This window comes from Pedococcus sp. P2_E4 (assembly GCF_056403935.1).
Window position 1 is genome coordinate 1 of record NZ_JBFUEO010000024.1, and the last position, 53,228, is coordinate 53,228.

The following is a 53,228-nucleotide window of genomic DNA, read 5'->3' on the forward strand; positions in this document are numbered from 1 at the left end:
GCTTGATGGCGGCGGCGCGGGCAGCCGCGGCGGCGCGCGCCCGGGCGGCCTCGGCCCTGGCCTGGGCGGCCGTCTTCGGCACCCACAGCTGGTCACCGATCGAGAGGTGGTTGCCACCCCGGGACAGCCTGTTGCGGGCGACGAGCGCTCCGACGGTGGTGCTGGTCCGCGTCGCGATGGCCGCGAGCGTGTCGCCACTGCGCACCGTGTAGCGCAGCCAACCGTGCGGAGCAGGGCTGGCCTTCTGGACGACGGCAGTGGGGACGTGGACCGCCGCGTGCGGTGCGGCGGGGGCGATCACCGGAGACATCGGGCGTGGCCTTTCGGAAGGTCCTGAGGCGGACTGCGAGCAGGTGCGGAAGTTGCTCAAGTGAGTGGTGTGGCAAGTGGGACTCTCGTGCAAGGTACACCACCTGACCGCAGGCAAATCGACTTACATCGATGTAATTTGCTTTGTCACGGATGGCTGGCAGGCTGGGCTCCGTGACCGACAACCCCGCCGACCCCTCCGAGGGCCCCACCACCGAGGACCTCGTCGGTGACTGGCTGACCGTTCCCGACATCGCCGAGCGGCTCGGCATCCCCCTGTCGTCGGTGCGGCGGATGATCGAGGAGCGCGAGCTGCTCTCGGCCCGCATCGGCGAGCGCCGTGTCGTGGCCGTGCCTGCTGCCTTCCTCGAAGACACGGTGCTGCCGCACCTGCGGGGCACCTTCACCGTGCTCTCCGACGGCGGCCTGGACGACGACGAGATCCTGCGCTGGCTGTTCACCCCCGACGACACCCTGCGGGTGCCGGGGACGCCGGTCGACAACCTACGGGCCGGGTTCAAGACCGAGGTGCGACGGCGCGCGATGGAGCAGGCCTTCTAGTAGCCACCTGCCGGGTGCGCTCAGAACACCCGGGACGTGGCGCTGTCGATAAGGGCGTCGAGCACGTCCAGGGACTCGGCGCCCAGGCCGGTCGTGGACTTCAGGGCGTGCCGTGCCGTGCCCGCCAGCCGGGTGATCTCGGCCTCGACCGCGTCGACGGCACCGCTGTCGGTGATGGCTTCGCGCAGGGCCTGCACCGTCGCGGTGTCGAGGGTCGCGTCGCCGAGGTGCTGCTCGACCAGGGCACGGCCGGCGTCGTCGGCCCCTGCGAGGGCATGCGCGACGAGGACCGTCCGCTTGCCCTCGCGCAGGTCGTCTCCCGCGGGCTTGCCCGTGGCAGCCGGGTCGCCGAAGACCCCGAGCAGGTCGTCCCGCAGCTGGAAGGCCTGCCCCAGGTCGAGCCCGTAGCGCGACAGCGCGCTGAGGTCCTCGGCGCTGGCTCCGCCCGCCGTCGCACCGATGAGCAGCGGGTGCTCGACGGTGTACTTGGCGCTCTTGAACCGGATGACGCGCTCGGCGCGTTCGACACGCTCGCGGGCCGGGACGCCCTCCCAGGAGCGGGCCGACTCGACGACGTCGAGGAACTGGCCGCCCATGAGCTGGGTGCGCATCCGGTCGAAGACCGGTCGCCCGCGGGAGAGGTGGCCGGCGTCGAGCCCCGAGGTCGCGTAGAGGTCCTCGGTCCAGCCCAGGCACAGGTTGCCGGCGAGGATCGCGCCGGCGACTCCGAACCGGCCGGCATCGCCGGCCCAGTCCTCGCGCTGGTGGCGCGCGGCCAGCGAGCGGTGCGCGGCCGGCATACCCCTGCGGGTGTCGCTGTCGTCCATGACGTCGTCGTGGATCAGGGCCGCCGCCTGGAAGAACTCCATGGCCGTGGCGACGCGCACGATGGCTTCGCTGTCGGGCTGGCCGGTCGCGCGGTAGCCCCAGTAGAGGAAGGCTGCCCGCAGCCGCTTGCCGCCCGTGAGGAGGCTGGCGACCACCGCCAGCAGGTCCTGCGCGTCGGGCCCGACCTCGGCGAGCACGGTCGACTGGTGGGCCAGCAGGTCGTCGACGACCCCCTGCACGCGGGCCCGCAGGTCGGCGGCGTCCAGCGGGTTGTCGTACTGGTGGCGGACCACGGCACCTCCTGCGCAGCTCGTCGAACGGTCTCAATCCGTGCTGTCCCTGAGCCTACGGCGTGCCTGCTCGACTAGTCTCACCGCCATGGCTTTGGGTCAACCCTCGAGATTGGCGCGGCCCGAACGGCTCACGAGGTCGATCCCGGGACGGCTGTCCTCGGCGAGCCCGTCGATCAGCTTCGAGTTCTTCCCGCCCAAGGACGACGCCAGCGAGGGTGCGCTCTGGGATGCGATCCGGCGGCTGGAGTCGGTGCGACCCGACTTCGTCTCGGTCACCTACGGTGCCGGCGGCTCCAGCCAAGACCGCACGGTGCGCGTCACCGAGCGGATCGCGCGGGAGACGACGCTGACGCCGTTGGCCCACCTCACCTGTGTCGGTGCGTCCGTCGCCGCGCTGCGCGGCGTCGTGGGCCTGTATGCCGCGAGTGGGGTCCGCAACATCCTCGCCCTGCGTGGTGACCCACCCGGCAACGTGGGCGGTCCGTGGGTGGCCCACCCCGAGGGGCTCGACCACGCCGAGGACCTGGTCAGGCTGATCCGTGGGCTGGGGGAGTTCACCGTGGGCGTGGCCGCCTTCCCCGACGTGCACCCCGAGTCCGAGGGCTTCGAGCACGACGTCGAGGTGCTGGTCCGCAAGGCCGACGCCGGGGCGACGTTCGCGATCACCCAGATGGTGTTCGACGCCGACACCTACCTGCGGCTGCGCGACGCCGTGGCGGCGCGTCGTGACCTGCCGATCACGCCCGGACTCATGCCGGTGACCAACTTCAAGCAGGTCGCGCGGATGAGCGAGCTGATGGGCACGCCGCTGCCCCCACCCGTGCTCGCGCGGCTCGAGGCCGTGGCCGACGACGTCGCGGCCACCCGTGAGGTCGGGGTGCAGATCGCGACCGAGCTCGCCGAGCGGATGCTCTCGGAGGGCGCTCCGGGCCTGCACTTCATCACGATGAACCGCTCGACGGCGACCCTCGAGGTCCACCGCAACCTGAGTCTCTAGCCTTCGTCAGCCTTCGTCGCTCACGCGCTCAGTCGGTCGTCGTGAACCGGCGCAGCAGGGCGGCGGCCCCGGAGAGCACGACGACGACCGTCCCGTAGACCGTCGCGGTGGTCTGGAGCCCGAGGTGCGGCGCCGCGAACCCGGCCGCCACGGCCGGCAGGCCGAACGCCAGGTAGCTCACCACGAAGACCGACGAGAAGAGCTCGCCGCGCTGGTGTGGGGCGACCGTCGGCGTGATGGAGCGCATGATCCCGAGGAAGGACGTCCCGAACCCCGAGCCGGCGACGACGGTCGCGAGCAGGAACCCCGGCAGCGACTCCGCGTGCAGGGCGATCAGCGTCAGGGCGGTGCCGAGCGCGAGCATGGTGGTGCCGTAGAGCGTGATCTGTCGGGGGGTGCGGTGGCGCCCCAGGTAGGAGCTGAGTGCCCCGGTGCCGGTCAGCAGCGCGACGACGGACCCCTGGGCCAGGTGGGTGCGCCCGTCCAGCAGCTGCCCGACGATGGGAGCACCGAGGGAGAGGTACAGGCCGCCCGTGGCCCACCCGGCGAACAGCGCGGGAGCGCTGCGGCGGAAGGCGGTGCGAGCCGGAGCCGGGATGCCGACCTGGGGCCGCAGCGAGCGCCTCCAGCCGTCGTGCCTCGGCGAGGTCTCCGGCAGGGCGAGGACGGTGGCGGCCAACGCGACGTAGGCACCCGTGAGCGTCGCGAAGACGACCCCGAGGGCTCGTGGCGTCGCGTCCAGGACCGCACCGGCGACCAGGGCGCCGGCCGCCAGGCCGGCCAGCGGCGTCGCGCTGTTGAGGGTGGCGGCGAGGCCGGGACGGGTGCGGGGTTCGAGGTCCACCACCGCGGCCGACATGGTCGACATCAGCAGGCCGGCCGCGACGCCCTGCACCGCGCGGGAGGTCAGCAGCATGGCGACGCTGTCGGCGTGCCAGAAGCCGAGCATGCTGACGGCCAGGATGACGAAGCCGGCGCCCAGGACCGGTCGGCGACCGATGTGGTCCGACAGCGACCCGGTCACCAGCAGCGTGGCCAGGAGGGTGAGCGCGTAGACCCCGAAGATCGTGGTCATGGTCCCGGCGGAGAAGCCGATCTCGGCCTGGAGGACCGGGTAGAACGGTGAGGGCGCGCTGGCGCCGACCATCATCGCGACGACGAAGGCGAGGGCGAGCCCGAAGGCCAGGCGTGACCGGGCCGGTCCGACGCTGCTCGCGGCGGCCGAGGCGGCGCTCGTGGCCGTCGTGGCGGCGTTGGTGGCCGCTGTGGGGGCGCTCGCTGCGTCGACGGGTTCGGCGGTGGTGGGGGAGCTGGGCGCGGTCATGGCGGGCCTCTCGGGAAAAGGACTGTTCGAAACTTGTCGAACTCCGAACCGACCCGGGGCATTCCCGATCGCGCCAAACTGGTTCGAGTATTATCGAACCATGCCTCGAGGACAGGACCTGCCCCACCCCGACGTCGCGGACGTCGCGCTCACCGACGTGCTGTTCGCGCTGAGCGATCCCGCGCGGCTGCAGATCGTGCGCGACCTGGCCGAGGGACCGCTCGAGATGGCCCAGTGCGGTGCGACCAACCCGGCCCTGCCCAAGTCGACCAAGTCCCACCTGATGAAGGTGCTGCGTGAGGCCGGCATCATCCGCAACCAGCCGCAGGGTCGCCAGCGCCTGGTGTCGCTGCGGCGCGAGGAGCTCGACGCCTCGTTCCCCGGCCTGCTCGACAGCGTGCTCGGCGTCCGAAGCACCTGAGCCTTCCGCACGCGCGCACCCGGCCCCCGCGGCATACTGCGCCGTGGCGGGCACGGGCGAGGCGGGTGACCTTCAGTCGGCGGGTGGGCCCTGCAGGGGCCGGAGCTCACCCACGAGGGGGACGACGTCGGCGATGGAGTCCACGATGCGGGTGGGCTGCCAGGGGAACCGGCCCACCTGCTCGGGGCGGGTGGACCCGGTCAGCACGAGGATCGTGCGCAGACCCGCCTCGAGCCCGCTGATGACGTCGGTGTCCATCCGGTCGCCGATCATCACCGTCGACTCGGAGTGGGCGTCGATCCGGTTGAGCGCGCTGCGCATCATCAGCGGGTTCGGCTTGCCGACGAAGTAGGGCTGGTGGCCGGTGGCCGCGCTGATCAGGGCGGCGACGGAGCCGGTGGCGGGCAGCATGCCGTGCGGGCTGGGTCCGCTGACGTCCGGGTTGGTCGCGATGAAGCGGGCCCCGGCCTCGATGAGGCGGATCGCCTTGGTGATCGCCTCGAACGAGTAGGTGCGGGTCTCGCCGAGCACCACGTAGTCGGGGTCGCGTTCGGTCATGGTGTAGCCCACCTCGTGCAGTGCCGTCGTCAGTCCGGCCTCCCCGACGACGAAGGCGGTGCCCCCGGGCCGCTGGTCGGCGAGGAACTGCGCGGTCGCGAGGGCGGAGGTCCAGATCGACTCCTCGGGCACGTCGATGCCGCTGGACAGCAGCCTGGCCCGCAGGTCACGGGGGGTGAAGATCGAGTTGTTCGTGAGGACGAGGAAGCGCCGGCCCGACTCCTGCAGCGCCGCGATGAAGTCGGCGGCTCCGGGGATGGCGCTCTCCTCGTGGACGAGGACGCCGTCCATGTCGGTGAGCCAGCACTCGACGGGCTTCGGTGTGGTCATGGGCCCATTGTGTCCGAGATGCGTGCGCGGATTGGGGGAGTGCCGGTCCCCGGACGGCGGGCACGATGGGAGGGCCTGAAGGAGGTGCTCGTCATGTCGTTGGCCACGAGCGCAGTAGCGGCGCTGCTTCCTGTCGCGGACATCGAGCGCGCCAAGGGTTTCTACGACCGGCTGGACCTGCCGTTCCTGGGGACGAACGACGAGGGCAGCCTGGTGTACCAGCTCAGCGGTGGGGCGACGCTGATCCTGCTCCCGCGCGAGGCAGGGACCCAGAACCCGAGCACGGCGCTGACCTGGGAGGTCGACGACGTGGCGGCGGAGCTTGCCGACCTCGAGGGGCGTGGGGTCGTCTTCCAGGACTACGACCTGCCGGAGCTCAAGACCGTCGACCACATCGCCGAGCTCGGCGGTGAGAAGGCGGCCTGGTTCCTCGACCCCGACGGGAACGTGCTGTGCATCCACCAGGCTGCGGCTGGGTGAGGTCGACGGATGAGGTCGACGGGTGAGGTCAATCGGGTGAGGTCGACCTGGTGAGGTCGCTCAGGCGACCTCGATGGCATGGCCTCCCGTGACCCGGAGCAGCTCCTCGTAGGTCGTCCTGAAGACCGTGTGGCTGTGGCCGGCGGCGGCCCAGACGTAGGGGTGGCGGGACAGCGAGACGTCGACGACGGCCGGGACCGGTGAGGTGTGCCCGACCGGCGCGACGCCGCCGATGGCGAACCCGGTGTGGTCGCGGACGAAATCGGCGTCGGCGCGGTCGAGGTGGTCGACGTCGTCGAGCAGGTCGGCCACCTTGACCAGGTCGACTCGGTGGGCGCCCGAGGTCAGCACGAGCAGCGGGGTGATCCGGCCCTGTGCGTCGTGGGCGCGGAACACGAGGGAGTTGGCGATCTCGGCGGGGGTGATGCCGAGGGCGTCCGCGGCCGCCACGGCCGTGCGGGCCGCGTCGGGCAGGGTGACGACCTGGGGGGCGACGTGGTGCAGGGCCAGGGCGGCGAGGACGCGCTGGACTGCGGGGTGCGTGCTGCGGTCCGGCGCGGGCGAGGCGTCGGCGGTCGACATGCAGGAATGCTAGGGCTGCTCGCAGGGTGTCGACCAGAGGATTCTGCGGTTGCCCCTTGACGGCCTGTCGGGGCAGGGGTGTACCTTCGAATCATCGAACACACGTTCGAACAGATGGTCTCCACCATCGCGGGATCGACGGCTCCACGGCCCCACACCGTGCGCCGGTCCCGCGGACCGTGGGGGAGCCGTCCGTGCTGCCCCGACCCGGTGGCCAGGCGCCTCGACCCCGCCTGCCCACCGGGCGGGGCGCACACCACCCCCTGTCATCGCACTGCCGTGCGGCGATCCGACCTGCCCGCGTACACCAGCCCGCACCACCTGCCCGCGTACACCAGCCCGCACCACCAGCCCGCACCACCAGCCCCGCTGGAGAAGGAGTCATTCGTGGTCCGCCGCTACGACGAGCCCATCGAGGTCCGCGAGACCCGCGACGACGTCACCCCTGCGCCCGATGCCTTCGTGTGGCGCGGCAGGCTCTACGTCGTACGGGCCGTCCTCGACCGGTGGAAGGAGCGGCGCCCTTGGTGGCGCGACGTCCACGACCAGTACGACCAGCGCGACCAGCAGGGCCGGCACCAGTCCAGCCGTGGCGCCCAGCCCGGTCCGGCCGGCACCGATGTGCTCACCGACGCGCGCGAGCAGCTGGTATGGCGGGTGGAGGCCAGCGCCGGCCGGCTCGCCGCGGTGGGGGTGTTCGACCTCGGGCTGACGCCCGAGCGCCAGTGGACCCTGCTGCGGGTCGCGGACTGAGGAGCGCGCCATGACCACCGCCATCGCTTCCACCGCCATCCCTTCTACCGCAGTCGCCCCCACGCCCCTGCGCGATGCCTCGTCGGCGCTCGACCTGCTCGACCGCTCCCGCCAGTCCCTGCTGGCCGCCTGTCAGAGCGCCGTGGTCGTCGAGCGGTTCACCCAGGCCCAGCTCGGGGCGTTGCGGGCGGCGGCGGCGCTGGTCGCAGCCCGTCCCACGACCTGGCGACCGCAGGGGCCGCACAGCCTGTGGGAGCTGCTGCCGACGGTGGCTCCCGAGCTGTCCGAGTGGGCCGACTTCTTCGAGCTCACCACGCCTCGTCCGCGCAGGTCACCGGCCATCTCCTCCCGCGAGGCAGACGACCTGCTGCGCCAGGCCGAGACCTTCCTCGACCTGGTCTGCCGCAGCCTCGGGCTGCCGGTCCCGCAGCACCACGGTGACGTCCTCGTGCCCACGAGCACACCCGCCGTACCCGCCGCGGCACCCAGCGCCATACCCACTGCGGCACCCACTGCGGCACCCACTGCGGCACCCACCGCCAGACCCACGGGCTGAGCCCTGTGGGCACCGACGACTTCGCCCATCTCCACGTCGCCTCGGGATTCTCGATGCGCTACGGCACCGCGACCCCCGAGGCCCTCGTCGAACGAGCCGCCCAGCACCGCCAGAGCATCGTGGCGCTCACCGACCGCGATGGCCTCTACGGCGCGGTGCGGTTCGTGACCGCCGCGACCGCCGCAGGACTGGCCCCGGTGCTCGGGGTCGACCTCGCGGTCGGCCCTGAGCACGCGGCACCACCAGGTCCCGGTGCCCGCGACGCCCCCGGAGCCCGCACCCCGGTGCGCGGCGGGGCGGAACGCGACCCGCGTCACCCACGGGTGACCGTGCTCGCTCGGGGTCGCGCTGCCGGGCTGCCCGCCGGGGTGGGCTGGGCGGCGTTGTGCCGGCTGGTCACCGACACCCACCTGCGGGGCGAGCGAGGGGTGCCGGTGAGCTCGGTCAGCGTGCTCGCCGACCGCTGTGCGGCGCCGCCGGGGGAGCCCAGCCCGTTGGTCGTGCTCCTCGGTCCCGACTCCGACGTGGGGCGTGCGGTGCTGGCGGGGCGCCCCGACCAGGCGCGCGCGCTGCTCACGGCATGGCGCCGGCGGCTGCCACCCGACGCGCTGGTCGTCGAGGTGGTGTGCCACGGCGGACCACAGGGCACCCCCGCGTCCCGGTGGCACGCCACCCGTCTGCTGGGGCTGGCCGACGAGCAGGGGCTGCCCGCGGTGCTCACCGCGGCGGTGCGACACGTCGACCCGGGCGAGTCTGCCGTGGTCGACGTCCTCGACGCCGCGAGGCGGCTGGTCGCCCTCGACACCCGCCACCTCGACCGGGTCACCGACGCCGCGCACCTGGCGACGACCCCGGTGATGCACGACATCGCCCGCGAGGTCACCGGGGGCGACCTCGCCCGTGCCGACGCCCTGGTCGAACGCACCATCGCGGTGGGGCTGGCCTGTGCCCAGAGTGCCCGCCACGACCTGGGCATCGGCTCGGTCCACCTGCCCGAGCCCGACCGGGTGGGCGTCGAGCCAGGCATGAGCGCCCAGGTGGTCCTCGAGCAGCGCTGCCGCGGGGCGGTGGCATGGCGCTACCCCGGGGCGAGCGAGCGCGACCTCGCGGCCATCGAGAGCCGGCTCACCGACGAGCTCAAGGTGATCGCCGAGCTGGGCTACCCCACCTACTTCCTCACCGTTGCCCAGGTCGTCGACCTGATCCGTGAGCTGGGGGTGCGCGTGGCGGCGCGCGGGTCGGGTGCGGGGTCGCTGGTCAACTACCTGCTCGGCATCAGCGGCGTCGACCCGATCCGCTACCGGTTGCTCATGGAGCGCTTCTGCTCACCGTTGCGGGCCGAGCTGCCCGACATCGACATCGACGTCGAGTCGGCCCGGCGCACCGAGGTCTACCAACGCATCCTCGACCGGTTCGGCGGCGAGCGGGTCACCTGCGTCTCGATGATGGACACCTACAAGGTGCGCCACGCGATCCGTGACGTGGGTGCGGCGCTCGGGCTGCCGCCGGTGGAGGTCGACGAGATCGCCAAGGCCTTCCCGCACATCCGCGCCCGCGACGCGCGCAGTGCCATCGCCGAGCTCCCCGAGCTGCGCTCGCGAGGGCTCGACAGCCCGCGGTTGCGAGCGTTGTTCGACCTCGTCGAGCGACTCGACGGGCTGCCGCGACACATCGCGCTGCACCCGTGCGGGGTGATCCTCTCCGACGGCGGGCTGCTCGACCGCACCCCCGTCGAGGCGAGCTGGCTGGGCTTCCCGATGAGCCAGTTCGACAAGGACGACGTCGAGACCCTGGGGCTGATCAAGCTCGATGTGCTCGGCATCCGCATGCAGTCGGCGATGGCCCACGCCGTCCAGGAGGTCGCGCGGGTCGACGGGATCGAGGTCGACCTCGACGACCAGACCCAGGTCCCGCTCGACGACGAGGCGACGTTCCGGCTCATCCGCACCAGCCACACGCTCGGCTGCTTCCAGATCGAGAGCCCCGGGCAGCGCGAGCTCATCGGCAAGTTCGGGCCCCAGCGGTTCGAGGACCTCGTCATCGACATCTCCCTGTTCCGGCCGGGCCCGGTGAAGTCCGACATGATCACGCCGTTCCTCGAGGCCAGGCACGGCTGGAAGGACGTCTCCTACCTGCACCCCACCCTGGTCGAGGCGTTGCAGGAGACCGAGGGCGTCGTCGTCTTCCACGAGCAGGTGCTGATGATCGTCGCCGAGACGACGGGGGTCTCGCTGGCCCAGGCCGACGAGGTACGACGTGCGCTCGGCACCCCCAGGGGACAGCTCGAGATCGAGGCGTGGTGGCGCCCCGCGGCACTCGCTCGCGGCTATGCACCGGCGGACGTCGACCGCATCTGGGAGGTGCTCAAGGCCTTCGCGTCGTTCGGGTTCTGCAAGGCGCACGCTGCTGCGTTCGCACTGCCGACCTACCACTCGGCATGGCTCAAGACCCACCACGCTGCGGCGTTCCTGGCAGGCGTGCTCACCCACGACCCCGGCATGTACCCCAAGCGGCTCATCCTCGACGACGCCCGGTCGCTCGGCATCGCGGTGCTCGGGCTCGACGTCAACGCCTCGACGGGCAGCTACCGCATCGAGCGGCTCGACGACACCACCGACGACCCAACCGGCGACACGACCGACGACCCAACCGACGACACGCGCGAGGCTGGCGGACCCTCGTTCGCCCCGCCGCACCCCGACCTGCCCGACGCCAGTGCCTACGGCATCCGCCTGTCGCTCGCGGACGTGCGGGGCATCAACGACGGCGAGGTCGCGCGGATCGTCGCCGGGCAGCCGTATGCCGGGCTGTCCGACTTCTGGCACCGCGCCCACGTGTCACGCCCGGTCGCCGAACGCCTCGTCCTCGCCGGTGGCTTCGACGCCCTCTACGGCATCGGCGAGGCTGCCCTGGGGCGGCGAGGCCGCACCACCCGGCGCGACCTGCTGCTCCACGTCGCCGAGCTCGACCGCTACGGCCGGGCCCTCGACCGGTCGGCGCGACGGGCGGCACCACGCCGTGGGGGAGCACGCAGCACACCGGCGGAGGGGGCGCTGCGGGGGGACGAGGTGCGCGACCGGGCCGCCGCGCAGTCGCAGGCGGCACTGCCGGTCCGCTCCGCCGAGCAGCAACCCACCCAGCTGACCCTCGATCTCGGCGACCGGCCCGAGCTCACCAGCGGCACCGGGCTGCCCGAGCTCACCGGTCCCGAACGCGTCCGCGCCGAGCTCGACATCCTGGGCCTCGATGCCAGCGCCCACGTCGTCGAGTTCTACGCACCGATGCTCGACGCCCTCGGGGTGACCCGCAGCCGTGACCTGCTGAGGGCCCGCAGCAGGTCCACGGTGTGGGCGTGCGGGGTCAAGGTCGCGACCCAGACCCCCCCGATCCGGTCTGGGCGCCGGGTCGTGTTCCTCACCCTCGACGACTCCACGGGGCCGGTCGACGCGACCTTCTTCGAGGACGTCCAGGGGCCCTACGCCGCCACGGTCTTCCACTCCTGGATGCTGCTCGTGCGCGGCGTGGTCCGGCGCACCGGACCGCGCGGCATCTCGTTGCGAGCCACCGGGGCGTGGGAGCTCACCCCGTTGTGGGAGGCGTGGCGGACCGGTGGCCTCGAGGCGGTGTATGCCGCGATGGAGGCTTCCGAGCGGGCCGCCACCGAGCAGGCGCAGGCCTTGGAGGCAGCACACGCGGAGTCGGTGCGGGGAGGGCGACGGGTGCTGGTGCACGCCTCGGGGTTCCGGCAGTCGCCCTACGCCGACACCAAGCCCCCCGGCGAGGACGTGCGCGGCTCGCACCGGCTGGGTCAGGGCAGCGGGCCGGGGGCCGTGGTGCCTGATCAGTTCCCGCCGACGCGCAAGCTCTGGCACTCCAGTCCCGGCAGCTCGGGTCACTAGGGAGGGCAGGGCATGCTGGCGGCTAGGGTTGGACCCACGAGGACAACCTCCTCGGGAGCATCGAGACGAAGGTGGCGTGGTGACCGAAGCGCAGTGGCGGACCCGCCGTGGCGGCGTCGAGACGGCCCTGCGCACCTCGGCGGTGTGGTCCGCGGTCCATGACCTCCTCGCCACCCAGCAGGCCACCCTCGGTCGACCGCTGCGGGTGCTCGACCTGGGTGGAGGCACGGGCGGCCTGGCCGTCCCCATCGCCGAGCTGGGCCACGACGTGACGGTGGTCGACCCCAGCCCTGACGCCCTCGCCTCCCTGTCGCGGCGCAGCGCCGAACGCGACGTCGCGCAGCGGGTCACCGCCCTGCAGGGTGACGCCGAGTCACTCGCCGACCTGCTCGGCGACCAGCCTGTCGACCTCGTCTGCTGCCACGGCACCCTCGAGGTCGTCGACGACCCCCAGGGCACCCTCGCAGCCCTGGCCGGCGTCCTCGCCCCGGGTGGTCACCTCAGCCTCGTGGCCGCCCAGCGACTGGCCGTCGTGCTGGCCCGGGCCCTGGCCGGCCAGTTCAGCCAGGCCCACGAGGCGCTCACCAGCGACGACGGGCGGTGGGGTGGTGCCGACCCGCTGCCACGCCGTTTCGATGCCGCCGGCCTGTCGGCGATGGTCCAGACGGCTGGTCTCGAGGTCGTCGACGTCCACGGGGTGCGGCTCTTCAGCGACCTCGTCCCCTCCGCGCTGGTCGACTCCGAGGCCGACCGCGCCGCCCTGCTCCAGCTCGAGGAGGCGGCCAGCCGCCACCCCGAGTTCGGCTTCCTCGGCCAGCTCGGTGCAGCGGTGCACGTCCTCGCCACGCATCCGTGAGCCGGCGCCAGTTCGCCCTCCCGGCGCGCAGCGAGGAGCAGCCTCCCGACGACACCGGCTGCACCGTCCTGCACGTCGACATGGACGCCTTCTACGCCTCGGCCTCACTGCTCAGCCGCCCCGAGCTGGTCGGCACCCCGGTGATCATCGGCGGCGGCAACCGCGGCGTCGTCCTGTCCGCCACCTACGAGGCACGCCGGTTCGGCGTCGCCTCCGCCATGCCGATGTCGCGCGCTCGCCGGCTCTGCCCGCAGGCCACCGTGATCAGCCCCGACCACGGGCTCTACTCACAGATCTCCGCCGCCGTGATGGCGACCTTCGAGACGATCACCCCCGTGGTCGAGCCGCTGTCGCTCGACGAGGCCTTCCTCGACGTGTCCGGGTCGGTGCGCCGGCTCGGCAACCCGGCCCGGATCGGCCAGCTCATCCGCGACACGATCCACGACGAGCAGGGCATCACCTGCTCCGTGGGGGTGGCGCCCACCAAGTTCGTCGCCAAGCTCGCCTCGGGGCTGGCCAAGCCCGACGGCATGGTCGTGGTGCCGCGCGACGAGGTGGTCGCGTTCGTGCAGCAGCTGCCCGTCGGTGCCCTGTGGGGTGTCGGTGACAAGACCGAAGAGGCCCTGGTCCGGCTGGGGCTGCACACCGTGGCCGACATCGCCCACACCCCCCTCGAGACGCTCACCCGGGCGCTGGGGGAGACCTACGGCCCGCACCTGCACGACCTCGCGTGGGGCCGTGACCCCCGCCGCGTCGAACCTGTGCGTCGTGAACGCAGCATCGGCTCCGACGAGACGTTCGAGTTCGACGTCGATGACCCGGCCTACATCCACCGCCAGCTGCTCAAGCTCAGCGACCGCACCGCAGCACGGGTCCGCTCCGCGGGCCTGATGGGACGCACCGTCTCGATCAAGGTGCGGTTCTCCGACTTCACGACCATCACCCGCAGCAAGACCCTGCGCGACCCCACGGACATCAGCCGCGACATCTACGACACGGCCAAGGCCCTGTTCGACGCGCTGGGGCTGCAGCGGGCACGGATCCGGCTGGTCGGGGTGCGGATGGAGGGCCTGGTCGAGGCCGAGGGGGCTCCGATCCAAGGGCTGCTCGACGAGCCGGACCACGGATGGCGTGACGCGGACCGGGCTGTCGACCGGGCGAGCGCGCGGTTCGGGGCCGGCAGCGTGCGCCCCGCGAGCCTCATCAGCGACGGCGACCGCCGGCCGCGGCCCTCCCAGGGGTAGCCGCCGGGGTCAGATGGCCCCATCCGGTCAACGTGCTGCGGCGAACGGCTAGTGCACGAGGCCCCGGCGACATATCCTGAAAACAAGTCAGCGGACGGCCACTGACCGGCAACGATGCCCCTTTCGGCACCGCAACGAAACAGCGGCCTGATGCGTTGGACTACATGCACGTCGCACGCCGTCAGAGGGCCACACAGCCAGGAGGTCATCGTGCCGCTCTCAGAGCACGAACAGCAGCTGCTCGAGCAGATGGAGCAGGCGCTGTACGCCGAAGACCCCAAGTTCGCCTCGCAGATGCAGGGAGCCGGGGCCAAGGCGGCAGCCCGGCGCCGGATCGCGATCGGCGTCGTCGGCGCCATCGTCGGTCTCGTGCTGGTCCTCGTGGGTGTCCAGACAGCGTTGTGGTGGGTGGGCGGTGTCGGCTTCGCGATCATGGTCGCGGCCGTCGCCTTCGCAGTCACCCCACCGCGCCGCAAGGCCGCTCTCGGGACCGTGCAGCCCGACGGGTCCGTGCGGCGCACGACGTCGACGCGGCCCAAGCAGGGCAAGACGACCGGGTCGTTCATGAACCGTCTCGAGGAGCGCTGGGACCGCCGGCGGGACGACTACTGAGCCCAACACGACCAGCACTGGGCTGAGCACGACGAAGAGCGGGCTAAGCACGACCCCCAGTGGTGCCGAGCCGTGGGCGTCAGCCTCTCAGCGGCTGAGCAGCACTCCGACGACCCACGTCGTCGTGATCGCCACCGCGGCGAGCAGCTCGATCCCGATCGACGTGAAGACGGCGCGCAGGGCCGCCTTGGTGGCTGTCCAGGCAGAGGCCCGGTCCCGGGAGTGCCCCAGCTCGACGAGGTAGATCCCGAGCACGAACCCCACGGGTCCACCCACGACGGGGATCACGAAGAACCCGACGATGCCCACCAGCACCGCCAGGAGCAGCGTGGAACGCCGTACGCCGGCCTCCCGCAGCCGGCGCCCCGGCACGGCATACTGCAGCGCGATCCCGGCCACCCACAGGACGGCACTGATCCCGAAGATCGTCCAGGCCAGGGTCGTCCCCGTGTCGAACGCCCACACGAACACCGCGGCCAGCACGATGAGCAGGCCGGGGATGACGGGGACGACGATCCCCACCATCCCGATCAGGATCAGGACGATGGGGACCCAGATGGTGGTGTCCACGGGCGGGTTGCCGGCGGCCGCGTCCTATCGCTCGTCGTCGCCGGCGGCGGCGGGCGTCTCGTGGAGGCGCTCGCTCTCGTCAGTGATGTCGGCGTGCTCGCGAAGCTTCGGCAGGTGCTCACGTCCGTGGTGGGCGCAGAACAGCAGTTCTCCCCCCACGTGCAGGCGGGCGCGCACGTAAGCCTGGGCGCCGCAGCGGTCGCAGCGGTCCGCCGCGGTCAAAGTGGGTGCCAGTGCAGTAGTCACGTCAGCCTTCCTTCTCATCGTGTCTCTCATGAGACGTCCTACTCCGGTCCGGGGTTGCTCGTCGCTGGGGAGAACTTCCCCGACTACCCGGTCCGGCGCCGGTAGCAACAGTCAAGCACGCGTCGTTCTTCCCACCGTGCATTGGGCCATGATGTGGGTCATGTCATGTCGCATCGGGTGATTCGTGGCTCGGGTGTCCGGTGGATGTGTCGAGCCGCGCGATGAGTCTGCGTCCGCGTGCCTGCGCGGGGGCGTGAGTGCCCCGGGATACCGTGGGAGGCCCCCGGTGAGCGTCCCGGGGGACGACCCGAGGAGACACCCAGCGTTGGCCACCGCCGCGACCGCCACCACCGCCAAGAAGGCTGCGACCACCAAGTCCAGCTCGGACTACAGCGCGCACCACCTGCAGGTCCTCGAGGGCCTCGAGGCCGTGCGCAAGCGGCCGGGCATGTACATCGGCTCCACCGACGGTCGCGGCCTCATGCACTGCCTCTGGGAGATCATCGACAACGCGGTCGACGAGGCGCTCGCCGGCCACGGCGACACGATCGACGTCGTGCTCCACCAGGACGGCTCGGTCGAGGTGCGTGACAACGCCCGCGGCATTCCCGTCGACATCGAGCCCCGTACCGGTCTGACCGGCGTCGAGGTGGTCTTCACCAAGCTGCACGCGGGCGGCAAGTTCGGCGGCGGGTCCTACACGGCGTCCGGTGGCCTGCACGGCGTCGGCGCGTCGGTGGTCAACGCCCTGTCCTCGCGCCTGGACGTCGAGGTCGACCGGGGTGGCAAGACGTACGCGATGAGCTTCCGCCGTGGCGAGCCTGGCTACTTCCCGGACGTCGCCAGCGCCGACAAGAGCCCCGACCACGAGTTCCGGCCCTACGAGCGCAGCAGCGAGCTGGCCGTGATCGGCAAGACCAAGCGAGGTGTCACCGGCACCCGCGTGCGCTACTGGGCCGACCGCCAGATCTTCATCAAGGAGGCGGCGTTCGACTACGACCAGCTCGTGGCGCGGGCCCGCCAGACCTCGTTCCTCGTGCCGGGTCTGCGGCTCGTCGTCCGTGACGAGCGCCGGCTCCCGGGGACCCCGGGGGAGTCCGGCCCCCACGAGGAGACCTTCGTCCACGACGGGGGCATCTCGGAGTTCGCCGAGTTCCTGGCCCCGGACGCCCCGGTGACCGACGTCTGGCGGCTTCAGGGCACCGGCACCTTCACCGAGACCGTCCCGGTGCTCGACGCCAAGGGACACATGAGCCCGACCGAGGTCGAGCGCGAGTGTGGCGTCGACATCGCGGTGCGATGGGGCACCGGCTACGACGCCAAGGTCAGCTCGTTCGTCAACATCATCGCGACGCCCAAGGGCGGCACCCACATCGCGGGGTTCGAGCAGTCCCTGCTCAAGGTCTTCCGCAAGCAGCTCGAGGTCAACAGCCGGCGCCTGAAGGTGGGCAGCGACAAGCCCGAGAAGGACGACGTCCTCGCAGGCCTGACCGCCGTGGTGACGGTGCGGCTGGCGGAGCCGCAGTTCGAGGGACAGACCAAGGAGGTCCTCGGGACCAACGCGGTCCGCGCCATCGTCTCCAAGGTCGTCGAGCAGGAGCTCACGGCGCTCCTGACGTCGACCAAGCGCGGCGAGAAGGCCCAGGCAGCCCTGCTGCTCGAGAAGGTCGTCTCCGAGATGAAGTCGCGCATCAGTGCGCGGATGCACAAGGAGACCCAGCGTCGCAAGAACGCGCTGGAGTCGTCCTCGCTGCCGGCCAAGCTGGCCGACTGCCGCAGCACCGACGTCGAGAAGTCCGAGCTGTTCATCGTCGAGGGCGACAGCGCCCTGGGCACCGCCAAGCTCGCCCGCTCGAGCGACCACCAGGCGCTGCTGCCCATCCGCGGCAAGATCCTCAACGTCCAGAAGGCCTCGGTCTCGGACATGCTCAAGAACGCCGAGTGCGCCGCCATCATCCAGGTGATCGGGGCCGGCTCCGGCCGCTCGTTCGACCTCGACGCAGCCCGCTACGGCAAGGTCGTCATCATGACCGACGCCGACGTCGACGGCGCCCACATCAGGACGCTCCTGCTCACCTTGTTCTTCCGCTACATGCGGCCTCTGGTCGAGGCCGGTCGGGTGTATGCCGCCGTGCCCCCCTTGCACCGCATCGAGGTCGTCAACCCCGGCGGCAAGAAGAACGACCTCCTCTACACCTACTCCGAGAAGGAGATGCGCACGACGGTCGCCTCGCTCGGCAAGCGCGGCAAGACCATCAAGCAGCCGCTGCAGCGCTACAAGGGCCTCGGTGAGATGGATGCCGACCAGCTGGCCGAGACGACCATGGACCCACGGCACCGGACGCTGCGCCGGGTGACCCTGCGCGATGCCGAGGTGGCCGAGCGGGTGTTCGAGCTGCTCATGGGCAACGACGTCGCGCCGCGCAAGGACTTCATCGTCGAGTCGGCCGCCGAGCTCGATCGCGAGCGCATCGACGCCTGACCGGTTCGCGGCGTTTGTCGTTGCCTCGAGGTGTCAACTGCGCCAGTGTTGGGGGCCACAGGCACCGCACGGCCTTTGAGCAGGAGGACATCGTCATGAGCACGACCATGCACGAGGAGCTGGGTGAGGAGCAGACCGAGCTGAAGAGGGTCATGGGACCCAAGCTCCTGCTGCTGTTCATCGTCGGGGACATCCTGGGCACCGGGGTCTATGCCCTCACCGGGGACGTCGCGGCCGAGGTCGGTGGCGCCGCCTGGGTGCCGTTCCTGGTCGCCTTCGTCATCGCGATGATCACCGCCTTCTCCTACCTCGAGCTCGTCACCAAGTACCCGCAGGCAGCTGGCGCCGCGCTCTACACGCACAAGGCGTTCGGTGTGCACTTCCTGACCTTCATCGTGTGCTTCACGGTGATGTGCTCCGGCATCACGTCCGCGTCGACGGCCTCGCGGGCGTTCGCCTCCAACCTCGCCAAGGGCTTCGGGTTGGACGACGAGAACTCCAGCCTCATCCTGCTCATCGCCCTGGGCTTCATGGCCCTCGTGGCGGCGGTCAACTTCCGCGGTGTGGGCGAGAGCGTCAAGGCGAACATCGTGCTCACCGCTGTCGAGCTCTCCGGGTTGTTGCTCGTGATCATGGTGGGCTTCTATGCGCTCTTCGCCGGCAAGACCAACTTTGCCGACACCATGGTGTTCGACAGCCCGAGCGACAAGAGCGCCTTCCTCGCAGTGACGGCCGCGACGTCGCTGGCCTTCTTCGCGATGGTCGGCTTCGAGGACTCGGTCAACATGGCCGAGGAGACCCACGACCCGGTGCGCAACTTCCCCAGGACGATGATCACCGGCATCGGCATCACCGGCCTGATCTACATCCTCGTCGCCCTGTTCGCCGTGGCGATCGTCCCCGTGGGCGAGCTCGGCAACAGCGACACGCCCTTGGTCAAGGTGGTCGAGACCGCGGCACCCGGCATCCCGATCGAGAAGCTGCTGCCGTTCATCTCCATGTTCGCGGTCGCCAACTCGGCGCTGATCAACATGCTCATGGCCAGCCGCCTCCTGTACGGCATGTCCCGCCAGGAGGTCCTGCCCTCCTTCCTGGGCAAGGTGCACTCCCGACGCCAGACCCCCTGGGCCGCCATCCTCTTCACCACGGCGATCGCCTTCGGCCTCATCTACACGGTCACCAAGCACGCCGAGGGTGAGGTCATCTCCGCGCTGGGTGGCACCACCGCGCTGCTGCTCCTCGGCGTGTTCACCATCGTCAACATCTGCGTGCTGGTGCTGCGCAAGGACGTCATCCAGCGACGGCACTTCGTGGCACCCACCGTGATGCCCGTCATCGGGGCCCTGGCCTGTGCGTTCTTCGTCGGGCCCTGGACAGGCCGCGACGGCATCCAGTACACGATCGCCGGCTGGCTCCTGGGGATCGGTGTGGTGCTGTGGGCGCTCACGTGGTTCGCCAACCGTGCCCTGCGGTCCAAGAAGACCTACCTGCGCGACCCCGAGGAGCTCACCGAGCGTGAGGGCGGTCGCAACTAGCTGTCCGGGGCGGCCTGGTCATCCTCGGCCGGTCGGTCACACCATGGCGACGGCGGTGCGGCGCGCGCTGCGCCGCTTGTGCCCGGCTCCGGGGCGCGGGGGAGCCGTCGACTCGCGCACGACCAGCTCGACGTCGAGGACGTCGTCGACGACGGTGTCCGGGGCGCGCCCGTGCAGGGCGTCGATCATGAGGGCGCCGGCCCGCCGGCCCTGTGCCTCGACGTCCTGCCGCACCGTGGTGAGCCCGAAGATCTCGGAGTGGACGTGGTCGTCGATGCCGATCACGGACACGTCACCCGGCACGGCGAGCCCGCGGCGTCGCGCTGCGCTCATCACGCCGAAGCCCATCTCGTCCGAGGCGGCCATGACGCAGGTGGGGTAGTGGTCGCGGTCGAACAGCTCCAGGGCGTGCACGGCCGCGCCCGCTGCCGTCCAGTCACACTCGAGCGTCCACTCCGGTGGGCACTCGAGGCCGTTCGCGGACATCAGCGTGGTGAACGCGGCCCGTCGGTCGAAGGGCGTCTGCAGGTGGGTGATCGAGGCTGGAACCGTTCCGGCGTAACCGATCTCGCGATGGCCCAGGTCGAGTGCGTACTGGGTGGCCAGGGTCATGGCGGCCCCGTCGTCGATCCGGACCGAGGGCCAACCGGGCTGGCGGTTCCCGACGGTCACGACCGGCAGACCGAGGCGGTCGAGGAGGGCACGCTCGGAGGCTTCCGGGGGCACGTTGAGGATGATCGCGCCGTCGGCGCGCTTCCACAGCATGCTCTGGGAGATCGGGAGGCGGGTGTCGAAGGTGTGGCCCTCGAGGTCGCAGAGCAGCACGTGGTAGCCGTCGTCGCGCAGGACCTTCTCGATGCCGCTCACGACGGTCGCGAAGAACCACCGGTTGAAGTACGGCGTGATGACGCCGATGCCCCTGGTGCGACCCGAGACCAGGCTGGTGGCGGCGGGAGAGGCGACGTAGTGCAGCTCGGAGGCGGCGGCAAGGACCCGGTCACGGGTGCGGGGGCTGACCCGGTCGACGCCGCGCAGGGCGCGGGAGACGGTCGCGACCGACACTCCCGCAGCCTTGGCGACGTCGCCGATGGTGGTCATCTCGCATCCCTTTGGTCCGTGTGCCTAGGCGCCCGTGTTGCGCCGTGCCCGCCAGGCCAGCCAGCAGAGGACCAGCAGCACCGCGAGCAGTGCGGCCGCCCCTCCTGCTGGCTTGCCCTGGACCTCGAGCACGACGGTCTGGACGGTTGCCATCAAGGTGAAGAAGCCCAGGATGCCGAGCAGCATGTCCAGTCGCTGGGCCCTCGCCCGTTGACCGCCGGTGCCGCTCCCCGGGTTGAACAGTCCCATGGGAGTCAGGGTGAGGCCGGGGGCCTAGCCCTTCACACCCCCTGCCGTGAGCCCGGACACGATGGCCCGCTGGAAGACGAGCACCATGATGATGAGCGGCACGGTGACGATGGTGCCGGCGGCCATGACCGCCGTGTAGGGCTCCTGGTGGGGTTGGGCGCCGGTGAACTGAGCGATCGCGACCGTGACCGTCTGGGTCTGCTTGGTGGAGAACTGGGCGGCCAGGAGGAACTCGTTCCAGCTCGCGATGAAGGCGAGGATCGCCGTCGTGAACAGCCCCGGGGTGGCCAGGGGCAGCATGATCTTGCGGAACGCCTGACCCGGGGTGCAGCCGTCGATGCGCGCTGACTCCTCGAGCTCCCATGGCATCTCGGACAGGAATGCCGTCAACGTGTAGATCGTCAAGGGCAGGGCGAACGAGATGTTGGGGATGATCAGCGCCTGGTAGTTGGCACCGGTGAGCCAGTTCCAGCTCGAGAACAGCTGGAACAGGGGCGAGACGAGGGCGACACCCGGGAACATCGACGAGCCCAGGATGATGCCGAGGACGACGTACTTGCCCGGGAAGTTGAGCCGGGCGAGGGCGTAGGACGCGAAGACCCCGACCGTCATGGCGACCGCAGTCGTGATGACGCCGATGATGATCGAGTGCACGAGGGCGGCGCCGAAGTGGTTGCCGCGGTCCGTGCTGAAGGCCGTCCTGAAGTTGTCGAGCGTGACGTGGGTCGGCCACGGGCTGCTGTCGAACGTGTAGCCCACGTCGCGGAACGCGGTGACGATCATCCAGTAGAACGGGGCGAGTCCCCAGAGGACGAGCACTGCCAGACCGATGTACATCCTGATCTTGGCGTTGCGGTCGCTCTTGAAGTGGATCTCCTGGGCCTCGGTGCGCCCCGACTTCGGGGGCGCGGTCGTGGTGGTGGTCATCTCAGGCTCCCGTCGAGGTGGCGTTGGCGGCGACCGGGTTGCCCACCTGGGCCTCCGGCTTCTTGGGTTTCTTGGCCGACGGTGGTCTCTGGACCACGTCCGCGCCGCCGAACTTGATGAACAGGAAGGCCGTCAGGGCCACGAGCAGGAAGACGATCGTGGACAGGGCGGATGCGCTGTGGAAGCCGTTTCTGATCTGCCTGATCACCAGCATGGACAGCGACGTGGTGCCTCCCGCGCCCTGGGTGAGGATGGCAGGAAGGTCGTAGATGCGCAGCACGTCCAGCGTGCGGAACAGCACGGCGACCATGAGCGGCGTCTTGACCAGCGGCAGGGTGATCTTGGTGAACGTCTGCCACTTGGTCGCGCCGTCGATCTGGGCGGCCTCGTAGACGTCTCCGGGGATCAGCTGCAGTCCGGCCAGGATCAGCAGCGCCATGAACGGTGTCGTCTTCCAGACGTCGGCGATGACGATGGCGAACTTGGCGGCCCACGGGTCGCTGGTCCACAGCTTGGGGTCGATGCCGACGTATCCCATCAGCTTGTTGGCGATTCCGTCGAAGGCGAAGATGAAGTACCAGAGCTTGGCCGTCACGGCGGTGGGGATGGCCCACGGGACGAGGATTGCGGCGCGGACCAGGCCGCGACCCTTGAAGTCGCGGTTCATGATCATCGCGAACCAGATGCCGAGCAGGACCTCGATGACGACGCTGACGACGGTGAAGAACAACGTCACCCAGAGGGCGTCGTAGAACTGGGCGCCGAGGGTGCCCGGAGGGCAGTCGACCTCACCGCACTTCTGCAGCAGCCAGTGCGTGTAGTTGGATAGCCCAGCGCTGCCTCCCTCGACGAACAGGCCCGTCGCGGGGTCGAGGCCTGCGTCCTTCTGGAAGGAGAGCTGAACCGCCTTGATCAGCGGATAGATGATGATGAGGGTCAGGAACGCGATCGTGGGGGCGACGAGCAAGAGCCCTTGTCGTCCCTGGCCTGCGTTCAGTCCCTTGCTCTTGGGTGGCTTCGCCGACCCCTTCGTCGACTGCGCTACTGCGCTCATGCCTGCTCCTATGCCCCGGTGTGCGCCTGGTGGGAAGGGTGGTGAGTGCGGTGTGGGGGTGACCCCGTGGGGCCACCCCCACACCTAGGGAATGCTGCGGTTCGGTCGGCTCAGCCGCCGGCCGCCTGCATGGCTGCCTGCATGTCCTTGACCGCGGCCTCAGGCGTCTTCTGTCCCTGCATGGCAGCGAAGAAGTTCTCCTGGATGGCCTGTGTCACGGCCGGGTAGTACGGCGTGACCGGGCGGGACACTGCGTTGGCGATCGACTCCTTGAGGACCGGCAGGTAGGGGTACTTCGCGACCAGGGCCTGGTCGTCGTAGATCGACTCGATGACCGGAGCCAGCGAACCCTTCTCCATGTTGGTCTTCTGCTCCTCGGGGCTGGTGAGGAACTTCAGGAAGTCCAGCGCGGTCGCCTTGTACTTCGAGTAGGCGCTGATGGCGGCCATGTGACCACCCAGGGTGGACGTGCCCGGGCCACTCACGCCGGGAAGCGGCGCGACCTTGAACTTGCCCTTGACCTTGGACGACGCGTCGGTGCCGGCCAGGTTGTAGACGTACGGCCAGTTGCGCAGGAACAGCAGCTTGCCGTCCTGGAACGCCGCGCGGCTCTGCTCCTCCTGGTAGGTGATCGCCTGCTTCGGGATGTTGCCGTTCTTGTAGTTGTCGGCAAGAGCCTTCAGCCCGGCAGCTGCCTCGGGGGAGTCGACGGTCGGCTTGCCGGCCGCGTCGACGACCTTGGCGCCGTAGGCGTTCATCCACTCGGTGGCGTTACAGGTGCCACCCTCGTACTTGGCGAACTGGCCTGCGTAGCAGTCCATGCCCTTGCTCTTGGCGATGTCGCACATGCCCCACATCTCGTCGAAGGTCTTCGGCGGGGTCTTCACGAGGTCGCTGCGGTAGTAGAGCATCGAGCCGTCCGACGAGGTCGGGGCGGCATAGAGCGTGTTGTTGTAGGTCGCTGCCTTGATGGTCGGCTCGAGGAAGCCGGTGGTCGGCAGGGCGGTCTTGTCCTTGAGCGGCGTCAGCCAGCCCTTGGCGGCGAACTCAGCGGTCCAGACGACGTCCACGGACACCACGTCGTAGCTCGGGTCCTTGGCCTGGAAGTGCTGCACGAGGTCGTCGTGCTGCTGGTCGGCCTGGTCGGACTGCTCCTTGATCGTGACCTTCTCGTTGGGGTGCTTGGCGTTCCAACGCTCGGCCTGCGGCGCGAGGAGGTTGCTGTTGTCCTTGCCCTGGACGTAGGTGATCGGGCCGCGTGCGTCAGCACCGGCACCTGCGCCGCTGCTGCCGGAGCTTCCGCTGTCGCCGCCACAGGCAGCGGCGGCGAGCGCCACGGACACGACTCCTGCCATCACCGTGAGGGTGCGGCGCTTGTGCATTCGGAGGGCCATACGCCCGCCTCCATTTCTCGCGTAGTGCTGAGGCGGACGTGCCTCAGCGCTGAGGTGAACCGTCCTCATGTAAACGTTTACGCTCCGCCACCGCAATCCGAAGATGAGGTCGGTCCGGTAACGATTGGATAACTCGCCGGAAAACGCTGCGAAAACGGGCGTCCCGCCTCCTGGTTGTCCAAGGTTTGGTCGCGACGGGGCCTGGTTCTGGTCCCGGCAGGGTCGCTCCGTGGCCTCCCCAGGGATCACTCTTGGGTGCGAGTCCGCCACTCCAGGACCGCGATCGCGGCCTTGCCGCACGACTCGGGGAGCCCGTCGCCGTCGGCCAGGTCGGGCGTCGCCCTCGTCACCTCGACCGTCCAGCTGCGGCCGTCCCGGTGTGCGACCGACACCAGGTCCGAAGCGCCGTCCCAGCGGCCCGACAGGGCGGTCAGCGAGGTGATCCCCTCGCGGTGGCGGACGTGAGCGACCGCAGCCTGGACCGGTCCGCTCAGCGCACTCAGCCCACGGTCGTGCAGGGGGCCGGACAGCGACAGCGGGGCCTCGTCACGGTCCGCCGCCTCGAGGAGGGCGGCCGCCGACGCTGCGTCGAGCCTGGCCAGGGTGGCGCCGTGGGGGAGCAGCACCCCCGTGGGTGCGAAGCGGTGGCCACCGGTGTGCGAGGCCTCCCACACCCGCCCGGGCGCCAGCTGCGCTGCATCGAGGGCGACCGGCCGGCCGCGCACGGCGCAGCACACGTCGCGGCGCCCGTTCGTGCAGACCAGCAGGACCGGGGCAGCCGGCACGGCTCCGGGGGAGGACGCAGCGACGGCTTCGCGGTCGCCACGGGCCAGGGCGTCGAGGTCGACGTCGAGCAGGACGGCAGGGTCGACGACGGTGGCCTCCAGGAGCCACGGCTCGGGTCCGGCCCACGCGAGGTATGCCGTGTGGCCGGCCGCGATGTGCTCGTCGGCGTGGCGTCCCGCGCGGCGGATCAGGGTGAGTCGGCCGCCGCGGCTCGAACAGGCCTGGTCGAGTGAGCTGCCCAGTGCGGCGGGCAGATGCGACTGCGTCGCCGCCAGGCGGCCCCAGGGCCCGGGCTGCTCGAGGGCGACGAAGAACCTCGCCCCAGCCGCCGTGCCGTACGCGCTGACGCCGGTCCGGTCGAAGCCGACCGAGCAGGCATCCGGTGCCGGGACCGCATGGGTCGTCACGAGTCGGTCGAGCCGTCCGTGGCCGTCGTGCGGGCCCGCGGGGGAGCAGCGATCCTCGCGATCGCAGCCGACGCCGCGACCCCGGAGCCGTCCCGGCGGCCGGTGGCCTCGGGCAGGTCGAGGGCGACGCCGTTGCCCCCGGCGGCACGCGCTGGCGTCTCGCCGGCCCAGGCGAGCACGAGGGTGTCCTCGCCACGCAGGAAGCGGTGGCAGCGGACGCCACCGGTGGCCCGGCCCTTGGCCGGGTACTCGGCATACGGCGTCACCTTGAGCGACCCCGGCTCGGTGCCGGGCAGGGCCCCGGAGGACCCGCTCGAGGTGACGACCACGGCGTCGGCGGCCGGGTCGACCGCGCCGAAGAAGACGACCCGCTGACCCGTGGCGACCTTGATGCCCGCCATCCCGCCCGCGGCGCGTCCCTGGGGGCGTACGGAGGCTGCCCCGAAGCGCAGCAGCTGGGCGTCGGACGTGATGAAGACGAGGTCCTCGGCGCCCGTCCGCAGCTCGACCGCGCCGACGACCTCGTCATCGTCCTTCAGGCCGACGACCTCGAAGTCGCCACGGCCCGGGTAGTCGGTGGTGACCCTCTTGACGACGCCCTGGGCGGTGCCGAGGGCGATGCCGGGGGAGTCGCTCGCGAGCGACACGATGGTGAGTGGCTCCTCGCCCGACGGCAGGTCGACGTAGGCGGCCAGCGGCGCGCCGCCGGACAGGCTCGGGGCGCCGTTGGTGGGTGGCAGCATCGGCAGCTCGAGCGCCGAGAGCCGGATCAGGCGGCCGCGCGAGGTCAGGAGCCCCACCTCACCGCGGGCCGTCGTCTGCACGGCACCGATGATCGCGTCGTGACGGCTGCGGCCGGAGTCGGCCGGGATCGGGTCGGCGGAGGTGGTGCGGGCCATGAGGCCGGTCGACGAGAGCAGCACCCAGCAGGGGTCGTCGGAGACCTCCAGCGGCGTGGCCGTCGTCGCGGGGACCCCGGCGGACTCCAGCAGCACGGTCCGCCGGGGCGTGCCGTGCGCCTTGGCGACGTCCGCCAGCTCGGTGGAGACCGTCCTGATGAGCAGCTTCTCGTCCCCGAGGATCGCCTCGAGCTCCTCGATCAGCCGCTCGAGCTCGGTCTTCTCCTTCTCGAGCTCGATCCGGCTGAACTTGGTGAGCCGGCGCAGCTGCAGGTCGAGGATGTAGTTGGCCTGGACCTCGGACAGGTCGAAGACGTCCATGAGCCGCTGGCGCGCGATCTTGGTGTCGTCGGAGGTGCGGATCAGCTGGATGACCTCGTCGATGTCGAGGATCGCGATCAGCAGGCCCTCGACGAGGTGCAGCTGGTCGCGGTACTTCTTGAGGCGGAACTCGGTGCGACGCCTGACGACCTGGGTGCGGAACTCGACATAGACGCGCAGCAGGTCCTTGAGCCCGAGGGTTCGCGGCTGCCCGTCGACGAGGGCGACGTTGTTGATGGAGAAGGAGTCCTCCATCGGGGTCAGCTTGTAGAGCTGCTCGAGCACCGCGTCGGGGTTGAAGCCGTTCTTGACCTCGATGACCAGCCGCAGGCCGTGCTTGCGGTCGGTGAGGTCCTTCACGTCCGAGATGCCCTGGAGCTTCTTGGACTGCACCGCGTCCTTGATCTTCTCGATGACCTTCTCGGGGCCGACGAGGTAGGGCAGCTCGGTGACCACGATGCCCTGGCGGCGCGGGGTGACCTTCTCGATGCGCGTCGTGGCGCGGGTGCGGAACGAGCCCTTGCCGGTGAGGTAGGCGTCGCGGATCCCGTCGAGCCCCACGATCCGGCCGCCGAGCGGCAGGTCGGGCCCGGGCACGAACTTCATGAGGTCGTCCAGCGAGCAGCTCGGGTTTGCCAGCAGGTGGCGCGCCGCGCCGATGACCTCGACGAGGTTGTGCGGCGGCATGTTGGTGGCGAACCCGACGGCGATGCCGCTGACGCCGTTGACGAGCAGGTTGGGGAACGCCGCGGGCATGACCGCCGGCTGCATCAGCTGGTCGTCGTAGTTGGGGACGAAGTCGACCGTGTTCTCGTTCAGGCCGGCCGTCATGAGCAGCGCCGCGGGCGCCGGTCGTGCCTCGGTGTAGCGGGAGGCAGCCGGTCCGTCGTCGAGCGAGCCGAAGTTGCCGTGGCCGTCGACGAGGGGCAGCCGCATGGTGAACGGCTGTGCCATCCGGACCAGCGCGTCGTAGATCGCAGTGTCGCCGTGCGGGTGGTACTTGCCCATGACGTCGCCGACGACGCGGGACGACTTCACGTGACCGCGGTCGGGACGCAACCCCATCTCGTTCATGGAGAACAGGATTCGTCGCTGCACCGGCTTCAGCCCGTCACGGGCGTCGGGCAGCGCGCGGGAGTGGATGACGGAGACGGCGTACTCGAGGAACGCTCCCTGCATCTCGTCCTCGACGTCGATGTCGACGATGCGCTCGACGAAGTCTGCGGTGTCTTCACCGGTCGGGGGGGTGACGGCGGTCTTGCGGGCCATGCGTGTGTGCAACTCCTTGCGGTCGTCCCACGGGGGCGGGGAACCTCGCAATCTTCCCCTACCGCTGCGCCGGTGCTGCGCCCGACTCGCCGCTGAGCCCGTCGTCGGCTCCGCCGCTGAGCCCGTCGTCGGCGCGGCCGAACTGGCCCCAGTGCACGACGTCCTGCGCCGGCCTGCGCGACCGCACGGCGGCCGACCCCTTGGTGCGCGCCAGCTCGTGGCCGAGCGCAACAACCCCGACCAACCGGCGGTTCCCGGGTATGCCGTGGGCCGCCCGCACCGCGTCGTGCCGCGCGGGAGGGACCCCGAAGAACAGCGCCCCGAGCCCCTCGTCGACCGCGGCGAGCAGCATGTAGCCCGCCGCGAGACCGGTGTCGACGTCCCAGTACGGGACCGGCCACCGTGCGGGGTCGCGGTCGGTCCACCCCTTGTCGGGCCGGGCGTAGCGGTCGAGGTAGGTGTCCGGGTCCGACAGGCACAGGACGAGCACGGGCGCCGCGCCGACGCCGCGCAGCCACGCGTCAGCGGGGCTGGTCGGGTCGGCACCGGCCTGCCAGAACCCGGCGGTCTGGTCCGGTCCCTCGAGGACCACGAAGTCCCACCCCTGGCTGAACCCCGCGCTGGGCGCCCGCAACCCGGCATACAGGACCCGCTCGAGCGACTCACGGGGGACGGGACGGTCCGGGTCGAACCGCCGCACCATCCGGCGGCGGCGCAGCACGTCGCGGAGCTCCATGCCCCCATCCTGTCCGGAACAGGCCGGACCCTGCTGCCAGACTGGCCCCAACCACCCGACCCACAGCGGCGTCCACAGGGCATGACGACGATGACCCTGCCCGCGCGTGGGCCTCGGCTCGAGGTGGCGCACAGGGGAGGGGTGCTGGTGGGGACGCGGGAGGGGCAGAGCCGCGCACAGGTCGAGGCTGCCGTCCGCGAGGTCTACGACGCCCACTACGGCCGGCTCGCCGGGTGGACCACCAAGCTCGTCAGCGACCCGGACCTCGCCCACGACCTGGCGACCGAGGCGTTCCTGCGCCTCGTGCGCGAGTTCGGCTCCGTCGACGACCCCCGGGCCTGGCTCTACACCGTCACCGCCAACCTCGTGCGTGACCACTGGCGCAAGCGTGGTCGCGAGGCGTCCGCCTACGAACGCCACCAGGCGGGCGCCGTCGACTTCACCCCGGCGCCCGACCAGGCGACGACCTTGACCGTCCGTGACGCAGTCCTCGCCCTGCCGGACCGGCTTCGGGTCGTGGTGCTGCTGCACTACTTCGCCGACCTGCCGGTCGCCACGGTGGCCCGTCAGCTCGAGAAGTCCGAGGGCACCGTGAAGAGAGACCTGTTCGACGCGCGGCACAAGCTCGCGCAGATCCTGGGAGACGCTCGATGACCCGCGACCTGTCCGACCTGCCCGGCGAGGGGGAGCAGCGCGACCTCGTCGCCGACTTCTTCGACCGAGAGCGTGCCGGCATCCGCGAGCTGCCCGCCGGGCCGGACCGGTGGGAGTCGATCCTCGTCGAGTCCCGCCGCCCCAGGCGGCGCCACGTGTTCCCCTACCTGTCCGCGGCGGCGGCCGTCGTCGTGGCCGCGGGGGTCGTCTGGGCCACCGGGCACGGGCCCGGCACCCAGGAGGCTGCCCCGCCGGCCAGCAGCTCGACCCCGGTCGCAACCGTGACCGTGACCGCCACGCGGGGTCCGGTGGTGGTGCCCCCACCGAGCGGGCCGTCCGGGGCCTCTTCCCCGACCACCGTGGCCGGACCGCTTCCGGCGCCCAGGACGTTCAGCCTCGTCTCGATGAGCAATGGCGGGGGCAGGCACCTGTTCGCCCTCGGGTCGGCGACCTGCCCCAAGGGGGCGTGCACGGCGGTGATCGGGTCCGACGACGACGGGGCGACCTGGAGCACCCGGGCAGCCTTCGAGACGTTGACCACGCCGGGCTCGCGCAGCACGCCCGACCGGGCGCGCCAGCTGGTCGGTGTCCGGTTCGCCAGCTCCACCATCGGCTACGTCTACGGCAGCTCGACGCTGCGCACGATCGACGGTGGGCGCAGCTGGGCCGACGTGGACGTGGCCGGTCGCACCGTGGTCTCGCTGGAGACCGACGGCACGACGGTGTGGATGGTGACCGCGAAGACCTGTCGCCACACGGAGACGGCAGCGAGGGGCTGCACGGGCCTCGAGGTCTGGTCGGCCGCCGTCACGGCGACCCGGGCCGCCAAGGTGGCCACGCTGGAGCTGCCAGCCCCCGCAGACTCCGCGTGGCTGAGCATGGACGGCGGCGACGCCTACGTCAGCGTCTCGTACTCGGACCAGGCCGTGCAGTCGCTCCCGCAGCGGGTCTCGGGCACCCCCACCCGGCTGGCACGTCCCCAGGGCTGTGCGCCCACCGGTGGCGTCTGGGTGTGGGGCACGGCCAGGACCCGCGGTGCGCTGGTCGCGATGTGCCAGGCCTCGGGCGCCCCCGGCAAGACCTACGCCCTGGCCACCTCGACCGACCGGGGAGCCACGTGGTCCCCGGCGAAGGCGTCGCCTGACCTGGCCACCCCCGGCGCCGCGGGCGCGTGGCTGACAGCCGTCGACCTGCGGCACCTCGTCGTGGTCCTCCAGGGCCTGCCCACCAGCCTCCCGGTGTTCGACAACCCCACCGCGATCCTGTCGACCAGCGACGGCGGAGCCACCTGGGCGCGTCCCCGCGTGGACCAGGGTGCGGACGACGCGTTCGCCTGGGTGGGTGCCGCCGGTGGCCCGACCGTGTACGCCGTGGCTAAGGGAGGCAGGTACGACGTGAGCAGCGACAGCGGCGCATCGTTCGAGCGACGGTCGTTCCGGAGGTAGTCGTCCTGAGGTAGTCGTCCGGAGGTGGTCGTCCGGAGACGGTTCGCGGGGCAGGGGAGCCGGGGACCTCCGGGCGGTGGTCTCGTGACATGATTTTGCCCATGACCGAGGGCGCCGAGCGACCTGACGGCTACCCGGCCACCTGGGAGGCAGACGTCGTGCTCCGCGACGGGTCGGTCGCCCACCTGCGCCCGATCACGCCGGCCGACGCCGAGGCAGTTCGCCGGTTCCACGCCGGGCAGTCGGACGAGTCGATCTACATGCGGTTCTTCGCCCCCCTGCGACAGCTGAGCGACCGTGACGTGCGCCGGTTCACCCACGTCGACCACGTCGAGCGGGTGGCCCTGGTGGCCACCGTGCGCGGCGACATCATCGGGATCGGGCGCTACGACAAGATCACGCCGACCAGTGCCGAGGTCGCGTTCAACATCTCGGACTCGTTCCAGGGCAAGGGGATCGGCTCGGTCCTGCTCGAACACCTCGCCGTCATCGCGTGGGAGGCCGGCGTCGAGGAGTTCACCGCCGAGGTGCTGCCGCAGAACCGCAAGATGATCTCGGTCTTCTCCGAGGCCGGCTACGAGGTGACGAGGCACATCGCGGACGGCGTGGTGTCCCTGCGGTTCCAGATCCAGCCGACGGAGCGGTCCGAGGCCGTCCGGCTCTCCCGTGAGCACCGCGCCGAGTCCGTGAGCATGCACGCCGTGCTGTTCCCGGACTCGATCGCCGTCGTGGGAGCCAGCCGTCGGCCTGAGTCGATCGGACACCACATCCTGGCCAACATCCAGGCCTCCGGCTTCCAGGGAGCCCTGCACGCCGTCAACCGTGAGGCGATGGAGGTGCTCGGGCTGCCGTCGTACGCCAGGGTCTCCGACGTCCCCGACCACGTCGACCTCGCGGTGGTCGCCGTGCCCGCCGAGGAGGTGCTCGACGTCGTGGCGGACTGCGCCGAGGCGGGCGTCAGGACGCTCCTCGTGCTCAGCGCCGGCTTCGCAGAGTCCGGTCCAGAGGGCGAGGAGCTCCAGGTGGGCCTGCTCGCGGCGGCCCGGGAGGCAGGGATGCGGGTGCTCGGTCCGAACTCGTTCGGCGTCATCAACAACCATCCCTCGGTCCGGCTCAACGCCTCCCTCGCGCCCGAGCTGCCGCCGCCCGGACGGTTGGGTCTGTTCGCGCAGAGCGGTGCCCTGGGCATCGCCGTGCTCGCCTCGGCCGCGCGTCGCGGCCTGGGCATCTCCGTGTTCGCCTCGGCGGGCAACCGCGTCGACGTCTCGGGCAACGACTTCATGCAGTACTGGATCGACGACGAGGACACCGACGTGGTCGGCCTCTACCTCGAGTCGATGGGCAACCCCCGCAAGTTCTCGCGCATCGCCCGGCGGCTCGCCTCGACCAAGCCCGTCATCGTCGTGAAGTCAGGGGTCTCGTCGTACGGCGTCCCGCCGGGGCACCGCGCCCGCACGACCAGGGTCCGCCCAGAGGCGTTCGACGCCATGCTGCGGCAGGCCGGCGTCATCCGGGTCGAGAACGTCCACCAGATGTTCGACGTGGCGCAGCTGGTCGCCCACCAGAGCCTGCCCCAGGGCAACCGCGTGGCGATCGTCGGCAACTCCGACGCGCTGGGGGCGCTGAGCGCCGAGGCTTGCGTGAGCTGGGGGCTGCAGGTGGCCCACGGTCCCGTGTCCCTGCCCAGCGACGCCAAGGGGGAGCAGTTCGCCGAGGCGCTCGAGGCCGCCTTTGCCGACCCCGAGGTCGACAGCGTCCTGACCTGCTTCATCCCGCCGCTCGTGACCCTCGACGAGGACGTCGCGATCGCGGTGCGCACTGCCGCCGCGCGCTACGAAAAGCCTTGTCTGGCAACCTTCCTCGGTATGCGCGGGGTGGTCGACCAGCTGTCCGGCACCACGGACGACGGCCGCACCACCGTCGTGCCGGCCTATGCCATGCCCGAGGACGCCGTGCGGGCTCTCGTGGCCGCCACGCGGTATGCCGAGTGGCGCAGTCGCGACCGTGGAGTCCCCGTCCATCCGGCCGGCACCGACCGCGAGGCCGCCGAGGCCCTGGTCGAGCGGGTGCTGGCCAAGGACCCCGAGGGGCGACGGCTGGACCCCGACGAGGTCCACGAGCTGCTGGCCACGCACGGCATCGACGTCTGGCGCAGCGAACCGGTGCAGACCGCCGACGAGGCGGTCGAGGCGGCCGAGCGCCTGGGCTACCCGGTGGTCATCAAGTCGGTGGCGCCGCTGCTGCGGCACCAGCCGGGGCTGAGCGGCATCCGGGTCGACCTCGGGTCGGCGGCGCTCGTGCGTGAGGCCTTCGCCGGGCTGAACGAGCGCCTCGCCCCCTTGTCCGCCAACACGTTCGTGGTGCAGCGGATGGCCACCCCGGGCGTCTCGTGCGTCGTCCGCAGCGACGAGGACCCGTTGTTCGGCCCGGTGGTCTCGTTCAGCATCGCCGGGCCGCCCACCGAGCTCCTGGGCGACATCGGCCACCGCATCCCGCCGCTGACCGACGTCGACGTCTCCGACCTCATCTCCTCGGTCAAGGCCTCGCCGATGCTGCACGGCCACCGCGGCGCCGTCCCCGTCCACCGGGCGGCCCTGTCCGACCTGATCGCACGCGTCTCGGTGCTGGCCGACAACCTGCCCGAGGTGGCAAGCCTGGTGCTCAACCCGGTGAACGCCCACCCGGGCGGGGTCGACGTCCTCGGGGCCGACATCGTGCTCTCCGCGACCCCCCAGCGCAAGGACCCGGGGCGTCGTTCACTGACCTAGGGCAAGATGTCCCCATGGGTTCCCCCTCCTCGACCGGCGCCGCGACGCCCCTGGCACCGCTGCCCGACGACCTCACCCGCGCGATCCAGCGGGCCGGCTACTACCCGGCACTCGTCGGTGACGTCGTCCGGGCCGCCCTGGGTGCCGAGCCGGTGGTGTCGCACCTGGTCCACCAGGAGACGACCTTCGACCAGGACGCCGTGCGCCGCCACATCACCGTGCTCGCCCTCACCGGCACGCGACTGGTCATCGCCCACGCCGACGACCACACCGACGAGCGACCCGACCACGAGGACCTCGCGACGGCGACCACCGAGTGCGTGCCACTGAGCGCCGTCCGTGGGGTGATGATCACCCACGTGGTGGCGCGCCCCCAGGACTACCGCCCCGGCTCGCTCGGTCGCGAGATCACCCTCACCCTCGGCTGGGGCGCCGTGAGCCGGCTCGACCTCGTCCCGGCGTCGTGTGCCGATCCCGACTGCGACGCCGACCACGGCTACGAGGGCACCGTCGCCTCCGACGACATCTCCCTGCGGATCAGCGCCGAGGCAGAGGGCGACGACGCCCTGCAGCACGCCCTCGACTTCGCCCGCGAGCTCTCGGCGAGCATCGGCCGATAGGAGCGATGCCTCACGAGGGGATCCTGGCGCCGCGGTACGACTCTGCGGGGTTGGCAGGCGTCCTCCCGGCCGTCGCGGCGAGCCTGGGCATCCCTGCGTATGCCGGTCGCACCGACCTGCTGGAGCTCGCCCCCGCTCGCCGTGCGGTCGTGGTGCTCGTCGACGGCCTCGGTTACGAGCTGATCCGGCGCCGCGGCGGACACGCACCCTTCCTGCGCTCGCTGCTGCCGGCGGCATACCGGATCACGGCGGGGTTCCCGTCGACCACGGCGACATCCATGGGCACGTTCGGCACCGGGCTGCCACCGGGGGCGCACGGGCTGCTCGGCTACGAGGTGCTCGTGCCGGGGGAGGACCGCCTGGTCAACGAGCTGTCCTGGGAGGACGGGCCGGACCCCCTGACGTGGCAACCGGAACCCACCGTGTTCGAGGTGGCCGAGCGCGCGGGCGTGCCCGTCACGCGGGTCGGACCGGCGTTCTTCGACGGGTCCGGGCTCACCCGGGCCGCGGTGCGTGGTGGTCGTTTCCGCTCCGCCGACCTGTTGCCCGCGCGCGTGGACGCCACGCTGGCCGCGGTCCGCGCCGACCCCCGCGCGCTGGTCTACCTCTACTGGGGTGAGCTCGACAAGGTCGGGCACGTCCACGGCTGTCAGTCGTGGGAGTGGGGCGACGAGGTCGAGGCCATCGACGCCGAGCTCGCCCGGCTGGTGCGCTCGGTGCCGAGCGACACGGCCGTCTACGTCACGGCGGACCACGGCATGGTCGACGCGCCGCACGCCCTGCGCATCGACCTGGCCCACGACAGCGAGCTCGCCGCGGGGATCCGCCACGTCGGCGGCGAGCCGCGTGCGCTGCAGCTGTACTGCGAGCCGGGTGCCGCTGCGGACGTCGCAGCCACCTGGGCCGAGCGGGTCGGCGAGCGAGCCTGGCTGCGCACGCGTGACGAGGCCGTCCGGGAGGGCTGGTTCGGTCCGGTCACCGAGGTCAACAGCCCGCGTATCGGCGACCTCGTCGTCGCCATGCGGGACAACTTCGCCATCGTCGACAGCCGACGCGCCCGCCCCCAGCTGCTCGCCCTCGTGGGGCTGCACGGATCCCTCACCGAGGACGAGTCGGCGGTCCCTCTGTTCCACGTGTCGGCCCGGGTCCATGGCTGACCTCGCCTAGGGTGTCCTCTCGTGGCTGAGCTCGTCTTCTTCTCCGGGACCATGGATTCCGGCAAGTCCACCCTGGCGCTCCAGATGGACCACAACCACCGGGCGCGGGGCCGGGCGGGGTTGATCTACACCAAGCTCGACCGGGCCGGCGCCGAGGTGCTGTCGTCACGGCTGGGCCTGTCGACCGCGGCTCATGAGGTCCACGACGACCTGGACTTCTGGGAGGCCGTCGTCGAGCACGCCACCCACGGCCAGCGGGTCGACTACCTCATCTGTGACGAGGTGCAGTTCTACTCGCCCGAGCAGGTCGAGCAGCTCGCCAAGCTGGTCGACGAGATGGGGGTCGACGTGTTCGCGTTCGGCATCACCGCCGACTTCCGCACCCAGCTCTTCCCCGGCTCACGGCGGATGATCGAGCTGGCGGACCGGGTCCAGGTGCTGCAGGTCGAGGCGTTGTGCTGGTGCGGGCGCCGCGCGACGCAGAACGCGCGGGTCGTCGACGGCGTCATGGTCGTCGAGGGCGAGCAGGTCGTCGTCGGCGACACCAAGCCCGGCAGCGAGACGCTGGTCGAGTACGAGGTGCTCTGCCGCCGGCACTACATGCGTCGGATGAACTCTGCAGCGGCCAGGGCCGCCGCGTCGTCACCGGACGTGCTGCCGTTCGACCTCGAGATCTGCCCGGTGCCCCAGCCGTAGCTCAGTCCCGGGGTCTGGCCCCGAACATCACGTCGTCCCAGCTGGGCACGCTGGGGCGCGCGGGCTTCTTCGCCGGACGCGGCTTGGCAGCGGCAACGGCTCGGTGGTCGTCGTCGTGGTCGTCGTCGTGGTCGTCCTGGTGACGGTCGGCGGGCTCCTCGCGGCCGCCCGGATGACGGTCGCCGTGCTCGTCCGCGGCCGGGAGGACGTCGTCACCCACCGAGTCCGCGACGGCGCGGACGGGGAGGACGGCCGGCGCCTCGGGAACAAGCTCGGGGACGACCTCGCGGACGACCTCGCGAACGACCTCGGCAGGGACCTCCACCGACGCCTCGGGACCCGGCTCGTCCGCGCTCGCGGGCTCGTCCAGCGGGTGTGGTCCGCGGGCCGGCGGGGGCGGCGGCATCGTCTGGGGGTCGAAGTGGATGTCCTCGAGGGGCAGGGCGTCCTCGCGGGGCATCGAGTCGAGCGGGGTCTGGGTGGCCGTGCCCTTGCGGCGGCGGGGCCGGCCGCGGTGCGAGGCCCGCTCGCGCATGGCGGTCATGAGGTCGACCGGCTCGTCGGTCACTGCGGCGACGGGGGCCTGACGTCGGCCGCCCTTGCCCTGGACGCCACCCTCGGCCTCGACGTCGTAGACGGTCGTCGAGCGCACCGGCGCCGACACCAGGTGCGGCGCGGGCAATGGAGAGCCCGTGCCGACCGTGTCGTCCTCGCTGAGCCAGCGTGCTTCGTCGTCGGCCGCCACGACCGTGCGGGCCGCGACGTCGAAGGTCCACTTGGCCTGGCGCTCGCGCCCCCCCGCCGGGAAGGTCACGATGACGGTCCAGCCACCGTCCTCGCCCCGGGCAGAGTCCCACTCGGCGTGGGCGGGGTCGACCCCACGGCCGGAGAGCCGCTGGCTGACCCGGGAGGACAGTGTGGGGGTCGAGGCGTTGCCGGAGCCGCGGCCGCGTAGCCGGACCCCGCGGGCCAGACCTGCGACGTACTCGCGCTCGGCGACGATCGGCCCCTCGTAGCGGCGGACCTTCTCGACGGTCCAGCCGGCTCGGTCGGCAACGTCCTCGGCGGAGAAGCCGGCCCGGATCAGGGCCTGCACCTCGCGCGGCCGCATGCCACCGTCGATCTCGATCTGGAGCTGGCCCAGGCGTGGCCGGTCGCGGCGCACAGCGGCCCGCAGGGGCTCGTCGAGTGGGACGCGGAAGCGCTCGCCCTCGGAATCGGACACCAGCAGGTGCAGTCCGTCCTCGTGCACACCGATCAGTCGCAGGTCGCGCATTGCCATCTCCCGTGTCGCCACATCGGTGCCGACTCTGCCATCCCGGACCTCCCCGCGAAAGCGACCACGCCGCGACGGTAGTTTTGACCTGCGATGCTGACCTTCGACGCGAACCTGCAGCTGGCCCTCGATCTGGTCGGCGTCTTCGCGTTCGCCCTGTCCGGCGGGCTCGTCGCGGTGAAGAAGCGGCTGGACCTCTTCGGGGTCCTGGTGCTCGCCGGAGCGGCCGCCCTCGGGGGTGGGGTGATGCGCGACGTGCTGATCGGTCACATCCCCCCGGTCGGCGTCTCCGACTGGCGGCTGATCAGCACCGCCGTGGTCGCCGGGCTGGTCACGTTCTTCTTCCACCCCGGGGTCGCGCGGATCTCGCGCCTGGTCCGGGTCCTCGACGCCGCCGGGCTGGCCGTGTTCGCCATCGGCGGCTCACTCAAGGCCCTCGCGGCGGGGATGGACCCGTTCACCTCGGTCCTCGTCGGGGGCATCACCGCCGTCGGCGGTGGGATGGTGCGCGACGTCCTCGCCGGCCAGGTGCCCGAGGTCCTGCGTCGCGAGATGTACGCCCTGCCGGCCCTGCTGGGCTCGGTGCTCATCGTCTCGGCGCACCACGTCGACCTGATCAACCCGTTCGTGATCTGGGCGTGCGTCGCCCTCGTGTTCACCGTGCGGATGGTGGCCGTCGTCCTCGACGTCCACGCACCACGACCCCTGAGGACCGGTGAGTCATGACCACACCCAACCCGCTGGACCCGTACGACGGCATCCTGCTGCTGTCCTTCGGCGGACCCGAGAAGCCCGAGGACGTCCTGCCGTTCCTGCGCACGGTCACCGCCGGCAAGGGCATCCCCGACGCCAGGCTCGAGGAGGTCGGCCAGCACTACTACGGCTTCGGCGGCCGCAGCCCCATCAACGACCAGAACCGCGCGCTCATCGCCGCGCTGCGGGCCGAGCTCGACCGCCGTGAGATCGACACCCCCATCATCTGGGGCAACCGCAACTTCACGCCGTTCACCCTCGAGGCGCTCACCGAGGCGTCCGAACGCGGGCTGCGGCGACTGGTCACCGTGGTCACCAGCGCCTACTCCTCGTACTCCTCGTGCCGTCAGTACCGCGAGGACCTCGCCCGGGCCCAGGCCGAGGCGGCCGAGCAGGGTCACGAGGTGGTCGTCGACAAGGTGCGCCCCTACGTGGGGCACCCGGGTTTCTCCAGGGCGACCAGCCGGCTCGTGACCGAGGCCGTGCGGTCGGTGCTGCGCGCGGGCGAGGCCGAGGCCGGCATACGCCTGCTGTTCGTCACCCACTCCATCCCGACCGCCATGGACGACACGTCCGGGCCCGGCGATGACGAGGGCAACGCGTACGCGCGCCAGCACGTCGCGCTCGGCACGGCAGTCACCGGTGAGGTCAACGCCACGCTGGACACCGACCTCACGGGCGAGCTGGTCTTCTGCTCGAGGTCCGGGCCGCCGAGCCAGCCCTGGCTGGAGCCCGACGTCAACGACCGGCTCGAGGAGCTCGCCGCCGAGGGCGCCACGACTGTCGTGCTGGCTCCCATCGGCTTCGTGTCGGACCACATGGAGGTCGTCTACGACCTCGACACGGAGGCTGCCGCCACCGCCGAACGCCTCGGGCTGCGGCTCGTGCGGGTCCCGACGGTGGGCACCGACGCCGAGTTCGTGTCGGGTCTGGTCGAGCTCGTGGTGGAGCGCGCGGCGGAGGCCCGCGGTGAGGCGCCGGCGCGCCCGTCGTGGCCGAGCGGGCTCGCCCTGCCGTCGGTGTGCGCGCCCGGCTGCTGCCCCAACCTCCGCGAGGCCCGCCCGGCGATCTGTGGGCAGGACTGACATGGCCGCCGACGACCACACGCTGCCGGACCCGGCCGAGCTCGTCGAGCTGGAGCGACTTGCCGTGGAGCTGGCCCTCGAGGCGGGGGGCCTCATCGTCGACGAGCGACCCGACGACCTCGGCGTCAGCAAGACCAAGTCGTCGGCCACGGACGTGGTCACCGTCATGGACCAGCGAGCCCAGGACCTGTTGCGCTCGCGGCTGCACGCCGCCCGCCCGCAGGACGGCTTCCTCGGCGAGGAGGAGGGCGGGGCGACCTCGCAGTCGCCGATCACGTGGGTCGTCGACCCGATCGACGGCACGGTCAACTATCTCTACGGCATTCCCTCGTATGCCGTGTCCGTCGCGGCCGTCGTCGGGGACCCCTCCCGACCGGGCGCCTGGCGCCCGGTCGCCGGGGCGGTGGTCAACCCCGTCACCGGTGAGGTCTTCCGGGCCCGCGCCGGGGGCGGGGCCTGGCTGCGCACCGGCGACGGTGAGTCCCGGCTCGCGGTGGGGGACCAGACCGACCTCTCGCAGGCGCTGGCCGGCACCGGGTTCGGCTACTCGACCGGTCGGCGGCTGTGGCAGGCGCGCGTGCTCGTCGAGGTGATCGCCCAGGTCCGTGACATCCGCAGGCTGGGCAGCGCCGCCCTCGACATCTGTGGCGTGGCGGCGGGGACGCTGGACTGCTACTTCGAACGCGGTCTCAACGCCTGGGACTTCGCCGCGGCCTGGTTGGTGCTCACCGAGGCAGGGGGAGCGTTCACCGGCCTGGACGGCGCGGCGCCGGACTCCTCCATGGTGGTCGGCGGCCCAGTCGGCCTGCACGCCGCCCTCGAGGCAGTGGTGGCCGTGGCCGCCCGAGCGGCGGGGGAGGAGTCGGCTCAGGCGGCCGAGTAGCCCGCCAGCTCGGGGACGCGCAGCCCGTGTTCCTGGGCGATTCTGGCCAAGCCCTCGAGCTCGGCTTCGCGGACGGTGGCGAGGTAGTCGTCGCCTGACTCCTTCGCAGCCCGCAGGTCCTGGGCGGCGCGGGCGGCGCGGTGGGAGATCTCGGTGTGGAGCTCGGTCATCGTGGAACCCTCTCGGTGGCCGGAAAAAGGAGACTACGGGCCCGGGGGCACATCAGCCGCATCGAGGTCGGCGGATTGGGTGAATCCTTGGTGAATGCAGACCAACCGTTGGGGTTCCCGAGCGGGCGGCGGCGGCAGTCGTCGGCCCCGCAGCCCGCGAATCTGGACGCGATGGTGACGTCCGGCCCTGGATAGGGCACAATCCCCGCCTGCAGTGGGCACAAAATCATGGCGATCTGCGTTACACGGGCGACTGGTCCTCCCGAGTCACTCGGGAAGGCCCCAACCGCGAGAGAAACTGGAGTACGACAGCGACTATGGCGACTGACTACGACGCGCCGCGCAAGACCGACGACGAGCTGTCCGAGGACTCGATCGAGGAGTTGAAGTCCCGCCGCGTCGACAAGAGCGCCTCGAGCGTCGACGTCGACGAGACCGAGCAGGCCGAGGGCTTCGAGCTCCCGGGTGCAGACCTCTCCGGCGAGGAGCTCTCCGTTCGCGTGCTCCCGCGCCAGGCGGACGAGTTCACGTGCTCGCGCTGCTTCCTGGTCCACCACCGCAGCCAGCTGGCAAGCGAGGCCGGCGGACAGATGGTGTGCCGGGAGTGCGCCGCCTGACACCGGTACGCGGCAGACGATGCGACACCGCGAGATAGGGTCGGTCCACGTGACTGGCCCTTCTCGCGTTCCCGTGCCGATCCACCGGCTCGACCCCGACCTCCCGGTGCCCGCGTACGCCCACCCGGGCGACGCCGGGGCTGACCTCCACGCCGCCAGCGGGGTCGAGCTCGCCCCCGGTGAGCGCGCGCTGGTGCCCACCGGGCTCGCCATCGCGCTCCCCGAGGGCTTCGTGGGGCTCGTGCACCCGCGGTCGGGGCTGGCTGCCCGGCACGGGGTCACCATCGTCAACGCACCGGGGACGGTCGACGCCGGGTACCGCGGCGAGATCCTCGTCAACCTCGTCAACCTTGACCCACGCGAGGCGTTCACGATCCAGCGCGGCGACCGGATCGCCCAGCTGGTGGTGCAGCGCGTCGAGCACGCAACGTTCGTCGAGGTCGATTCGCTCGATGACACGTCGCGGGGGGACACTGGACACGGTGCCAGTGGTGGCTTCGGAGCCGCCCACCCCGCACCCCACGACAGTGAAGGAATGACCCAGCAGTGAGCATCTTCCGACGCGGCAAGAAGTCAGACGTCACGGACGACGCGGTGGACCAGGGCGACCGCGACGTCAGCGCAGGGGTCGACGGCGAGGTCGACGGCAGCGACGAGGTCGTCGACGGCAACGGCAGCGGCGAGGTCGACGGCCACGCCGAGGCCCAGGACGCGACCACCCACGATGCCGTCGTCGACTCGTCCGACGAGTCGATGCCGGACCGGTCCGCTGGCCCCTTCGACTCCGCCGACGTCGACCCCGACGACGGCCGGCTCGACCTCGGAGCGCTGCGCATCCACGGGGTCGCCGGCATGGAGCTGCGTCTCGAGGTCGACGAGCAGGCCGGCCACGTCGTCGGCGCCACCGCGGTGATGGGTGACTCGGCCGTCCAGCTTCAGGCCTTCGCGGCCCCCAAGACGATGGGCATCTGGGACGGCATCCGCTCCGAGATCGCCCAGTCGATCGTCGCGCAGGGCGGCACCGCCGACGAGACGCGCGGTGAGTTCGGCACCGAGCTGCGCACCCGCATGCCCTCGGCGGGCCCCGACGGGCGCACCGTGTTCGCCCCGGCCCGGTTCACCGGCATCGACGGACCGCGGTGGTTCCTGCGGGCCGTGTTCTCCGGTCGGGCCGCCATCGACGACGAGGCAGCCGCCCCGCTCGTCCACGTCGTCCGCAACACCGTCGTCGTCCGCGGCGACGCCGCGATGGCCCCGCGCGAGATGCTGGTCCTGACCCTGCCCGAGCAGGCCCAATCCGCCGAGGACGCCGCCAGCGACGGTCACGACACCACCCCGCACGCCGACGACCTCAAGCCATTCGAGCGTGGTCCCGAGATCACCGAGGTCAGGTAGGCCCAGTCATGGCCGTGCACACCGACAAAACCGCCACCGCTCCGAGCGGTGCGCAGACCACCAGCACCACCAGCGCCACCAGCGCCACGGGTGCCACCACCGCCACCAAGCCGCGTGGACGCGTGCTCTCCCGGCTGGGGGAGCGCCTCACCAAGTCTGTCACGCAGATCGAGGCCGACGAGCTCAAGCAGGACTCGGCTCGGATGGGCTGTACCGCGATGTGCGACCTGTTGGACCGCCAGGAGGCCGTCGTCGCCGGCACCGTCCGTGCCGTGACGCTCCGGCCGAGGGTCAACGTGCCCGCACTGGTCGTCGACCTCTACGACGGCAGCCGCACCATCAACCTCGTCTGGCTGGGTCGCCGCACCATCGGGGGCATCGAGCCGGGCACCTACGTCCGCGCGACCGGCCGCGTCACGACGATGCGCGGCATCCCCACCATCTTCAACCCGGCATACGAGATCGTCCCGCTCCGTGGCCACTGACCACGAGGCGGTGACCGCCGACCGGACCGCCGAGCAGACCGTCGAGGAGGTCATCCGGCACCGCCTCTCGACCGCGCTCGGGGGCTGGCGCGGCTCGCTCGAGACGGCGCTGCCCACCGTGGCCTTCGTCGTGCTCTGGATCGCGCGGGGCGAACTCGTCCCGGCCCTGGTGGCCGCAGGGGCGGTGACGGTCGTCCTGGCCGTCGTGCGCCTGGCCCAGCGCCAGAGCCTGCAGTTCGTCCTGCAGGCGGTGCTGCCGACCGTCATCGCGGCGGTGTTCGCGCTGCGCAGCGGCAAGGCCGAGGACGCCTTCCTGCCCGGCATCATCTGGAACTCCGTGATGGGGGCCGTGGCAGTCGTGTCGGTCGCCACCCGCTGGCCGCTGGTCGGCTTCATGGTGGCTGCAGGTGACCCGGACCTCGCCGAGGACCCGCTCGGCTGGCACCGGGACAAGGGAGTGGTGCGCGTCTGCCAGCGGCTCACCATGGTGCTCGTCGCGACGTTCGCGATCCGGCTGGCCGTGATGGTGCCGCTCTACCTCGCCGGCCAGGTGGCTTGGCTGGGCGTCGCGAAGGTCGTCCTGGGCTGGCCGCTGTGGCTGGGTGCGGTGGCCGTCATGGGCCTGATGCTGGTCCGGGGGCACACGCCCCAGCAGCTCGAGCCCGACGCGCCCGCTCACTCCACGCCGCGCGGCACCCTCTGACCGGGGCTGAGCATCGCCTCGAGCTCGTCCTCGAACTCCGGGGTGCTGATGAACAACAGCTCGTCGTGCGGCTCGAGTGAGTCGTCGCGGCTCGGGGCGATCGGGTGGTCCTCGCGGATGATGCCCACGAGCACGGTCTCACCGGGGAAGTCCACGTCACCCACGCGCTTGCCGGCGTAGGGGCTGTCCGGCGGCAGCGTCAGCTCGACCATGGTGGCCTTGCCCTGCTGGAACTGGAAGATCCGCACCAGGTCGCCGACACTCACGGCCTCCTCGACGAGGGCCGTCATCAGGCGCGGCGTCGACACCGCCACGTCCACGCCCCAGGCCTCGTCGAACATCCACTCGTTCTTGGGGTTGTTGACGCGAGCCACCGTGCGGGGCACGCCGAACTCGGTCTTGGCCAGCAGCGAGACGACGAGGTTGACCTTGTCGTCACCGGTGGCGGCCACGACGACGTCACACTCAGCCAGGCCGGCCTCGTGCAGCGCGGTGATCTCGCAGGCGTCGGCCAGCAGCCAGTTGGCCTCGGGGATGCGGCTGGCGATCTCCTTGCGCTCCCGGTCCATGAGGAGCACCTGGTGGCCGTTGTGGAGCAGCTCGCGGGCGATGGAACGGCCCACGCTTCCGGCCCCGGCGATGACGACTCGCATGTTCGTTACCTCGTGTTCTGCGCGCGGGGTCAGGCGTCGGTCGGGACGGGTGGGCTGTCGAGGATGCGCTCGACCTGGGGCAGCTCCTCGGCGAGCGTCGCCAGGTGCACGAGGTCGCCCTCCTGGAAGACGGTGTCGACCGCTGGCAGCATCGCGGAGCCGAGGCGCGTGACGTAGGCCGTGCGCGCCCCGGTGGCCTCCTCGAGCTGGGTGAGGCGGCTGCCGATCCACGACGGGTTGACGGCGACCTCGGCGATGACCACCTTGCCCGAGGGGTCGACCAGCTCGGGGACATGACCTTGGGGGAGCAGCCGGCGGATCATCTGGTCGGCCGTCCACTTCACCGTGGCGACGGTGGGGATGCCGAGCCGCTGGTAGACCTCGGCGCGACCGGGGTCGTAGATCCGGGCCACCACGTGCTCGACGCCGAACGTCTCGCGGGCCACGCGGGCCGCGAGGATGTTGGAGTTGTCGCCACTGGAGACGGCCGCGAAGGCGTACGCCTGGTCGATCCCGGCCTCCTTGAGGGTGTCCCGGTCGAAGCCCACGCCGGTGACCCGGCGTCCCTCGAACGAGGACCCGAGCCGGCGGAAGGCCGACTCCTCCTGGTCGATGACCGCCACGTCGTGGCCCTGCCTCTCGAGGCTCACGGCGAGGGAGGACCCCACTCGGCCACAGCCCATGATCACGAAGTGCACGACGCCGACGCTACACCGCGGCATTCGGCCTCGCGCAGGGCGACGCACGCATCGGTGGGCGGCGGCCTAGAGTGTTGGCCGTGCCATCCTCCGGACGCGTCCTCAAGCGCGTACTGCTCGGTCGAGCCATGCGCAGCGACCGCCTCGGCGAGACCCTGCTGCCCAAGCGGCTCGCCCTGCCCATCTTCGCCAGCGACGCCCTCTCGTCGGTTGCCTATGCGCCGGACGAGATCTTCCTGACGCTCGGCCTCGCCGGAGGCTTCCTGGCGCTGACCCACTCGTGGCAGATCGGGCTGTGCGTCGTCGGGGTCATGCTGGTCGTCGTCGCGTCCTACCGGCAGAACGTCCACGCCTACCCTTCGGGCGGTGGCGACTACGAGGTCGCCAACACCAACCTCGGGCCCAAGGCGGGGCTCACCGTGGCGGCAGCCCTCCTGGTCGACTACGTGCTCACCGTGGCGGTGTCGATCTCGTCGGGCGTGCAGAACGCCGCGGCAGCACTGCCGTTCATCCGCGGGCACGAGGTCATCGTCGCGGTCGGGCTGGTGGCCCTGCTCACGGCGATGAACCTGCGAGGAGTGCGCGAGTCGGGCAAGGCGTTCGCCCTGCCGGTCTACCTGTTCATGTTCAGCGTCATCGGCATGGGCATCGTCGGCATGATCCGCGAGACGACCGGCACCCTCCCCAAGGCCGAGAGTGCCTCCCTGACCCTGACCGCCGAGAACGGGTTCCACTCGCTCGGCAGCTTCGCGATGATGTTCCTGCTGCTGCGCGCCTTCTCGTCCGGCTGTGCCGCCCTGACCGGCGTCGAGGCCATCTCCAACGGGGTGCCTGCCTTCCAGAAGCCCAAGTCGAGGAACGCCGCGACGACGCTGCTGCTCATGGGCCTCGTCGCCGTCACGATGCTGATGTCGATGCTGACCCTGGCCACGTGGACCGGCATCAAGTACGCCGAGGACCCGGGCACCCAGCTCCTGCGCGACGGCAAACCCGTGGGCGACAGCTATGTGCAGGACACGATCATGGGCCAGGTCGCCAAGGCGGTCTTCTCCGGGTTCCACCCCGGCGTGGTGCTCGTGTCGATCGTCTCCGGGCTCATCCTCGTGCTCGCCGCCAACACGGCGTTCAACGGCTTCCCGGTGCTGGGGTCGATCCTCGCCAAGGACGGCTACCTGCCGCGGCAGCTGCACACGCGTGGCGACCGGCTCGCCTTCTCGAACGGGATCCTCATCCTCGCGGGCGCGGCGGCCCTGCTGATCGTGGTCTACCACGCCGAGGTCACCAAGCTGATCCAGCTCTACATCGTCGGCGTCTTCGTCTCGTTCACCCTGAGCCAGATCGGCATGATCAGGCACTGGAACCGCCACCTGCGCCTCGAGCGCGACCCGACGGTGCGACGGCGGATGATGCGCAGCCGCATCATCAACGCCGTGGGCGCCACGATGTCGGGCACCGTGCTGCTCGTCGTGCTGGCCACGAAGTTCATCCACGGCGCCGGCTACGCGATCGCGGCGATGGTGGTCCTCTTCTTCATCATGCTGCGCATCCGCAGGCACTACGAGCGCGTCCGCGAGGAGCTGCGACTCACCGAGGACGACGGTGAGGCCCAGCTGCTGCCCAGCCGGGTCCACGCGATCGTGCTGGTGTCCAAGATCCACAAGCCGACCCTGCGCGCGCTCGCCTATGCGCGCGCGACGCGGCCGTCCAAGCTCGAGGCGATCACGGTCAACGTCGAGCCCGACGAGACCAAGGCGCTGCAGGACGAGTGGGACCGCCGCGACATCCCGGTGCCGCTCAAGGCGCTGGACTCGCCGTACCGCGAGATCACCCGACCTGTGGTCGAGTACGTCAAGTCGCTGCGCTCCGGGCACCCCCGCGACGTCGTCGTCGTCTACATCCCGGAGTACGTCCTCGGGAAGTGGTACGAGCAGGTGCTGCACAACCAGAGCGCCCTGCGGCTCAAGGGCAGGCTGCTGTTCACGCCCGGCGTGATGGTGGCGAGCGTGCCGTGGCAGCTCGCGTCCTCGGAGGGCCAGGAGGAGCGCTACGACGGCCCCACCGCGGGCTCGGTCCGCCTCGGCCAGTGAGCGAGTCGCCGGCACCACTGTCCGAGGGTGACGTCGTCGAGCTCGAGGTCGGCGCCGTGGCCCACGGCGGGTTCTGCGTGGCCCGCCACGAGGGACGTGTCGTGTTCGTCCGCCACTCCCTGCCCGGGGAGCGGGTGCGGGCCCGGGTCACGGAGGCGCGCGAGGGTCAGCGCTTCGTGCGCGCCGACGCCGTCGAGGTCCTCTCGGCCAGCCCGCGCCGCGTCACCCCGCCGTGCCCGTATGCCGCGCCCGGCCTGTGCGGTGGCTGCGACTTCCAGCACACCGACCTCGCACACCAGCGCGAGCTCAAGGCGGCCGTGGTGCGTGAGCAGTTCGCGCGGCTGGCCCGGACCGAGGTGGACGTCCTCGTGGAGCCGGTGCCCGGCGACGAGGACGGCGCCGGGTGGCGCACCCGGGTCGAGTTCGCCGTCGACGGCACCGGGCGCGCCGGGCTGCGCGCCCACCGGTCGCACGACGTGGTGCCCGTCGAGTCCTGCCTGATCGCCGACCCGCGCGTCCTCGCGACGGGGGTCCTGGGGGGCCACTGGTCCGGGGAGCAGGCGGTCGACGTCGTGGCCCCCTCGACCGGTGAGACGGTGGTGGTGCCCGTCCCGTCGGGTGAGGCGCACGTGCCGGTCGTCACGGAGCACGTTGCGGGACAGCGGTTCTCGGGTGACTTCGAGGTGTCGGCGCGAGGCTTCTGGCAGGTGCACCCCGGTGCGGCGGCGACGTTCGTCGACACCGTGCTGGGGATGCTCGAGCCCCAGCCGGGTGAGGTCGCCCTCGACCTGTATGCCGGGGTCGGCCTGTTCGCGGCCGCCCTGGCCCAGCGGGTGGGTGAGCGCGGCAAGGTGGTCGCAGTGGAGTCCGAGGCGGCGGCGACGTCCGCCGCCGAAGGCAACCTGGCGGCATACCCGTCGGTGGCGGTGGTGCGGGCACGCGTCGACGACGCGTTCGGCGTGCCCCGGCCCACGCGGTCCGGGCCGGCCCGCAACCGGGCGCAGCGCTCCCGCAAGCTGCGCCGGCACCCGCTGCTGCCGCTGCGGGCCGACCTCGTCGTCCTCGACCCGCCTCGCACCGGAGCGGGCAGGGGAGTGGTCGGGCAGGTTGCCGCCCTCGCCCCCCGGGCGGTCGCCTACGTCGCCTGTGACCCCGCGGCCCTGGCGCGGGACACGGCCTACCTCGCGGAGGCTGGGTACGCCCTGCGCGGCCTGCGCGCCTTCGACGCCTTCCCGATGACCCACCACGTCGAGTGCGTCGCCCTGTTCGAGAGGAAGACCAGTTGATCCCGGCCACCCCAGGCGCCCCTGCCGCCGCGCCCTTCACGCACGGCGTGGAGGTGCACTTCTACGAGGTGGACCAGGTCGGGGTCGTGTTCAACGCCTGGTACCTCGCCTGGTGCGACGACGCCCGGCTGGCCTACTGCGCCTCGCGGGGCTACGGGCTGGAGCAGGCGAAGGCCGCCGACGCCATGCCCCTTGTGCGGCACGCGGACATCGAGTGGCGCGCCTCGCTGGCGGCCGGCGACCACGCCGAGATCGTCGTGAGACCGGTCCGCGTGGGGACCACCTCGTTCACGCTGCGGCACGAGATCCACCGCGCCGGCGACGGTGAGCTGTGCGCGGTCCTGACGATCACGTACGTCGCCGCGGGGCTCACGGAGCGGACCAAGCGCGAGCTCCCGCTTTCGCTCCGCGCGGCGTTGGAGCAGGATCAGGCAGAGGTCTGAACGACGTGATATCTTGACGTCAAGATAAATCGAGCGCGACGGTCTACCGGACGACCGACACGACGACGCAGTCGAACCAGAGCATCGAAGGAGCAGGCAGTGGCCAGCACGAACAGCTTCAACGCCCACGGTGAACTCGAGGTCGGTGACCAGTCCTACGAGGTCTACCGGTTGAGCGCGGTCGAGGGCAGTGAGACCCTCCCGTACAGCCTCAAGGTGCTGCTGGAGAACCTCCTGCGCACCGAGGACGGCGCCAACATCACGGCCGACCACATCCGTGCCCTCGGCGCCTGGGACGAGAACGCCGAGCCCGACACCGAGATCCAGTTCACCCCGGCCCGTGTCCTCATGCAGGACTTCACCGGCGTGCCCTGCATCGTCGACCTGGCCACGATGCGCGAGGCCGTCGCCGACCTCGGTGGCGACCCGGCGAAGATCAACCCGCTCAGCCCCGCCGAGATGGTCATCGACCACTCCGTCATCATCGACGTGTTCGGCCGGGCCGATGCCTTCGAGAAGAACGTCGAGATCGAGTACCAGCGCAACGGAGAGCGGTACCAGTTCCTGCGTTGGGGCCAGACCGCGTTCGAGGACTTCAAGGTCGTGCCCCCGGGCACCGGCATCGTCCACCAGGTCAACATCGAGCACCTCGCGCGCACCGTCATGGTCCGCGACGGCGTGGCCTACCCCGACACCTGTGTCGGCACCGACTCGCACACCACGATGGTCAACGGCCTCGGTGTCCTCGGCTGGGGCGTCGGCGGCATCGAGGCCGAGGCGGCCATGCTGGGCCAGCCCGTGTCGATGCTCATCCCGCGCGTCGTCGGCTTCAAGCTGTCGGGGTCGATCCCGGCCGGCGCGACCGCGACCGACGTGGTGCTGACCATCACCGAGCAGCTGCGCGAGCACGGCGTGGTCGGCAAGTTCGTCGAGTTCTACGGCGAAGGCGTCTCGGCAGTGCCGCTGGCCAACCGCGCCACCATCGGCAACATGAGCCCCGAGTTCGGCTCCACCTGTGCGATCTTCCCGATCGACGACGTGACGCTGGAGTACCTGCGCCTCACCGGCCGGTCCGAGGAGTCCGTCGCACTGGTCGAGGCGTACGCCAAGGAGCAGGGCATGTGGCTGCACGCCGGCCCCGACCAGCCCGAGGCCCGCTACTCCGAGCGGCTCGAGCTCGACCTGTCCACGGTCGTGCCGTCGATCGCCGGCCCGAAGCGGCCCCAGGACCGCATCGCCCTGACCGACGCCAAGGACTCCTTCCGCAAGGTGCTGCCGACGTATGTCGCGCACCACGAGGGCGATGCCGGCGTGGCGTCGTCGTTCCCGGCGAGCGACCCCTCGCCGCAGGGCAGCACGGACGGCACCAACGGCGGCGACAAGCCGGCCTCAGAGGGCAGCGGCGCCGACCGTCCCTCGAAGAAGGTCACCGTCACCACTGCCGAGGGTGCGTCGTTCGAGATCGACCACGGCATCGTGTCGATCGCCTCGATCACGAGCTGCACCAACACCTCGAACCCGTCGGTCATGATGGCCGCCGCGATGCTGGCCAAGAACGCCGTCGACCGCGGACTGACGGTGGCACCGTGGGTCAAGACCTCGATGGCGCCGGGCTCCAAGGTCGTCTCGGACTACTACGAGAAGGCCGGCATGTGGCCCTACCTCGAGAAGCTCGGCTTCCACCTGGTCGGTTACGGCTGCACCACGTGCATCGGCAACTCCGGGCCGCTGTCCGACGAGATCTCCGCGGCCATCAACGAGAACGACCTCGCCGTGGTCTCCGTTCTCTCCGGCAACCGCAACTTCGAGGGCCGGATCAACCCCGACGTCAAGATGAACTACCTCGCGTCGCCGCCGCTGGTGATCGCCTACGCGTTGGCCGGAACGATGGACTTCGACTTCGACTCCGAGCCGCTGGGCCAGGACACCGACGGCAAGGACGTCTTCCTCCAGGACCTGTGGCCGGCACCGGCCGACGTCGAGCGGACCATCGCCGAGAGCATCAACAAGGAGATGTTCACCAGCGACTACGCCGACGTCTTCGCCGGCGACGAGCGCTGGCAGTCGTTGCCGACGCCCGAGGGCAAGACCTTCGAGTGGGCCGAGGACTCGACCTACGTGCGCAAGCCTCCCTACTTCGACGGCATGACGATGGAGACCACCCCCGTCTCGGACATCGCGGATGCCCGGGTGCTGGCCAAGTTGGGCGACTCCGTGACGACCGACCACATCAGCCCGGCGGGTTCCATCAAGGCCGACAGCCCCGCTGGTACGTACCTGGCCGAGCACGGGGTCGAGCGCAAGGACTTCAACTCCTACGGCTCGCGACGCGGCAACCACGAGGTGATGATCCGCGGCACCTTCGCGAACATCCGCCTCAAGAACCTCCTGCTCGACGGGGTCGAGGGCGGTTTCACCCGCAACTTCCTCGCGGGTGGCGAGCAGACCACGATCTACGACGCCTCGGCTGCCTACCAGGAGGCCGGAGTCCCGCTCGTCATCCTGTCCGGCAAGGAGTACGGCTCGGGGTCCTCGCGCGACTGGGCTGCCAAGGGCACCCGGCTGCTCGGTGTCCGGGCGGTCATCGCCGAGTCGTACGAGCGCATCCACCGCTCGAACCTCATCGGGATGGGTGTGATCCCGCTGCAGTACCCGGCCGGGCAGTCGGCCGACTCCCTGGGCCTGGACGGCACCGAGACGATCTCGATCTCGGGCATCACGGCGCTCAACGAGGGCTCCACCCCGAAGACCGTCAAGGTCTCCGCGGTGCGCGACGGTGGTGACCCGGTCGAGTTCGACGCGGTCGTGCGCATCGACACCCCCGGCGAAGCCGACTACTACCGCAACGGCGGCATCCTGCAGTACGTCCTGCGGTCGCTCGTCAACAGCTGAGCTCGATACTGCCGCAACGACACTGAGGGGTATGCCGCGTGGTCACCACGCGGCATACCCCTCAGTCGCGCCGCCATGGTCACCGCTGCCCACCCGGCGGGTGAGTCGCGCGCATCGGCGCCACCGCAGCTGCCGCGCTAGCGGGCCAGTGGCTTGACGAAGATCGTCGAGACGGCTGTCGAGCGGCAGCCCGTGGTGTGGAACGGGATGAACTTGGCGAGCCTGGAGCCGGGTACGTACACGCGCAGCCCGTCGACTGCCGTGGGGCGGCACACGGAAGCGGGGTAGTTCTGCACGTCGACCATTCGGACCGGCGCGTCCGCGTGTTGCCTCGGGGCCAAGGAGATGGTCCTGACCGCACCGGCATCCCACGTGGCGGCGCGCCCGATCTGGGTGCCGTTGCCGAAGCCGACATAGGAGACCCCTGGGTAGCCCCGCGTCCAACAGGTGCTCCGGGAGATGTTCGTCAGGCGCAGGTCGCCGATCCGGCTGCCGGCGGTGCCCTGGAGGTTGACGAGGCTTGCGGCCAGCGCCGAGGTGCTGCAGTGCGGCACGGTGGCCTGTGCCGTCGCGGGCGTCGCCACCAACGTCGCGGCCGCCAGCGCGGCAGTGCAGATGATCGTGGAGATCGACTTTGTGCTCATCTGGTGAACCCCCTTGTCGGGTGTGACGGGCGGGTGGCCCGTCATTCTTGAGACGCTCGAGCAGGGGGCGGGGTTGTACCGCTGCGACGGGGGGTGAGGCGACTGGGGCGGGGTGCGTCGGGTGGCTCAGCGCGGCAGGGGGTTCGGGCCGGTCGCGGTCACGAGCCGCTGGGGCACCCAGTCGTCGACGTGCTGGAACCCGTCGCCGAACGGGCCTGCATCGAGCTCGACGGAGTCGCGCAAGGCGAGTCGGTAGAACTTCGCGTGGGTGAAGTCCTCGAACAAGATGTAGACGGGATCGGGTGTGCTGTTCGGGCCCTGGAACTGCTGCCCCGTCAGGACGGGCTTGTGGGCTGCGACGAACGCGTCGAAGGAGTCGCCGACCACGACGCCGAGGTGCTCCAACCCCATCTTGTAGACGCGCTGGTGCACCGGCGGGATGAGCTCGATGAGCGGGACACTCTTGCCGTCGAGGACTTCGAGCGGCTCGGTGGGAACGATCAAGGAGATCGGGCGGCCGTTCCAGACGTTCTCGCGGTTGGCGACCGCGTGGCGCTCGAGCAGGGTGCGCACGTGCAGGTACTGGTCCCACTCAGGCACGCGGACCGCGAGGTGGCTGAGGGGGTACGGGCGGATGTCGATGCCTCGGGCGAGCAGGCGGTCTGCCTGCTGCGCGGCGAACGCCCGGTAGTCCCCGATGATCTCGCCCACCGGATCGGCCATTGCGCCTCCTCTCGTCGCCCATCGTAGTGAGCACCGAGCTGCCACCGGTGGGGCATGCCGGCGGCCCCGCCGTGGTGGGCGGGGTGTGGGGCGGGGTCACGCTGGTTCCTGCGCGGCGCGCCGGGCCAGCAGCTGGTCGTAGGAGCCGCGGGTCAGGTCCCACTGCACCCGCTCTCCCTCCGGACCGGTGACGACCTGCCCGGCGAGGCGTCGCTGGTGGACGGTGGTGTGGTGCCGCTCGCACACCAGGGCGGCGTTGGATAGGTCCGAGGTGCCGAAGTCGGCCCAGTGCACCAGGTGATGTCCGTCGGTCCAGGCGGGTGGGGCCCCGCACCCGGGGTAGGTGCACCCGCCGTCGCGCAGCCACAGCCGTCTGGTCTGGGCCGGGGTGAAGAACCGGACCGTGCGGCCCAGGTCGAGCACCTCACCCCTTGACCCCAGCACGACCGGGACCACGGAGGCGTCGCAGGCGAGCCGGCGGACCGTCTCGGGCGCGAGGTGGGTGCCGGTGTCGAGCCC

At 71.1% G+C, this 53,228-nt stretch carries 52 protein-coding genes; 30 read left to right on the top strand and 22 right to left on the bottom strand.

All coding sequences use genetic code 11. The features are described 5' to 3' along the window. A partial coding sequence (locus AC1DV7_RS12170; protein WP_477597392.1) for a LysM peptidoglycan-binding domain-containing protein occupies positions 1-310 on the bottom strand: 310 nt, incomplete at its 3' end. 173 nt (positions 311-483) lie between these two features. On the opposite strand from AC1DV7_RS12170, the gene AC1DV7_RS12175 reads away from it, so the two are divergent. Further along, entirely contained in the window at positions 484-870 is a 387-nt protein-coding gene (locus AC1DV7_RS12175; protein ID WP_477597393.1) for an Rv2175c family DNA-binding protein, read from the top strand. 20 nt (positions 871-890) lie between these two features. Here AC1DV7_RS12175 and AC1DV7_RS12180 read toward each other — a convergent pair whose 3' ends face one another. Further along, positions 891-1,991, bottom strand: a complete 1,101-nt coding sequence (locus AC1DV7_RS12180) for a polyprenyl synthetase family protein (protein ID WP_477597394.1) — start codon at positions 1,989-1,991, stop codon at positions 891-893. An 85-nt stretch (positions 1,992-2,076) separates the two neighbouring features. On the opposite strand from AC1DV7_RS12180, the gene metF reads away from it, so the two are divergent. Next, a complete protein-coding gene (gene metF / locus AC1DV7_RS12185) occupies positions 2,077-2,988 on the top strand; it encodes a methylenetetrahydrofolate reductase [NAD(P)H] (protein ID WP_477597395.1) in 912 nt (303 codons plus the stop codon). A 28-nt stretch (positions 2,989-3,016) separates the two neighbouring features. Here metF and AC1DV7_RS12190 read toward each other — a convergent pair whose 3' ends face one another. Then, positions 3,017-4,312, bottom strand: a complete 1,296-nt coding sequence (locus AC1DV7_RS12190) for an MFS transporter (RefSeq protein ID WP_477597396.1) — start codon at positions 4,310-4,312, stop codon at positions 3,017-3,019. A 100-nt stretch (positions 4,313-4,412) separates the two neighbouring features. Here AC1DV7_RS12190 and AC1DV7_RS12195 point away from each other — a divergent pair, with 100 nt between their 5' ends. Beyond that, complete coding sequence (locus AC1DV7_RS12195; RefSeq protein ID WP_477597397.1) at positions 4,413-4,733, top strand: ArsR/SmtB family transcription factor; 321 nt, start codon at positions 4,413-4,415, stop codon at positions 4,731-4,733. Positions 4,734-4,805: 72 nt separating this feature from the next. Here AC1DV7_RS12195 and AC1DV7_RS12200 read toward each other — a convergent pair whose 3' ends face one another. Continuing rightward, a complete protein-coding gene (locus tag AC1DV7_RS12200; RefSeq protein ID WP_477597398.1) occupies positions 4,806-5,621 on the bottom strand; it encodes an HAD-IIA family hydrolase in 816 nt (271 codons plus the stop codon). A 93-nt stretch (positions 5,622-5,714) separates the two neighbouring features. Between AC1DV7_RS12200 and AC1DV7_RS12205 the strand changes: the two genes are divergently transcribed. Beyond that, positions 5,715-6,101: a VOC family protein gene (locus tag AC1DV7_RS12205; RefSeq protein WP_477597399.1), complete on the top strand. Its 387-nt coding sequence runs from the start codon at positions 5,715-5,717 to the stop codon at positions 6,099-6,101. 60 nt (positions 6,102-6,161) lie between these two features. Here the strand turns inward: AC1DV7_RS12205 and AC1DV7_RS12210 are convergent, their stop codons facing one another. After that, positions 6,162-6,683, bottom strand: a complete 522-nt coding sequence (locus AC1DV7_RS12210; protein ID WP_477597400.1) for a YbaK/EbsC family protein — start codon at positions 6,681-6,683, stop codon at positions 6,162-6,164. A gap of 279 nt (positions 6,684-6,962) precedes the next feature. On the opposite strand from AC1DV7_RS12210, the gene AC1DV7_RS12215 reads away from it, so the two are divergent. The 6 genes from AC1DV7_RS12215 (at position 6,963) to AC1DV7_RS12240 (ending at position 14,603) form a co-directional block, all read left to right on the top strand. Beyond that, complete coding sequence (locus AC1DV7_RS12215) at positions 6,963-7,436, top strand: DUF6504 family protein (RefSeq protein WP_477597401.1); 474 nt, start codon at positions 6,963-6,965, stop codon at positions 7,434-7,436. Positions 7,437-7,446: 10 nt separating this feature from the next. Next, on the top strand, positions 7,447-7,992 hold the full coding sequence (locus tag AC1DV7_RS12220) for an SAV_6107 family HEPN domain-containing protein (RefSeq protein ID WP_477597402.1): 546 nt from the start codon (positions 7,447-7,449) through the stop codon (positions 7,990-7,992). 5 nt (positions 7,993-7,997) lie between these two features. Next, a complete protein-coding gene (locus tag AC1DV7_RS12225; protein WP_477597403.1) occupies positions 7,998-11,891 on the top strand; it encodes a DNA polymerase III subunit alpha in 3,894 nt (1,297 codons plus the stop codon). Positions 11,892-11,970: 79 nt separating this feature from the next. Continuing rightward, positions 11,971-12,747, top strand: coding sequence for a methyltransferase domain-containing protein (locus tag AC1DV7_RS12230; protein ID WP_477597404.1), 777 nt, complete (start codon positions 11,971-11,973; stop codon positions 12,745-12,747). Beyond that, on the top strand, positions 12,744-13,991 hold the full coding sequence (gene dinB / locus AC1DV7_RS12235; protein ID WP_477597405.1) for a DNA polymerase IV: 1,248 nt from the start codon (positions 12,744-12,746) through the stop codon (positions 13,989-13,991). Before AC1DV7_RS12230 ends, dinB begins: the two co-directional genes overlap by 4 nt. Before the next feature lie 210 nt (positions 13,992-14,201). Continuing rightward, on the top strand, positions 14,202-14,603 hold the full coding sequence (locus AC1DV7_RS12240; protein WP_477597406.1) for a DUF3040 domain-containing protein: 402 nt from the start codon (positions 14,202-14,204) through the stop codon (positions 14,601-14,603). A gap of 87 nt (positions 14,604-14,690) precedes the next feature. Here the strand turns inward: AC1DV7_RS12240 and AC1DV7_RS12245 are convergent, their stop codons facing one another. Both AC1DV7_RS12245 and AC1DV7_RS12250 read right to left on the bottom strand, forming a co-directional pair. Beyond that, entirely contained in the window at positions 14,691-15,173 is a 483-nt protein-coding gene (locus AC1DV7_RS12245) for a DUF456 domain-containing protein (RefSeq protein ID WP_477597407.1), read from the bottom strand. Positions 15,174-15,197: 24 nt separating this feature from the next. Then, the gene (locus tag AC1DV7_RS12250; protein ID WP_477597408.1) at positions 15,198-15,419 is read right to left on the bottom strand and encodes a DUF7455 domain-containing protein; all 222 of its coding nucleotides are present in this window, start codon (positions 15,417-15,419) and stop codon (positions 15,198-15,200) included. Between the two features lie 325 nt (positions 15,420-15,744). Between AC1DV7_RS12250 and AC1DV7_RS12255 the strand changes: the two genes are divergently transcribed. After that, complete coding sequence (locus AC1DV7_RS12255; RefSeq protein ID WP_477597409.1) at positions 15,745-17,901, top strand: DNA gyrase/topoisomerase IV subunit B; 2,157 nt, start codon at positions 15,745-15,747, stop codon at positions 17,899-17,901. Between the two features lie 95 nt (positions 17,902-17,996). Beyond that, positions 17,997-19,436, top strand: a complete 1,440-nt coding sequence (locus AC1DV7_RS12260) for an APC family permease (RefSeq protein ID WP_477597410.1) — start codon at positions 17,997-17,999, stop codon at positions 19,434-19,436. Between the two features lie 36 nt (positions 19,437-19,472). Here AC1DV7_RS12260 and AC1DV7_RS12265 read toward each other — a convergent pair whose 3' ends face one another. The 8 genes from AC1DV7_RS12265 to AC1DV7_RS12300 all read right to left on the bottom strand — a co-directional run bounded on the left by AC1DV7_RS12265 (position 19,473) and on the right by AC1DV7_RS12300 (position 28,576). Beyond that, on the bottom strand, positions 19,473-20,534 hold the full coding sequence (locus tag AC1DV7_RS12265) for a LacI family DNA-binding transcriptional regulator (RefSeq protein ID WP_477597411.1): 1,062 nt from the start codon (positions 20,532-20,534) through the stop codon (positions 19,473-19,475). 24 nt (positions 20,535-20,558) lie between these two features. Continuing rightward, positions 20,559-20,783 (bottom strand): hypothetical protein, encoded by a 225-nt coding sequence (locus tag AC1DV7_RS12270; protein WP_477597412.1) that lies wholly within the window; start codon positions 20,781-20,783, stop codon positions 20,559-20,561. Positions 20,784-20,807: 24 nt separating this feature from the next. Continuing rightward, positions 20,808-21,710, bottom strand: a complete 903-nt coding sequence (locus tag AC1DV7_RS12275) for a carbohydrate ABC transporter permease (RefSeq protein WP_477597413.1) — start codon at positions 21,708-21,710, stop codon at positions 20,808-20,810. 1 nt (position 21,711) lies between these two features. Continuing rightward, complete coding sequence (locus AC1DV7_RS12280) at positions 21,712-22,764, bottom strand: carbohydrate ABC transporter permease (protein WP_477597414.1); 1,053 nt, start codon at positions 22,762-22,764, stop codon at positions 21,712-21,714. 110 nt (positions 22,765-22,874) lie between these two features. Beyond that, entirely contained in the window at positions 22,875-24,158 is a 1,284-nt protein-coding gene (locus tag AC1DV7_RS12285) for an ABC transporter substrate-binding protein (protein WP_477597415.1), read from the bottom strand. A 245-nt stretch (positions 24,159-24,403) separates the two neighbouring features. Beyond that, on the bottom strand, positions 24,404-25,351 hold the full coding sequence (locus tag AC1DV7_RS12290) for a sucrase ferredoxin (protein WP_477597416.1): 948 nt from the start codon (positions 25,349-25,351) through the stop codon (positions 24,404-24,406). Next, positions 25,348-27,840, bottom strand: coding sequence for a DNA gyrase/topoisomerase IV subunit A (locus AC1DV7_RS12295; protein WP_477597417.1), 2,493 nt, complete (start codon positions 27,838-27,840; stop codon positions 25,348-25,350). The genes AC1DV7_RS12290 and AC1DV7_RS12295 overlap by 4 nt, the downstream gene beginning before the upstream one ends. 58 nt (positions 27,841-27,898) lie before the next feature. After that, positions 27,899-28,576, bottom strand: a complete 678-nt coding sequence (locus AC1DV7_RS12300; RefSeq protein ID WP_477597418.1) for a nitroreductase family protein — start codon at positions 28,574-28,576, stop codon at positions 27,899-27,901. Between the two features lie 81 nt (positions 28,577-28,657). Between AC1DV7_RS12300 and AC1DV7_RS12305 the strand changes: the two genes are divergently transcribed. The 6 genes from AC1DV7_RS12305 to AC1DV7_RS12330 all read left to right on the top strand — a co-directional run bounded on the left by AC1DV7_RS12305 (position 28,658) and on the right by AC1DV7_RS12330 (position 35,916). Further along, complete coding sequence (locus AC1DV7_RS12305) at positions 28,658-29,230, top strand: RNA polymerase sigma factor (protein ID WP_477597419.1); 573 nt, start codon at positions 28,658-28,660, stop codon at positions 29,228-29,230. Continuing rightward, positions 29,227-30,675: a sialidase family protein gene (locus AC1DV7_RS12310; RefSeq protein ID WP_477597420.1), complete on the top strand. Its 1,449-nt coding sequence runs from the start codon at positions 29,227-29,229 to the stop codon at positions 30,673-30,675. Before AC1DV7_RS12305 ends, AC1DV7_RS12310 begins: the two co-directional genes overlap by 4 nt. Before the next feature lie 101 nt (positions 30,676-30,776). Next, positions 30,777-33,443, top strand: coding sequence for a bifunctional acetate--CoA ligase family protein/GNAT family N-acetyltransferase (locus AC1DV7_RS12315; protein WP_477597421.1), 2,667 nt, complete (start codon positions 30,777-30,779; stop codon positions 33,441-33,443). 14 nt (positions 33,444-33,457) lie between these two features. Further along, positions 33,458-34,063, top strand: coding sequence for a DUF5998 family protein (locus AC1DV7_RS12320; protein ID WP_477597422.1), 606 nt, complete (start codon positions 33,458-33,460; stop codon positions 34,061-34,063). 5 nt (positions 34,064-34,068) lie between these two features. Then, positions 34,069-35,220, top strand: coding sequence for an alkaline phosphatase family protein (locus tag AC1DV7_RS12325; RefSeq protein WP_477597423.1), 1,152 nt, complete (start codon positions 34,069-34,071; stop codon positions 35,218-35,220). Positions 35,221-35,241: 21 nt separating this feature from the next. Further along, complete coding sequence (locus AC1DV7_RS12330; RefSeq protein ID WP_477597424.1) at positions 35,242-35,916, top strand: thymidine kinase; 675 nt, start codon at positions 35,242-35,244, stop codon at positions 35,914-35,916. Between the two features lies 1 nt (position 35,917). Here the strand turns inward: AC1DV7_RS12330 and sepH are convergent, their stop codons facing one another. After that, entirely contained in the window at positions 35,918-37,192 is a 1,275-nt protein-coding gene (sepH, locus tag AC1DV7_RS12335; RefSeq protein ID WP_477597425.1) for a septation protein SepH, read from the bottom strand. 93 nt (positions 37,193-37,285) lie between these two features. On the opposite strand from sepH, the gene AC1DV7_RS12340 reads away from it, so the two are divergent. From AC1DV7_RS12340 to AC1DV7_RS12350, 3 genes are read left to right on the top strand one after another with little or no spacing between them, the layout of a single operon-like run. Continuing rightward, on the top strand, positions 37,286-37,918 hold the full coding sequence (locus tag AC1DV7_RS12340) for a trimeric intracellular cation channel family protein (protein ID WP_477597426.1): 633 nt from the start codon (positions 37,286-37,288) through the stop codon (positions 37,916-37,918). Beyond that, positions 37,915-39,030, top strand: coding sequence for a ferrochelatase (locus AC1DV7_RS12345; protein WP_477597427.1), 1,116 nt, complete (start codon positions 37,915-37,917; stop codon positions 39,028-39,030). Before AC1DV7_RS12340 ends, AC1DV7_RS12345 begins: the two co-directional genes overlap by 4 nt. 1 nt (position 39,031) lies before the next feature. Then, a complete protein-coding gene (locus AC1DV7_RS12350; RefSeq protein ID WP_477597428.1) occupies positions 39,032-39,913 on the top strand; it encodes an inositol monophosphatase family protein in 882 nt (293 codons plus the stop codon). Here the strand turns inward: AC1DV7_RS12350 and AC1DV7_RS12355 are convergent. Then, complete coding sequence (locus AC1DV7_RS12355) at positions 39,898-40,083, bottom strand: hypothetical protein (protein ID WP_477597429.1); 186 nt, start codon at positions 40,081-40,083, stop codon at positions 39,898-39,900. The genes AC1DV7_RS12350 and AC1DV7_RS12355 overlap by 16 nt on opposite strands. Before the next feature lie 317 nt (positions 40,084-40,400). Here AC1DV7_RS12355 and AC1DV7_RS12360 point away from each other — a divergent pair, with 317 nt between their 5' ends. The 5 genes from AC1DV7_RS12360 to AC1DV7_RS12380 are packed head-to-tail and all read left to right on the top strand — an operon-like array spanning position 40,401 to position 43,283. Then, the gene (locus AC1DV7_RS12360; RefSeq protein WP_477597430.1) at positions 40,401-40,700 is read left to right on the top strand and encodes a DUF4193 domain-containing protein; all 300 of its coding nucleotides are present in this window, start codon (positions 40,401-40,403) and stop codon (positions 40,698-40,700) included. Positions 40,701-40,719: 19 nt separating this feature from the next. After that, on the top strand, positions 40,720-41,250 hold the full coding sequence (gene dut, locus AC1DV7_RS12365) for a dUTP diphosphatase (RefSeq protein WP_477597431.1): 531 nt from the start codon (positions 40,720-40,722) through the stop codon (positions 41,248-41,250). Beyond that, positions 41,247-42,095, top strand: coding sequence for a DUF3710 domain-containing protein (locus tag AC1DV7_RS12370; protein WP_477597432.1), 849 nt, complete (start codon positions 41,247-41,249; stop codon positions 42,093-42,095). Before dut ends, AC1DV7_RS12370 begins: the two co-directional genes overlap by 4 nt. Positions 42,096-42,103: 8 nt before the next feature. Further along, positions 42,104-42,580, top strand: coding sequence for an OB-fold nucleic acid binding domain-containing protein (locus tag AC1DV7_RS12375; RefSeq protein ID WP_477597433.1), 477 nt, complete (start codon positions 42,104-42,106; stop codon positions 42,578-42,580). Then, the gene (locus AC1DV7_RS12380; protein WP_477597434.1) at positions 42,570-43,283 is read left to right on the top strand and encodes a DUF3159 domain-containing protein; all 714 of its coding nucleotides are present in this window, start codon (positions 42,570-42,572) and stop codon (positions 43,281-43,283) included. Before AC1DV7_RS12375 ends, AC1DV7_RS12380 begins: the two co-directional genes overlap by 11 nt. On the opposite strand, the gene AC1DV7_RS12385 is transcribed toward AC1DV7_RS12380, so the two are convergent. Together AC1DV7_RS12385 and AC1DV7_RS12390 are read right to left on the bottom strand one after the other, a co-directional pair. Beyond that, the gene (locus AC1DV7_RS12385) at positions 43,256-43,969 is read right to left on the bottom strand and encodes a potassium channel family protein (RefSeq protein WP_477597442.1); all 714 of its coding nucleotides are present in this window, start codon (positions 43,967-43,969) and stop codon (positions 43,256-43,258) included. The two genes, AC1DV7_RS12380 and AC1DV7_RS12385, sit on opposite strands and share 28 nt — an antisense overlap. Then, positions 43,966-44,634 carry a potassium channel family protein gene (locus AC1DV7_RS12390; protein WP_477597435.1) on the bottom strand — a complete coding sequence of 223 codons (669 nt, stop codon included), beginning with the start codon at positions 44,632-44,634 and terminating at the stop codon, positions 43,966-43,968. Before AC1DV7_RS12390 ends, AC1DV7_RS12385 begins: the two co-directional genes overlap by 4 nt. 128 nt (positions 44,635-44,762) lie before the next feature. Here AC1DV7_RS12390 and AC1DV7_RS12395 point away from each other — a divergent pair, with 128 nt between their 5' ends. The 4 genes from AC1DV7_RS12395 to acnA all read left to right on the top strand — a co-directional run bounded on the left by AC1DV7_RS12395 (position 44,763) and on the right by acnA (position 51,342). Further along, on the top strand, positions 44,763-46,721 hold the full coding sequence (locus AC1DV7_RS12395; RefSeq protein ID WP_477597443.1) for an APC family permease: 1,959 nt from the start codon (positions 44,763-44,765) through the stop codon (positions 46,719-46,721). Continuing rightward, on the top strand, positions 46,718-48,007 hold the full coding sequence (locus tag AC1DV7_RS12400) for a class I SAM-dependent RNA methyltransferase (protein WP_477597436.1): 1,290 nt from the start codon (positions 46,718-46,720) through the stop codon (positions 48,005-48,007). Before AC1DV7_RS12395 ends, AC1DV7_RS12400 begins: the two co-directional genes overlap by 4 nt. Next, positions 48,004-48,450 carry an acyl-CoA thioesterase gene (locus AC1DV7_RS12405; protein WP_477597437.1) on the top strand — a complete coding sequence of 149 codons (447 nt, stop codon included), beginning with the start codon at positions 48,004-48,006 and terminating at the stop codon, positions 48,448-48,450. Before AC1DV7_RS12400 ends, AC1DV7_RS12405 begins: the two co-directional genes overlap by 4 nt. A 99-nt stretch (positions 48,451-48,549) precedes the next feature. Next, positions 48,550-51,342, top strand: a complete 2,793-nt coding sequence (gene acnA / locus AC1DV7_RS12410; protein WP_477597438.1) for an aconitate hydratase AcnA — start codon at positions 48,550-48,552, stop codon at positions 51,340-51,342. Positions 51,343-51,479: 137 nt separating this feature from the next. Here acnA and AC1DV7_RS12415 read toward each other — a convergent pair whose 3' ends face one another. From AC1DV7_RS12415 to AC1DV7_RS12425, 3 genes are all read right to left on the bottom strand, one after another. Beyond that, complete coding sequence (locus AC1DV7_RS12415) at positions 51,480-51,986, bottom strand: DUF4232 domain-containing protein (RefSeq protein WP_477597439.1); 507 nt, start codon at positions 51,984-51,986, stop codon at positions 51,480-51,482. 126 nt (positions 51,987-52,112) lie between these two features. Further along, complete coding sequence (locus AC1DV7_RS12420; RefSeq protein ID WP_477597440.1) at positions 52,113-52,709, bottom strand: VOC family protein; 597 nt, start codon at positions 52,707-52,709, stop codon at positions 52,113-52,115. A 96-nt stretch (positions 52,710-52,805) separates the two neighbouring features. After that, positions 52,806-53,228: HNH endonuclease signature motif containing protein (locus AC1DV7_RS12425; protein ID WP_477597441.1), on the bottom strand; the 423-nt coding region annotated here is incomplete at its 5' end.

Bases quoted from the DNA above. Each gene is read 5' to 3' on its own strand.
- metF (WP_477597395.1), top strand. From the start codon at position 2,077: ATGGCTTTGGGTCAACCCTCGAGATTGGCGCGGCCCGAACGGCTCACG.
- AC1DV7_RS12190 (WP_477597396.1), bottom strand. From the start codon at position 4,312: ATGACCGCGCCCAGCTCCCCCACCACCGCCGAACCCGTCGACGCAGCG.
- AC1DV7_RS12195 (WP_477597397.1), top strand. From the start codon at position 4,413: ATGCCTCGAGGACAGGACCTGCCCCACCCCGACGTCGCGGACGTCGCG.
- AC1DV7_RS12200 (WP_477597398.1), bottom strand. From the start codon at position 5,621: ATGACCACACCGAAGCCCGTCGAGTGCTGGCTCACCGACATGGACGGC.
- AC1DV7_RS12205 (WP_477597399.1), top strand. From the start codon at position 5,715: ATGTCGTTGGCCACGAGCGCAGTAGCGGCGCTGCTTCCTGTCGCGGAC.
- AC1DV7_RS12210 (WP_477597400.1), bottom strand. From the start codon at position 6,683: ATGTCGACCGCCGACGCCTCGCCCGCGCCGGACCGCAGCACGCACCCC.
- AC1DV7_RS12220 (WP_477597402.1), top strand. From the start codon at position 7,447: ATGACCACCGCCATCGCTTCCACCGCCATCCCTTCTACCGCAGTCGCC.
- AC1DV7_RS12260 (WP_477597410.1), top strand. From the start codon at position 17,997: ATGAGCACGACCATGCACGAGGAGCTGGGTGAGGAGCAGACCGAGCTG.
- AC1DV7_RS12265 (WP_477597411.1), bottom strand. From the start codon at position 20,534: ATGACCACCATCGGCGACGTCGCCAAGGCTGCGGGAGTGTCGGTCGCG.
- AC1DV7_RS12270 (WP_477597412.1), bottom strand. From the start codon at position 20,783: ATGGGACTGTTCAACCCGGGGAGCGGCACCGGCGGTCAACGGGCGAGG.
- AC1DV7_RS12275 (WP_477597413.1), bottom strand. From the start codon at position 21,710: ATGACCACCACCACGACCGCGCCCCCGAAGTCGGGGCGCACCGAGGCC.
- AC1DV7_RS12280 (WP_477597414.1), bottom strand. From the start codon at position 22,764: ATGAGCGCAGTAGCGCAGTCGACGAAGGGGTCGGCGAAGCCACCCAAG.
- AC1DV7_RS12285 (WP_477597415.1), bottom strand. From the start codon at position 24,158: ATGGCCCTCCGAATGCACAAGCGCCGCACCCTCACGGTGATGGCAGGA.
- AC1DV7_RS12295 (WP_477597417.1), bottom strand. From the start codon at position 27,840: ATGGCCCGCAAGACCGCCGTCACCCCCCCGACCGGTGAAGACACCGCA.
- AC1DV7_RS12300 (WP_477597418.1), bottom strand. From the start codon at position 28,576: ATGGAGCTCCGCGACGTGCTGCGCCGCCGCCGGATGGTGCGGCGGTTC.
- AC1DV7_RS12305 (WP_477597419.1), top strand. From the start codon at position 28,658: ATGACGACGATGACCCTGCCCGCGCGTGGGCCTCGGCTCGAGGTGGCG.
- AC1DV7_RS12310 (WP_477597420.1), top strand. From the start codon at position 29,227: ATGACCCGCGACCTGTCCGACCTGCCCGGCGAGGGGGAGCAGCGCGAC.
- AC1DV7_RS12315 (WP_477597421.1), top strand. From the start codon at position 30,777: ATGACCGAGGGCGCCGAGCGACCTGACGGCTACCCGGCCACCTGGGAG.
- AC1DV7_RS12320 (WP_477597422.1), top strand. From the start codon at position 33,458: ATGGGTTCCCCCTCCTCGACCGGCGCCGCGACGCCCCTGGCACCGCTG.
- AC1DV7_RS12325 (WP_477597423.1), top strand. From the start codon at position 34,069: ATGCCTCACGAGGGGATCCTGGCGCCGCGGTACGACTCTGCGGGGTTG.
- sepH (WP_477597425.1), bottom strand. From the start codon at position 37,192: ATGCGCGACCTGCGACTGATCGGTGTGCACGAGGACGGACTGCACCTG.
- AC1DV7_RS12340 (WP_477597426.1), top strand. From the start codon at position 37,286: ATGCTGACCTTCGACGCGAACCTGCAGCTGGCCCTCGATCTGGTCGGC.
- AC1DV7_RS12345 (WP_477597427.1), top strand. From the start codon at position 37,915: ATGACCACACCCAACCCGCTGGACCCGTACGACGGCATCCTGCTGCTG.
- AC1DV7_RS12350 (WP_477597428.1), top strand. From the start codon at position 39,032: ATGGCCGCCGACGACCACACGCTGCCGGACCCGGCCGAGCTCGTCGAG.
- AC1DV7_RS12355 (WP_477597429.1), bottom strand. From the start codon at position 40,083: ATGACCGAGCTCCACACCGAGATCTCCCACCGCGCCGCCCGCGCCGCC.
- AC1DV7_RS12360 (WP_477597430.1), top strand. From the start codon at position 40,401: ATGGCGACTGACTACGACGCGCCGCGCAAGACCGACGACGAGCTGTCC.
- dut (WP_477597431.1), top strand. From the start codon at position 40,720: ATGCGACACCGCGAGATAGGGTCGGTCCACGTGACTGGCCCTTCTCGC.
- AC1DV7_RS12375 (WP_477597433.1), top strand. From the start codon at position 42,104: ATGGCCGTGCACACCGACAAAACCGCCACCGCTCCGAGCGGTGCGCAG.
- AC1DV7_RS12395 (WP_477597443.1), top strand. From the start codon at position 44,763: ATGCGCAGCGACCGCCTCGGCGAGACCCTGCTGCCCAAGCGGCTCGCC.
- AC1DV7_RS12415 (WP_477597439.1), bottom strand. From the start codon at position 51,986: ATGAGCACAAAGTCGATCTCCACGATCATCTGCACTGCCGCGCTGGCG.
- AC1DV7_RS12420 (WP_477597440.1), bottom strand. From the start codon at position 52,709: ATGGCCGATCCGGTGGGCGAGATCATCGGGGACTACCGGGCGTTCGCC.